The organism is Marinomonas sp. ef1 (assembly GCF_002806845.1).
GTDB classification, from domain to species: domain Bacteria; phylum Pseudomonadota; class Gammaproteobacteria; order Pseudomonadales; family Marinomonadaceae; genus Marinomonas; species Marinomonas polaris.
Window position 1 is genome coordinate 519,043 of record NZ_NHTT01000001.1, and the last position, 44,745, is coordinate 563,787.

Consider the following 44,745-nt stretch of genomic DNA (forward strand, 5'->3'; position numbering starts at 1 on the left):
CCAGTGTTAATTTTAACCGCTCGGGATCAGATAGAAGATCGTATACGATTGCTCGATGCCGGAGCCGATGATTATTTAACGAAACCATTCGATTTTGGTGAGCTAGAAGCTCGTTGTAGGGCTTTATTGCGCCGCAAACAGGGCTACGCTACCAATGTCACAGAACACGGTAATATAGTGGTAAACCGCGACAGTCGTCAGGTATTTATTGATGGCGAACTCACAGTTATCACCAATCGAGAGTTTCGCTTGCTGGAAATATTCCTTGGCCATTTAGGCCGCGTATTAAGCAAAGACGAAATTACCGACCATTTATTTAACTTCAATGAAACACCGGGTCCTAACGCGATTGAGCTGTATGTAGGGCGTTTAAGGAAGAAAATGGGTCAGGGTGATTTAGTCATTAGTACCCTAAGAGGAATTGGTTATGTGGCAGAAATCGCCAAACCATCGAGCTCTCAGTGAAGATGAGGAAAAGAAGGCCTTAGAAAACGCGCCATCGCTGCGTTTTCGCTTTATTCTCGCGGGTGTTTTGGTTATCGGGATTATCGCTGGTTTAGCGATTAATCTGATTTTTGATTATAGCCAAAAGCTCGCCGATTTATCCTATGACCGTTTATTGCGAAGTGCTTTACTGCAAATGGACGAAAACGTTGGCTTGATGCGTAATGAAGTCAGCATCGACATTCCATGGTCTGCGTTTGCCACTTTGGCGCAAGCGGAAGAAGATCGTGTTTTTTATAAAGTCGAGAGCTTGGAACAAGGTTTTATTACCGGTTATCAAGACCTAGATAGCCAGCCACCTCAACCTCCTGTTTTAGATCAAATACAATTTTATAACCAAGAGTATTCTGGTGAAATGGTGCGCTTTGCCTGGGTGCAGCGCCATATTACGGACCCAGAAACAGCGCAAACTGTTCGTATTATTTTAGGTCAGACTCGATTATCAAGAGAAGAAATGGCATCTGCGGTGACACAAAAAGCCGTCGAAGTGGTGGTGTTTATTGCCTTGGTCGCTATAACCTTAATTATCATTGGTAGTCATCTTGTCTTAAGGCCTTTGCATCGGATTGAGCGAGCGTTAGAAGAGCGCGCCATGGGTGACCTCACACCAATTGATATCAATACACCAAAGGAAACACATCATCTTAAAGTTGCCATCAACCATTTTATGGAGCGACTACAGAGCAACCTTGAACAGTTGGAAAATTATACGGCGGATGCTGCTCATCAGTTGCGTACACCATTGGCGAGTCTCAGGGCGCTGGCAGAAAATGCACGAGATAACACCTCACCAGAAAGACAGCATCAAGCCTTGGAAAACATCGTTAAACAATGCGATACCTTAAGCCAAACAGTAACCTTGTTGCTTAATCAGGCGGTTGTTTCTCATCGCTTACAGACGCACCGATTGGAGCCGATTGATTTGCTAGCACCTATTACCGCATCTTGTCGGGAGCAGGCTGTAGCAGCGCTTCATCAAGGGGTTCTGCTTTCTCTTGATTGTGACTTAAAAGAAACGATGATTTTAGGCGATGCCTTTTCTATTCAGCAAATGATGCAAAATCTCATTGAAAATGCGGTTCGTTATAGCCGAGCAGATGTGGAGCGTGGCACAGAAATTATTGTTCAGGTAAGCGAGTTTGAACGCTTCTATCGTATTAAGGTGATTGATTATGGCGTTGGTATTCCTGATATAGAAAAAGAGCGTGTGTTCGAACGTTTCTATCGTGGGCGTTATGACATTGCTGGTAGTGGTGTTGGTCTGGCGATGGTGAAAGACATTGTGGATCACCATTCGGCAAGGATTCAAATATTGGATACAGAGCCAAAAGGCACAACCTTTCAAGTGGATTTTGCCAAGCTTAGATTTAATGAGGATACGGTATGAAACAGGTTTTTTTCTGGCTTGCTGTAGTTGTTAGTTTGAATGCGACAAAGCTGTGGGCGACCGAGCCTGTCTGGTTTGGTAATGAAAATGCGCAACGTATTTTAATCATTAATTCTGCTATGGATTTAGCGTCGTTTGAACCTATTTTGAAAAAATTTGTTGAGCTACACCCTGATGTTCGTGTGGCTTATCGTGATGTGAATACACTTGAACTGTATTATCTCACCATCAAGGAGCAAAAAAAGCCAGAGGCCAGCTTGGTCATTAGCAGCGCCATGGACTTACATCTTAAATTAGTAAACGATGGTTATGCGCAAACCTATCAGTCGAGTTTCACTGATCGTTTGCCTAGTAACTTCAAGTGGCGAAATCAGCTGTTTGCGTTTTCCCTTGAACCGATTGTTATGCTGGTGAATAAAAAAGCCTTTCCCGGTGATTTACCTGAAGATCGCCAGTCATTGTTGCAAACCATTCGTCAAAATGAAAAAGCGATGACCAAACGGATTGGCACTTATGATATTCGTCAAAGTGGCGTTGGTTATTTATTGGCAAGCCAAGATGCACGCCAAGCCGATGTGACATGGGGGCGTTTGTTAGAAGCTTTTGGCAGCCATGATGTGCAAACCTATTGTTGTACTCATGACATTATTGACGATGTTGCTTCAGGTAAGTTGGTGCTAGGTTATAACTTGCTGGGTTCTTATGCATCACAAAGAGCCCAGGAAGATGATAGATTGAAAATGATCCTACCGAAAGATTATACGCTCATGTTAATGCGTGCGGCTTTAATTCCTAAAGGTGCGCCAAACATAGAAGATGCGGGTATCTTTCTAGATTTTTTGTTGTCAGATCAGGCGCAAAAAATGATGCAAACCCAAGGTTTGTTGTTCCCAATTCAGCCTGATATGAATAATCCAAATGATCCTTACGTAGTAAATGCGCCTGGACCAACTGGCATCATCGAATTAGATCAGCAATTATTGGTAGGACGTGATTATGCCAAGCAAAAGCGTTTTATTCGTAACTGGGAAATGGCGTTAGAAATTAGCGAAGAAGACTAATAAAAAACGCCAGTAAGCAGGGAGGGGATTAACACCTTCACACTAGTTCTAAATCTACTTCTAATGTTTTCCAACTTTTTTTGAGTTTTCTACGGGCGAAAGATTTTATATTACTCATTAAGAACAGCTTTATTCCGTAACGTCTTGTGCCTAAGCCATCAATTATCTTAGGTGTATAGCCATGGTCTGTTTTCTTTAAAAGGATCTGATCTTTTGTTACATCACCAAGTAAAATGGCGTTCTGGTATAGGTCTTCAAAAACTGTTTTTAAGATTTTTTTCGCCTCACTTAATGAAATGGCATTATTTTTCATTAATGTGTAAAGAGACTCACTAGAGCATCCATCACTGTCTAAAATTTTTTCGAACACTAACCCTTTCCCTAGATTCGTGTTTATTTCCCCATAGTATTCAGAAATGAAAGGTGACAAATTGTTTCGCTTTTTTAGCTTTGTGTAATAGTACTTCTCAATCTTGTTTTGACTGCGATGCTTTGTTCTTATTACTTTTACACAAGTATTTTCATTCAAAGGGTTGGTGAAGCAAGATCTTTCATTTCCTTGGCCGATAAGATCCTGTTCTTTTAGAAACACTTTAGTATCTTTTGTTGAAAGTTCGCTGGTATTTGAAGACATTAAATAGCCCCTTAATAGGATGGGAAACCTTAAGGGGGATATTAGAGTTTTTTATATTTTTTTCACTTTTTTGACGTCGCAAAACAGTCACTTCACTTTTCTTTTGCCTTTTTTTACTTTTTTTTCATATTTTTTTCTAGATATCAAATTTAGTAATATAAGGTGTTCTATATGTGGCAACGAAGGCTGAAAATGGCTCTTGTATGGTATTTTTTATGTAGATTTAGTTATGTTTTTCTAGAAGTGTGATTGTTTTTATAGAGTGTCTGGATATAGGCTGTTTAGCCATTATTCAGAGTAATTGGTTCTATAGTTGCCTGGTGTTATTAGATAGTGCTTAGAAAATAAGCGAACAAGGGAGCTGGCATCACTCACTCCCACTTTCTGCGCGATATACTCTAAGCTTTTATTGGTCGATCTTAACCACATTTTCGCCTCAGTTAAGCGGCGTTGCTGTAGGTATTGCTTCGGTGTCATTTTTAGGTGTCGTTTGAACAAGACAGTTAGCTGGCTTGGACTTAAATGTACATCGCAAGCTAGCTCAGCCAAGCTCCAATGCTCCTGAAAATTATGGTCCAGTCGATGTTTGGCTTTGGCTAGACGAGTGTCGCTTTGCAGTATTTTTGTTTGTGGGATAGGGAGTAAATGTTCTAGTAAATTTAAAGCTTGTTGAGTTTTAAGTGGATTATGAGATTCACCAATTAGGCTAGATAGAAATGGTAAATACGCCTTAGTTTGTGCGTTAAGCTCAACAAAGTTGTTTTTGCTTTCGATCTGGCTGTCCCAAACGGGAAGCGAATTGAGGATCAGGCAGTGGTTATTTTCTCTTGCCAAATGGGTATGGGTTTGATTTGAGGAAATCATGCAAGCCTGTCCAAATTGAACTGCTTGCTGGCGATTTTCTACGTCTAATATCAGATGACCAGAAAGCGGAAGTACAATTTGAGTGTGCGAATGCGAATGGGCGTTAGCGGTATCTTTATAGGAAATGACTTCTATGAGATCTCGCATTGGTTTGATTCCTTATTTCCTACTCTAATCTTTATGTGAGTTACAGAAAGTATAATGATCTGTCTTCAATTAGCTGTAATTATATTCTTTGTCAATATATTTAAAAGTAAGCGGCCTGATCAAAAGCCAATTAATTAAAAGGAAATTATATGCGTCATTTGTTTGCTCTACTGTTTTGTTTAACCCTACCAAGTGCGTGGGCTGAAATGACATTGACCGTTTTTGACCAAGATAACCTTCCTGTCTCTGATGCGGTTGTTATGGTGTCAAACAATGCAGTAAGAACACCGAATACTGTGGCTGTAATGGATCAGATTGATGAGTCTTTTGTGCCCCGTGTATTAGTGGTGCAAAAAGCTCAGTACGTTAGCTTTCCTAATAGTGATGATATTCGGCATCACGTTTACAGTTTTTCTCAGCCAAAAACGTTCGAGATTAAACTTTATAAAGGTACAGAAGTTGCCCCCATCTTGTTCGATAAGGCTGGACTTGTTGTTCTTGGCTGTAACATACATGACGATATGATTGGTTATATTATCGTTGCTGATAATACCTTTGCGCTAAAAACAGACCAAGACGGCAAAGTGCGTATCCCTGCTAAAAGCGGTGACTCAGTATCTTTGTGGAGTGAGCGATTTATTGAGGGTATGAGCGCTGTAAAGAAAATCGCTATCACAAGCAATATAGAGCAAAGTATCTCGCTGGAGCTTTTGCCTCCTATTGGGATGATGGATCACAGTAATATGGATAAAGGATTTGGTAAAAAGAAATGGTCAAAGTGATCCAAATTAAATGCGCGGCAGGAATTTAATGAATAAAAACATGATCAAAATATTAGCTGTCAGCAGCTTTGTGTTATCAGCTTCGTTTGTTATGGCAGCCGATGGCAAAATTCTGGCGACAGCGGGGCTTTCACAAGTAGAAGGCAGTGGCGGTGGTGGGCTTGTGCCATGGGCGACTTTGGCAGGCTACGACAGTCGCGACGAAACGGCTGCGTCATTTTTTATCACAGACGTGAATGTCAGTGATTATCGCTTGTCCTCCATCGGTGTGGCGACCAGCTTCTACGACAGGGTTGAGCTAAGTTACGCTCAGCAGACGTTTGATTTGCCTGTTGATCTGGTGAAAGCGTTAAGTGTAGGAGACATAAAACAAGATATCTTTGGCGTTAAAGTGCGTTTATATGGCGATGCAGTATATTCCGCCTATCCTCAAGTTAGTGTCGGTTTACAGTATAAGCAATTAGACAGTGATACGGTTGCTGCGTATCTTGGGGCAAAAGACGACAGTGGAACTGATTTTTATGTTGCTGCGACTAAAGTGCATTTAGGTGCGGTTGCGGGTTACAACCTTGTATGGAACTTAACTGCTCGCGCTACCAAAGCCAATGAAATGGGTTTGTTAGGCTACGGTGGGCCAGACAACAACGATTACCAAGTGATGATGGAAGGCAGTGTTGGTTTGCTGCTATCGCCTAACTGGGTAGTGGGTATGGAATATCGTCAAAAACCAAGCAACCTGTCTAGTGTAGAAGAAGATGACTGGAAAGATGTTTTTGTCAGTTATATGCCGAACAAGAATGTTAACTTCACTGCGGCTTATGTCGACTTAGGCACAGTTGCCACCAAGAAAGATCAAACAGGCATTTATTTATCCATGACGGGGTACTTATGGTAAACCTAGTAAAAGCATCATTCATTGCATTTAGCGTATTTTTGGTTGCCTGCGCAGCACCTAATAAAACGCCGCAAAGCTTATATGATGAAATTGGTGGCAAGCCAACTGTCGAAGCGATTACCGATAACTTTATTGACGAAATTAGCTTTAATAAAGATATCTATCGCTATTTTGAAAAAACCAATATCACTCGCTTCCGAGAAAAATTCATCGAGCATCTTTGTGTGAATACAGGTGGCCCATGTACTTACACTGGCGACACCATGTTGAAAGTACACCAAGGTCAAAACATCAATGAAACCGACTTCAACACCACTGTCGATTTATTGGTTAACGCCATGAAAAAGGCCGGTTTAACCTACCCGCAGCAGAACCGTGTGTTAAAAGTGTTGGCGCCGATGCGTGGGGATATGCTTTATAAATGATTTTTGATTGGAATTAATGACTTTGTTCAATCGAAAGCGACCTGCGGGTCGCTTTTTTTGTTTGATCTCGGTCAGCTTATAGCAAAGCATTCATAGTCTTGTCCCAGGCATCGGAGTAGGGTGAAAAGTAACCTTTGTGAGTTCACAACAAGGCAACGTCACATAAGAGAAATACGATGCTGGCTATTTTCACTGATTTAGCAGATTGGCTCACCTTCATATTATTTGGCTTGTCACCGAATTCGAAACTCGGTGATGCGGTACATTTCTTTATCGAAGACACCACCAAGATTTTTTTCCTCTTGGTCATCATGATCTATTTTATTGCGTTGTTACGTGCGTCGCTCAATATTGAACGAGTCCGCGATTATCTCGCTAAGAAAAATCGTTTTATTGGCTATTTAACCGGATCTGTCTTCGGCGCCATCACGCCTTTTTGTTCTTGTTCAAGTATTCCGGTATTTCTCGGTTTTACCTCGGCGGGCATTCCTGTCGGTATTACCATGTCGTTTTTATTGACCTCACCGTTGATTAACGAAGTTGCTGTCTTGCTACTGCTGAGTTTGGTTGGCTGGCAAATTACCTTGATGTACGTTTTGGTTGGCATGGCGGTTGGTATCTTGGGTGGCGTATTTCTTGATCTCATCCGAGCTGAAAAAATGCTACAGCCTTTTGCCCTAAAAGCGTACCAATCGGCAACACCTGTCGCTGATTCAGATGGTGATACTGCCGCTAAACCAACGCTGTCTTTTCGTGAACGACATGACTTTGCTAAGAATGAGCTGTGGGATATTTTCTCGCGAGTGTGGAAATGGGTTTTTATTGGTGTTGGTCTTGGTGCAGCGTTGCACGGTTATGTGCCTGTATCTTGGCTAGAAGGTAACCTTGGCGACGGCCAATGGTGGTCTGTGCCTTTGGCGGTATTGTTTGGTATTCCGCTTTATTCAAATGCCACGGGCGTGATTCCCATCATGGAAAGCTTGATCACCAAAGGTCTGCCAATCGGTACCACTATGGCGTTTTGCATGAGCACCGTCGCGGCCAGCTTTCCAGAATTTATCCTACTTAAACAAGTGATGACGTGGAAATTGCTTGCCATCATTTTGGCGATGTTGCTTTTCTCCTTCACTTTAGTGGGTTGGATTTTGAATCTTGTTAACTGAAACGCTAATCAAAAAAGGAACAATCAAATGAAACAAGTCAAAGTACTGGGCAGTGGTTGCAGCAAATGTGTGAAAACGGCTGAACTTATCAAAGCTATTGCCGCGGAAAACGAAGTTCCAGTAAATGTAGAGAAAGAAACCAGCGCCGAAGTCATTATGAGTTATGGCGTAATGAGCACACCAGCTGTGGTGATAGACGATGTTGTTGTGCATTACGGCTCGATTCCTGATAAGAAAAAAATACAAAGCTGGTTCTAATCGCGAATTGATTCACATACTGAATATAGCGTGACGATTATGGATTTTCATAAAAGTCTTGTAATAGGCTCATTGGCTAGTCAAGGAAGGCGTGTTGCGTGGTGAATCCGATTTCTCCTGAATTTCTTGGCGCTAAACTTTAAATCGACCAAGAATCTGGAGCATTATATGATCCCAAAGACAGCAAAATTGCGTGTCGCAAGACCAACTGACAACCTAGCTAAAATCACCGATATGTATGTTAATGGTCTAGGCTTTAAGCTGCTTGGTAGCTTCGAAGGCCACAATGGCTTCGATGGCTCTATCGTCGGTCATGAACAGCATAACTACCACTTAGAATTTACACATCATAAAGGCACAACCGTCGGTAAAGCGCCGACGCAAGACAACTTACTCATCTTCTATTTTATCGACACGCAAGTGTGGGAAGAATGCTGTGAAAAGATGCAAGCAGCAGACTTTGTTCATGTGCCATCCTACAACGATTATTGGGACGACGTCGGCAAAACTTTTGAAGACGTAGACGGTTATCGAGTGGTATTGCAAAACCGCGAGTGGACGGCTTAATTACGATAGAGTCGGTGCCTTTTATCTTGCCGTAGGTCAGTCTTTATTCAACAAATACTATCTTCTTTTTATCTCTGGCCTTAAATTAGGTTTATCTAATATTAAATCTAATTAAGGTGTACCATGAAAAGCTACAAAGAAATTAACAAAGACCAAAATGCCTTTGCACGCGAATATCGTAAATCTTCTCCTGAGATATTGGATGGATTTATGGCCATGCACAAAGCTGCTATGGAAGAGGGCGCGCTGGCAGTTAAAGTAAAAGAAATGATGGCATTAAGTATTGGTATTGCTTCACGTTGTGACGGTTGTATTGCTTCTCATGCAAAAGCCGCACTTCGCGCTGGCGCTACTCGGGAAGAATTGATCGAAACCATCAACGTTGCACTCATGATGGGCGGTGGTCCTGCAGTTATTTACGGTACACAAGCGCTGGCTGCAGTGGATGAGTTTTTGGCTGACTGATCAGAAAAGACAACCTTCCTCGTGATGCAGGAAGGTTGTGAATGCTTAGTTCGGTAGCCAAGTAACCAATGACGGGTAAAGAGCAACGATGGCAAGTGTCAGTAATTGCAGTAGTACGAAAGGGATTGCGCCCTTGTATATCTCTGCCATGCTGATGTCACTTGCTGCGCTTCTTATGTAGAACAACGCCATGCCAACGGGCGGTGTTAAAAAGGAAGTTTGCAGACATAACGCCATAAGAATCGCGACCCAAACAGGATCGAAGCCAAAACCTACTAAAATTGGCATCACCAGAGGTGTGACGATTAAGACGATTTCCATCCAGTCTAAGAAAAAGCCTAATAAAAAGATGATTAGAATCACACAGAACAACACGCCTTCTGGGCTGAGTGGCAAAGCATGAAGGGCGTTTTCAATCACTTCATCACCACCGTAACCGCGTAAGACCACAGAAAAACAGGATGCACCAAAGATCAAGGCGTATAAGAAAGCGACAGATCGGCCTGTTTGATAACAGACAAAACGCAAATCGTGCCATTTTAATCGGCCTGAGCTCCAGGCTAAAAACGTTGCGCCAGCAGCACCAATTCCAGAAGCTTCCGTAGGTGAAGCGATACCCGCGATGATGGAACCTAATACAGCCAAAACCAAGACCAGCGGTGCGAACAGAGCTTTAGATATATCTCGAATAATCTCGAATTTGCTTACGCCTATTTCTTCATCGAAGGCGACTTTTGGCATGGTAGAAGGTTTAATCAGGGCATAAATAAAGATAAAAAGTACGAAGCTGGTGGCCAGTAATAATCCCGGTATGATTGCGCCCATAAAAAGATCGCCAACAGGAATTCGTAATTGATCCCCCATCACAACCAGCATGATAGAAGGTGGGACAAGAATGCCAAGGCAACCTGTTGCTCCAACTGTACCTGCGCTGATCCATTTCGCGTAACCTGCTTTAAACATAGTTGGTAGGGCAATAGTGGAAAGCAGAACGACTGACGCACCAATAATGCCAGTAGATGCTGCAAGCACAACACCTATTAGAACCACTGCGATTGCCAATCCACCTGGTGTTTTACCTAAAACGCGACGCATTGCTTCAATTAAACGTTCGGCAATACCAGAGCGATCAAGCATGTATCCCATAAAGATAAACATCGACATAGGGATTAGTGAGTAGCTGGAAATGGTTGAAAACGTCCTATTGGCGACAAAACCTATGGTGCGCAGTTCTGCTACGTCATAGATATCAAATGACACAAGGATACTGCCCAACGTGGCAAATAATACGCCGACGCCGCCTAAAACAAAGGCAACAGGAAAACCTGAAAATAGAATAAGCATAAAGGTAGAAAATAGTAAAAAAACAAATAACTCATTCATGATGCGATCCCTTTTCCGCAGGAGTCGATGAGGCGGAGACAGCGTTGGGTTGAATTAAAAAAGCAATATTGCGGAAAAAAATCGCAACACCTTGCAGTGCTAAAAGGCTCAAGCCGAGAGCCATAACACCCTTGATGATATAGCGAGCGGGCAATCCAGAAGGCATTGGGGAGCCTTCACGTAATGACCAAGAATAAGTGGTGATTTCCCATGCGTGCCATGAAACGAGAATGGTATAAGGGAAAAACAAAAATAAGATACCAAGAATCTCGACCCATGCACGACGTTTAGGGCTGAATCTATTGTGAAAAATATCAACACGAATGTGTTCATCCGCTTGGTAGGTATAGGCTAAGCAGGACATAACAACGATGGCATTTAGGTGCCATTGAACTTCTTCTAGTTCCACCAAGCCGATATTGAAAACGTAGCGCAATATCACGTTTATCAAGATGGTGAGGATTAAAATGGGCAGAATAAGTGAGCCAGCTTTGCCGACAGCAACGGAAAAAGCTCCGATTTTGTCAGCAATGGAGTTTATGGTGTACATCAAAATAGCTCCTATTGTGTAAGGCGGATTAGTAGACGTTAAAGAATAAAACCGAGAAAGACGTCATGTATTTCTCGGTTTTATTTGAAGTTAATTGCCTTTATATTCAGTCCACAGAGACACTTTTTCACGGTAGCTATTGAGAGAATCTAGAGTGCGTTTGAAGTCAGCATCTTTATTCGCTTCTTCATTCATTACTTCGTCTGTGCCTTTTTTAAATGCAGCGAGAACGGCAGGAGGGAAGGCTTTAATTTGAGTGCCAGCTGCTTTAAATTTATTAATGGCATCGGCATTGGCTATCGTGGTGGAAGAGACTGTCCATAGTTGAGTTTCACGACAAGTGTCTTCGATCAAGCCTTGTTGTGCTGCGCTCATAGAGTCCCATTTGCGTTTGTTGATGATTAGCTCATTGATTGCAGCAGGTTGGTGCCAGCCAGGTAGGTAGTAATATTTAGCTACTTTTTCGAAGCCCATAGCAGCGTCAATCGCAGGCATAGAGAACTCGGTTCCATCTATGACGCCACGTTCTAGGTTAGGGTAAATATCGCCACCACCAAGAAGAACCACCGATGCGCCGGCTTTTTTCATGACTTCGCCAGCAAGTCCTGCGAAGCGGATTTTTTTACCTTTCAAATCATCAGTACTATTGATTTCAAAGTTGTACCAGCCTCCAGCTTCCGCATCCATTAGACCGCATGGAACTGTTACAACGCCTTGCTTGGCATAGATGTCACGCCAAATTGCTAAACCGCCGCCGTTATAGATCCAATCTAAATACTCTAGTGCTGATGGGCCAAATGGAACGCCACCAAACAGCTGTAAAGCTGGGAATCGTCCAGCAACGTACAGAGGCGATGTATAGCCTGCGTCTAGGGTTCCTTGCTGAACGGCGTCAAATATTTCTAGTGGTGGGACCAATTTTCCAGCAGAGTAGAGTTTTACTTTAATGTCTTCTGAAGTTGTTTTGATCCTGTCAGCTAAGTGCTGTGCGCTCTGTCCACTGGCGGGTAGGGTAAGTGGCCAAGCGCTTTGGATGTCTAGACGAACCGAGGAAGCGGTTGCTCCCATGGATCCAATAATGGCTATTGATGAGAAAAACGCAGTAACTAATGGCTTGTAAGGCATTGGGGGTATCCTCGTAGGTGCTCACTATCTAGAAATAGTTTGAGCTGCATTTAGCGGTTTGATCCGCGATAATTTTTATTTGAACTTTAATTTGATTCTCTTGTGAGAGTCATAATGCATTTTTATAGAAACACATTTTTAATTGAATGTTCAAGTAAATATTCATGCATTCAAGTATTGTGCCAAACCATATTTTGTTAATTATGTGGGCTTTTTTGAGTTTGAATTAGTATTTGTTGATGGTTTAAAAACATAAATATATGAATAAAATCTTTATATTTCAGTTGGTTGTATTTTTTTTGGGTGTTCTATAATTAATCTAAGATCGTAAGTAAGGATATATTTCTTGAGAGTGGGTTTTTCGAAAAGATAACAAATTAAAAGATACAAAAATGCACCGAGTTTGAGCGATAATCTCGTTCAAACTAACTTTGGTGCGTTAAAAAGGGGGGGTGGTTTGACTGAAGTGTTTCTGCTTTTAGCTGTAGTGTTCGGGTAAATTGTGGAATAGCTCTTCCAGTAATTTGTTGAGCCTTTTGATTTTCGCTTCGGTCATGCCTTTAAAGCTTTGTTTGAATAAATCTTTGGTGATAAAGCGAATATCTTCAACTGCGTTGATGCCTTTTTCAGTGAGCATGACTTCAGTAACGCGGCCGTCGTCGCTTCTTACTCTTGTATCTACAAGACCATCTTGTTTCATGCGTTGGATGATTTTTGTAACGGTAGGAAGTTTGGCGATGGCGTGTACTGCGATTTGTGAAACGCTACAGGTGCCTTCTTCTTTTAAAGTAAACAGAATTCGCCATCTTGGGATGTCAAGATTGACTTTTTTTAGCGCTTTTTCAACAGCAACACTATAGCGACCATGAACTTGATTTAGCCAGTAAAAGGGAAAGTCTTCTTTGTGGAAATCTTCACTTGCAGGGTTATATCGTTGACTTCGTGGAGCTCTAGGTTTGCTGGTCATTAAAAATCCTTGCTTCTTATAAGTGATGGAATGTACAAAAAACGACGTTTTTAGTCAATTGAAACATCAAGTATTTATATCAATAATGATTCTCAATTACAATAAAAAGCAAGGATGTGTTTATTGAATAGCCACCCTCAAAGTCAACCAAGGTTTGCTTTAAGGGTGGCTATTTTTGCAGGCGTAGCTACCAGCAAGGGCCTTTTTTGGCTTCCATTTTGCGAACCATGGCGTTATAGAATTTGTCTGCAAAGCCGCTATCTTTAATTAGCATTTGCGTTAAATCTGCGCATTTTTCGCGAATACTTTGTTCTAGTAACACATCTTCACCGCCAAGTGCACCAGAGGTGACTTGAATTTCTGCGGCGCGCTGCACTGTCCACAAAAGGAAAAAAGTACGCTCTATGTCAAATTCGCCAACTGCGATACCGTGATTTCGTAAGACTAGAATGTGTTTCTGTCCGAGACTTTCAAGCATGCGGCCTTTTTCATCTTCAAAGAGAGTAATGCCTTCAAATGCGTGGTAGCCAACGCGGCCATAAAGTTGTGCGCTGTAAAAGCTATCGTGGGTGAAACCCTGTTTTTTCATCGCAATTGCTGAGACTTCATTGGTGTGGGTGTGGATGACGCAGTGTATGTCTTCTCGTGCTGCATGAATGGCTCCGTGAAGAGCAAAGCCAGCAGGGTTGCCATCATATGGCGAGTCATCCAGTTTGTGGCCGTTGACATCCACCTTGATCAAATTTTCTGGAGTGATTTCTGTATAATTTAGACCAAATGGATTAACTAGATACTCGCCTTCAATGTGGGGGATGCGAGCGGAAATGTGGTTGAAAATGGTCTCTGTCCAGCCAAAAAAGTCTATTAGGTGGTAGCAGTGAGCTAATTTAACACGAAGAGCCCATTCTTCTTCGCTAATGTGGGTTGGGCGGTTCACTGGGTTGCTCATTTGTGTTCCCTTTATGTTGTTTTATGTGTTGTTAATTTTAAAGTTGCTTTTGAGTTTGTGGTTGTGCCGCAATAAATTGAGTTAAATCCAACAGGTTTTGTGTGGCGATCATGGGAATGTCTACCTTGTTTGCCAGCTCCAATACCGAATAGCCGATAGCGTCGAGCTCTAAAGGTTGGCCAGCTTCGTAGTCTTGTAGCATGGAGGTTTTGACAGCGCCCATGCCTGCACCAAGCTCCATAAAAGTATGAGGATCAAAACGAATTCGTGCACCATAGGCGGCGGCAATGAGTAGAACTTCGTCGAGCATTCTGCGAACGAGAGGCTTTAGGCGATCATCAGCGTAAAGTTGTTCTAACGTGCCTTTGGTGACAACTGAAAGTGGGTTAGAGGTGATGTTGGCCGCCACTTTAGTCCATATCTGATCACGAATATTATCAGTAGCGCGGGCTTCGATGCCTGCGTCTTCAATTACTGTGCGAACTTGCTCAAGTCGTTCGCTCATTTGGTAATTTATTTCACCAAGTACGATTAGGTGCGGGTTGGTTGAAGTAACGACGCCCGGCGAGTTTCTAAATGCGGTAATAAATACCACGCAGCCAATTAGGTGAGTATGAGGAAGCAATTTACTGACTGAGCCTTCAGGATCAATGGCTTGAATGCTATCGCCAGAAAAACGTCCTTCAATGCCTTGGAAATACCACCATGGAATGCCGTTCACAACAGGAATGACAATTGTCTTTTCATGCAGCATGGGAGCAATGAGTTTAAGCATGGTAGGCAAGGCGGGTGCCTTGGTGCAGATGAAAATAATATCTTGCGGGCCAAGTGCTTTTGCTGAATCGGAAGCGTTAACTGTGACCTTATGCTCACCGTCTATGTCGGTGAGATGAATGCCTTTTTTTTGAATGGTTTCGAGGGTGGTTCCTCTAGCAAGAACATTCACGGTTTGGCCAGATTTTGCTAGGCGGGCGGCTAGTGTGCACCCAATAGCGCCGGCTCCTGCGATACAAATATTCATAATCAATTTTTCCGTTTGAAAATGAGAAAGGCTCTAAAAAGAGTGCTTTCTCGTGTTTAGTAATAAGCTTCTTGCCTGTTTACTTAATGTTGTTGACGATCTTAACTAGAAAGTAATTCTTGGTGCTTGCTGGCTAATCCTAGATAGGCTTCGATGACTCTAGGGTCATTGGCGAGCTCTGCTGCTGGGCCTTGCATTGCTACCTGGCCACCTTCAAGAACATAAGCGTAATCTGCAACTTTTAGTGCCGCGCGCGCGTTTTGTTCCACCAGAAGGATGGAGACACCTTGGCGGCGTAAATCTGCAAAAATACGAAAAATCTCTCGCGTAATTAATGGTGCTAGGCCAAGACTAGGTTCGTCTAGCATCAAGAGCTTTGGTTTGCTCATCATGGCCCGACCAATGGCAAGCATTTGACGTTCTCCACCTGATAATGTGCCAGCTTGCTGCTGGCGTCGTTCCCATAAACGAGGGAAGAGGCTGTAAATTTCGCTCAAGGTTTGGTCGTAGCTCTTATCACCACGGCGATAGCGTTGAAACGCACCTAGCAATAGATTGTCCTGAACTGTCATGGTGGAAAATAATTCGCGCTTTTCGGGAACTAAGCCAAGCCCATGACCAACCAAAGTTTCAACATCTGGGCTGATGAAGTCTTTACCGTTAAAGTGAATGGTGCCTTTGGAAGGTAAGATTCCCATGATGGCGGACAGTAATGTGGTTTTGCCTGCGCCATTTGGACCGATAACAGTCACCAGTTTCCCCTCTTTCAAGGTCAGATCGATACCGGTTAATGCTTCCACTTTGCCATAAGCAACACGAAGGCCGCTGACGTCGAGTAGATTTTTTCCTGTAGCTTGAGTCATTATTCGGCACCTCCCAAGTAGGCTTCTAAAACAGCAGGGTTGGTTTGAATTTCTTCTGGTAAGCCTTCGGCAATTTTTTCACCAAACTCCATCACCACAATTCGATCAGCAAGGTTCATAACAAAGTCCATGTCGTGTTCAACCAAGAGAATAGCCAAGCCTTCTTCGCGGAGTTTCTTGAGTAGTTCTGCTAGTGCTTGTTTTTCCTGATGGCGAAGCCCTGCTGCTGGTTCATCTAGCAGTAATACACATGGATCGGCGCAAAGTGCGCGAGCGATTTCAAGTATGCGTTGCTGTCCAAGAGACAGACTACCTGCTTCGGTATAAAGGTGTTCGCCTAATCCGACGCGTTCAAGCTGGTATTGGGATTCTTTAAGAAGGCGTTGCTCTTCGTCACGTTCAAGATGTAGTGCAGAGCTGATGATGCCCTTGTTGCCGCGCATGTGTGCACCTAGTGCGACGTTTTCTAATACTGTCATGGAGGTCAGTAATTTTACATGCTGAAAGGTGCGGCTCATGCCCATTTGAGCGACTTGGCGAGAGCTTTTGCCTTTTAGGCTTTGATTCAAAAAGAGCACTTCGCCATCACTGGGTGTATCGACGGCAGACAGTTGGTTGAACATGGTGCTTTTGCCTGCGCCATTTGGGCCGATGAGGGCAAGCACTTCGCCTGCGTGCAGCTGAAGATTCATCTCGTTATTGGCAATTAGACCACCGAAGCGGCGAGTAACATTGCAAGCTTCTAAAACTAATTTGCCTTTTTGTGGTAATTCACGGCGTGATAGTTCTGTAGCAGATGGGTTTATTTTTATGTGGTCTTGATTGCGCCACGACGCTGGTGCAAATTTCACCAATAAAGGCCAAATGCCGCCGGGTGAGCGTTGCATCATGAAAATGATTAATAGGCCCAAAACAATGGATTCGTATTGGCCGTTTCCACCCATAATAAGAGGTAACCAGTCTTGTAGCCATTGTTTGAGCATGGTTAAAATGCCTGCGCCAAGTAGTGCCCCCCAGACGCTGCCAACGCCACCAACCAATGCCATAAATAGGTAATCAATACCCATGCTAAGACCAAAAGGTGTTGGGTTAACAAAGCGTTGCGTGTGCGCGTAAAGCCAGCCAGAAATGGCAGCAAACAGAGCGGAGATCAAGAAAATAACCATCTTTGAGCGAAAGGTATTTACGCCCATGGATTCTGCCATTAATTGACCGCCTTTTAGGGCGCGAATGGCGCGACCTTCACGGGAATTTAGTAGGTTGCTGGTAATCCAGACCGCTAACATCAAAATCGCCCAAATTAAGTAATAAATCTTTTCCCCTTTATCGAGAAGAATGCCAAACAGACTTAAAGAAGGTAAACCGCTAATCCCTGTATGTCCGCCCATAGAGCTCATGGTGCCAAACAAGTAATACAGCGAAATGCCCCAAGCAATGGTGCCTAGTGGTAAATAGTGACCTGATAATTTAAGGGTGAGTGCGCCAAGGAATAAAGCAACGGCTGCCGTTAATAGCAAACCAATAAGCAGCCCGATCCAAGGTGATCCTGCCGACCAAGCTAGCCAGCTAGGTAGTTGTTCTGTGGTGGTTAGGTAAGCAGTGGAGTAAGCGCCAAGCCCAACAAAAGCTGCCTGACCAAAGCTGGTCATGCCACCTACACCTGTGAGTAATACTAGGCCAAGTACGACTAATGCGTATAGACCAATATAGTTAAGTAGAGTGACCTGAAATGTTGGTAGCACTTGAGGTGCAATGGCAAGTACGACTAAGCCAAAAATAATTAAATTACGCGATTTCATTTATTCGTCATCCTCTACATGATGGCTGTTCATCGAGCGCCAGATTAGGAATGGAATAATCAGGGTGAAAACGATGATTTCTTTGTAATTGCTCGCCCAAAACATGGAAAAAGCTTCGATCATACCAACCGCAACCGCACCAATAGCCGCAATTGGGTAGCTGACAAGGCCGCCAATAATGGCGCCGACGAAGCCTTTTAAGCTGATGATGAAGCCGGAGTCATAATAAAGTGTGGTGATTGGGGCAATTAAAATACCCGACGCACTGCCGATAAAAGCGGCTAGAGCGAAAGTGGCCTTACCAGCAAATACGGGTGAAATACCCTGCAAGCGAGCGCCCATTCGGTTTACTGCTGTGGCGCGAAGCGCCTTGCCGTAAAGTGTGCGTTCAAAAGCGATGAATAAGGTCACAATGAGGAAGATAGAGACCAGAATAACCCATAGGGTTTGGCTCTTCAGCATCACGGTACCTAGGCGGAAGCCCGTATCTGAGAAGGGTTGTGTGCGGGCGCCTTCAGGCCCAAATAATAATAGACCGACGCCTACCATGGCGACATGGAGCGCAATGGAGACAATCAATAAAACCAGTGCTGGTGCGTCTGCAAGAGGTTGGAAAAAAAGACGATACATAATTGGGCCAAGTGGCACGATTAGGCAAAGCGTTAATAAAACTTGGCAAGCCATTGGAATTTCTGCCAAAGACAAATTATTTAATAAGCCTATCATTACTAAGGCATAGCCGAGTTTGAGGGCTATTTTTTTCATCTTGTTTCGATCGATGTGATGTTTGATTTGTTGATACAAATCTAAGGTGCAATCGATCAAAACAAGACCGAGTAGAAGCCATTCTAATTTTGGGGCTTTACCCATCTGCATGGCGGCCATTGTTAGTGCGCCAAACGTTACGAACTCGCCTAGTGGAATAAGCAGTATTCGTGTGACTGTAAAAACCAGCAAAATAGACAGGGCCAATAAGGCATAAATAGCCCCATTGGTTAGGCCATCCTGTCCAAGCAGTGTGGCGATCTGAAAGTTCATTTAGTGTGATTCCTTTTGTTCTCATCGATTTTGTGGCTTCGTGGCCGCAAAATTTATAATTATATTCTCGCTGGGGTGGGTTGGAGCTGTGTGCCCACCCCAAGTCGAGGGGGCATTATTTTAGTAGTACCCATTTGCCATTTTTGACAGTGATCAAAACGCGACCGCGTTCGTCAAAGCCGCTGTGGTCTTCTGCTGTCATGTTGTAAACGCCTTGTGTTGCTGGCATTTCTTTGGTTTTTTCCAGTGCGTCACGAAGAGCGTTACGAAATTCGGCTGAGCCTGGTTTGCCAGATTTTAGTGCGCTTGGGATAGCGTTTTGAAGGAGTAGTCCGGCATCTAGAACGTTACCGCCAAAGGTAGCCGGTGTTTCGCCGTAGAGTTTTTTGTAGTCGGTAATGTATTTTGTAGCTATTTCTTTGGAAGGGCTGTTTGGTACTTCTTCTAAAACCAGCATGGAACTTGCTGCTAGGATGGTGCCTTCAACTGCTTTGCCGCCAAGTCGAAGAAAAGCATCTAGTGCTGCGCCGTGAGTTTGGTAGATTTTGCCGCTGTAGCCTTGGTCTTTAAGGGTGGTTTGCGGCATCACTGAAGAGCTTCCAGGTGCGGCAATCAAAACGGCATCTGGGCTGGCCATCAGTATTTTTAAGCTCTGGCCTGTCATGGATGTATCTTGGCGCTGAAATTGTTCGCTCGCTACAATTTGAATGCCAGCTTTTTGGGTAAGGTCTTTCATTACCTTGGCCCAGTTCTCACCGTATGGATCTGCAGTCCCGATGAGGCCAATAGTTTTTATACCGGTTGATTTCATTTGTTCGACTAATGCTTCGGCAATTAGGTCGTCATTCTGTGTGGTTTTAAAAACCCATTTCTTTTGTTCTGTCATAGGCAGTACAACGGCTGCGGTCCCAACTGGAGCCAGCATTGGTGTGCCTGATTCTGCCGCAAATTGAATAACGCTCATTGCGTTGCCTGAACCACTTGGCCCTATGATTGCATCTACGTGTTCTTCGTCAATTAGCTTTTTAAATGCTTTAACTGTTGCGGTTGGGTCGCTTCCGTCATCCAGTGAAATGTAGGAGATTTTTTCGCCTCCGGCGGAGGTGGGGAGTAGTGCAACGGTGTTTTTTTGAGGGATTCCCACTAAGGCGATAGGTCCAGTGCTGGAAGTGACTACGCCAATTTTAATGTCAGCGTTTGCTAACGGTGCGAGTAGTGAAGAACTTAGAAATAAAGCAGAGATTACTCTTTTAGGTGTCATAAGATTTTCCTGTATGTAGTTAACACTATGTAATTTTTTACAGCGCTTTCTATCGCTTGGAGATCATTTGGCATCTCTTCGGCAGGTTTTATTCTTCTATTTATTTTTATTGAATTTATACATTTCTATACCTTAATCCGGAGTTAGCCTGCCATTGTTTTTTGCAAAAAACAATATAAAAAAACAAATAAAAAAGATTTTAAAAAATGCTTTTTGTTCATATTTATTTTTTTGTGTGAATTTTATTTGGCATTTTTAATGTGTTTTATAGGTGGTTATTATGTTGTTGATTTTTATTATTAACCTATATTAAACAATGCGTTATGTGCTTATTTGTTTTTATTTAAAATATAAAAAATCCTTACTGTTTGTTTTTTGATCTATTTTTTTATTGATCCTTAACTTGAAAATTTAGTTGACAAGTAAAGTAATTAGTACGACCTTATTAGCATTCTTTATACATTTATTTAATGTTTTTGAGTGATGCAAACCAAGACGTTAGGCGATGTGTTTTTGATGTTGTTCGATGATGGGAGCGAAAATTTTTAGTCTTTTTATTAATGCAGTAAAAATACTGAAAAATCTTCATTTGAACAGTTCACTCATCCCTAGTGAGTCGGTAACTAAATCTGCATTAGAGGAGCTAATTATGAGTCTGAAGAACACGGTTACGTCTTACCAAGAAAAAGCCTCGGCATCTGTTTTTGATGCTTTAGGAAGTGAGGCGTTTGGAGCATTGATGAGTGACATTAGAACTCGTGCTCGCAATAGCGAATTCGATGATCAGCAATTTATTAGTCAGGACATCATCGAGCAATTTCGCAGTTTAGGTATTTACCGCGCGCTGGTTCCAAAGCGTCTTGGTGGCGATGAAATAACCGCGGCTCAGTTTTGTGAAGTGATTGAAGAGATCTCTAAAGCAGATGGTTCTGCCGGTTGGGTAGCCAGCTTTGGTATGGGTGTTGTGTACTTATCAGCCTTGCCAATAGATACGCTAAAAATGGTATATGCCAAGTCACCAGATGTGGTGTTTGCTGGTGGCATTTTTCCGCCTCAACCTGCTGAAAAAATAGCCGATGGTTTTTGCGTGAAAGGTCGTTGGAGTTTTTCTAGTGGTTGCATGGGGGCTGATGTAGTCGGCGTTGGTATCGCACCAAAAGAAGGAGAAAAATTAGAGCTTCCTCGTATGGCAGTGATGCCAGCAAGTAAAGCAGAAGTGAAGAAAAACTGGGACGTAGTTGGCCTTGCTGGAACTGGCAGCCATGACTTAGTTGTTAATAATGTGGATGTGGCCGAAGAGTGGACCTTTGTTCGCGGAGGTGCTTCTAATCTAGACGAGACAATGTTCCGTTATCCTTCTCTTTCTTTTGCGACTCAAGTTCTTTCTGTGGTTGGTTTAGGTGTAGCACGAGCAGCGCTGGACGAACTTCAGGCCATGGCTGCTGGTCGTGCTTCAGTCACAGGTGCTCCAAATATTGGCGAGCGTCCTCTTACTCAAGCGGAAGTTGCCAAAGCCGATGCCGATTTACGCGCTGCGCGCTGCTTCTTCTATGAATCCATTAATGATGCTTGGCAGACGTTAGAAAAGAACGAATCTCTGTCTGTTCAGCAAATCAACTTATTACGCCTTTCATCGACACACGCTTCTCGTGTATCCGCTGAAGTCGCGCGTAAGGTTCAAATGTTATCTGGCATGACGGGAGTTTACAAAGCCAGCCCGTTGTCGCGTTTTGTTAATGACGCGCAAGTTGTTACTCAACACGCTTTTATGGGTGACATTACTTGGCAAAATGCTGGTGCCATATTTTTTGGACAAAAACCATTACCGGGCTATTTATAAGAAGTTGGCTTGATTTGGCCTGTTTTTAGACGAATTTTTGATTATTGGAGAAATGAATTATGAGCGATAAAAAACCATTACGCGTACTGTTTTGTATGGGCATTAACCAAAACTTTATGGACGCTGCGCGCGAAGAGCAATTGGATGTTTGGGCGGCATTTGGCGCAATGTGGAATGGCATTCATGACATGGATGGTGTTGACGTGATCGGCAATATGGATGACGACCAAAGCATGGTTGGTCCTTCTGCTGGCTACCCTTGGACAACCTATCTTTTGGCTGATGTGAAGGATTACGACACAGTGGTTGCGTGCTGTAATTTGTTACGTACGACAGCGGTTGGCGATACGCCATACAAACTTTGGCGCTACGTGAAAATCGAATCTCGTATTGGTCGCGAACTGATTGTTCAGCGCGCCTAAGACCTGTCGATGAATATGAAGGACACAAGTATGAAGGACACGAGCGAGCTAGAAACTATATTGGCGCGAATTGATGCTTTAGAAAGTGACCGAGCGATTCGTGCTTGTATCAATCGCTACATGGATCTGTGTGATCACCTAAATCCAGCGACACCATTAGATGAATTAGGTGATCTATTTACCGAAGATGCTAAGTGGGAAGGTAAAGGTGCTCGTTATGCGAAAAGCTTTGGTGGTTATCAAGGCCGTGATGCCATTGTTTCAATGTTAGCGAAATATACCGTTGAGCCTGCTCATTTTTCGTTAAACGTGCATTACCTGTCATCCGAAGTGATTCGTGTGGATGGCGACAAGGCATCCGGCAGTTGGAACATGATTCAAGTTTCGAGCTTTAGCGCTGGTGGTTCTCATCTGAACAGTGCGCGTTTGAGCGTGTCGTTTCGACGTGATGATGGTGTGTGGCGAATGGCCCATTTTGAAACTGAGAATCTATTTAGTCGCCCAGTATCGGATTGGAATGATGATGCGACATTGCCCGTTCCTAAATAAACAAGCTGACACGAAAGCGATAGGGTCGATGTCTAAAAGATTAAAGAGAGAAAAAAGATGAGTGAATTAATTGAGTTGCAAAATATCAGTCTAAAAGCGGCGGATATGGTCGAAGAGGGTCGCGTTCACAAAGCGTTATATTCAGACCCAGAAATCTTTGAAGAAGAATTAGACAAAGTATTCCAAAATACCTGGATTTTTATTGGTCATGAAAGCGAAGTGCCAGAAGCGGGCAGCTTTAAAACCGCCTTCGTTGGTCGTCATCCGGTTATTTTAAGCCGTGACCGTAAAATGAATCTGCATGTTTTGCTTAATCGCTGTCGTCACCGTGGTGCAACCGTGTGTGAAGGTCGTAAAGGCAAAACGAAAGCCTTTACTTGTCCATATCACGGCTGGGGTTATGGTTTAGATGGTGGTTTGCGCGCAATACCAAAACCTGAAGAATACGAAGGTGTTATCGATAAAAATGATTTGCCATTAGAAAGCCTACGCCATGAATCGTATCAAGGCTTGGTTTTTGCGACCTTTAAAAGCGACATTGAGCCACTAGAAGATTTTTTGGGCGGCGCGAAAAAATGGATCGACTTGTTTATTAAGCAAGGTGGTGGTTATCCATTGAAAGTCTTGGGCGAGCATCGTTTTAACTTTCCAGGTAACTGGAAAATTCAGCTCGAAAACACCACAGATGCCTACCATTTTCCAATCATTCATAAGTCATTCATCAGCTCGTTGGATGATGCCACTGCTGATATTTTTGACTTCCTCGACGGTGACGGCTTTGTAGAAGATTTAGGTCATGGCCATAGTGTGATGGTGATGATTCCTGACTTAGTTGATTTAGAAGCGGATTTGGATCAACCGATTCCAGCGCGTTTTGAAGAGCTTGCTCAAGCATTACGTGACGAAGGCCAAGACGAAGAGCAGGTTAAACGTCTTGTTCGTGCAGCGCATGGTACTGGTTTTAACTTGAATTTATTCCCGAATGTATCTTGTTCGATGGCGTTTTTCCGTGTCTTGCGTCCGGTGAGTGTGAGCTTAACGGAGATTCAACACGTCGCCATTGGTGGTGAAGGTGCACCAGTATCATTCAACCGCAAACGCATGCGTCTACACGAACACTTCCAAGGGCCAATGGGCTTCGGAACGCCAGATGATGGTGAAGCATGGGAGCGTGTTCAAAAAGGATCAATGGCTGGTAAAGATGGCTGGATTCTTGTCAACCGCGGCATGGGTAATTTGCATACATCAAAAGATGGCAACGTGGCTGGAGCTGTGTGTTCAGAAACAGGAATGCGTGGTGCTTATCAGAAATACAAGCAAATGATGGCCGCCAAAGGGGAGAAATAAGATGACGATAAACATGGATTTGCTTAACAAGGCAACGGCATTTATTTGGTATGAAGCTGACTTGCTAGATCACCAAGAATATCAAACATGGTTGTCTCTTTGGGATACAAAAGGCTTATACATTGTGCCGACTGACAACAATGAAACAGATTACGAAAACACGCTGAACCTAGCATTAGATGATGCGGGTATGCGTCGAATGCGAGTAGCACGTTTGGAAAGCGGTGAATCAGTTTCGGCTGGTGCAGCAAGTAGCACCGTTCGTATGGTGTCGCGTTTGCGCATTTTGGAAGAAACCGCTGACTACATTGTTGTGCGCTGTGCGATGACATTGAACGAATTACGTCATGGCAACTTAGTGACTTATCCTGCCGATTTGGAATATCGCTTAAAGCCAACAAATGACGGTTTTGTGATTGACCGTAAAGTTGTCAAATTGATGCATTCAGACGGTTTCTTACGCACAGTAAGTTTCATCTTTTAAACGGTTTTTCATGAACGATAAGCAGTTTTTCATGAGACAGAGGGCGAAATAATGACTCAATCTACACAGGCACAAGTAGCGTTAGTGACTGGTGCAGCGCAAGGGCTTGGTTTTCATATTGCATCACGTTTGTTTGCCGCGGGTTTTCGCGTAGTACTGACAGATGTTAATGGTGAGGCGGCTAAAAAAGCCGCGTTGTCACTTGATCCAGAAGGAATAAATGCCATTGCTTGCGAGTTGAATATTGCGAGGAAAGCTGATTTTGAAGCGGCACTGCAATTTGCTGTCACTAAGTTTGGCGCGTTGCAGGTATTGGTTAACAACGCTGCGGTGACGAAAGCGACGCCTGTCATGGATATTTCCCCAGAAGAGTTTAACGAAGTGGTGAATATCAACTTGGGTGGTGTGTTTGTTGGCTGCCAGGTGTTTGGTAAATACATGGCTGAGCAAGGTTATGGCCGAATCATCAACATGGCGTCTTTGGCTGGGCAAAATGGTGGCACTTCAACAGGTGCTCATTATGCCGCTTCCAAGGGCGGAATTTTGACACTAACAAAAGTCTTTGCCAAAGAGCTTGCTAGCAAAGGTGTGACCGTTAATGCCGTGGCACCTGGTCCGATTGATTCACCAATGGTGACCGCTTTGGTGCCAGAAGATCGTTTACCAACTTTGTTGGGCGCTATTCCGGTTGGTCGATTAGGTAATGCCGATTTTATTGGTGATGTGGTGGTGCAATTTGCTCGCCCAGAAGCCTACTTCACCACGGGAACAACGTGGGATGTGAATGGTGGTTTGTTTATGCGCTAAGCAGCTTTTGCCTGCTTATCGCGTTTTATTTGAGTTATGTCTGTGAGCCATTGTATTTGTGAACCATTGTATCTGTGAACTAAGGCCCCGACTTAGGCTTGGGTTGGGAGGAGAGTTGGATGTCTGAAACGTTATTGAAAGTAGTTGTTCGTAAACGAGAAAACCACACTGATGGTGTAATTGCTTTAGAGCTTGCGAGTCTCAATGGTGAGGCATTGCCTGCGTTTGAAGCAGGTGCGCATATTGATGTGCATTTAGGCGATGATTTAATTCGTCAGTATTCACTGTGTGGTGATCCCGCCGACACGAGTGTTTATCGCTTAGGTATTTTAAAAGATCCGAACTCACGTGGTGGATCGATTGCTGCTCATCTTAATTTGCAAGAAGGTACCGAGATAAGCATTGGTGTTCCGCGTAACCATTTTCCATTAGAGATGAGCGCTAAGCGTTCTATCTTGATTGGTGGTGGAATCGGGATTACGCCAATGATCGCCATGGCGTATTCCTTGATCGCTGAAAACAAAACGTTTGAATTGCATTATTGCAGTCGTTCTCGTGAGACAAGTGGTTTCCTTAGTGAATTAACGTCTTGCTCTTTTACCAAGCATGTTGACATGCACTTTGATTCTGAAGACCAACGTTTGGACTTAGAAGCCGTTTTGAAAGACTTTGATGCGGACACTCATCTTTATGTTTGTGGTCCAAATGGGTTTATGGATTGGGTGATCGGCACTGCAAAAAATCTAGGTATGCCTGATAGCAACGTACATAAAGAATTTTTTAATGTGGAAGTTGAAACTGGCGGTGCGAGTTTTGAAGTGTTTGCCGAGAAAAGTGGCGTCACAGTGCAAGTTGGCGAAAACGAAAGCATTGCAGACGCACTAAAATCCGCCGGCGTAAAAGTGAAAGTTTCCTGCGAACAGGGCACATGTGGAACCTGTCTTTGTGATGTCCTTGAAGGCACGCCAGAGCATCGCGATGTTTACCTGACGGAAGAAGAAAAAGAAGACAACGACCAGATTACCTTGTGTTGTTCTCGTTCACTGTCGCCACGCCTTGTCCTCGATATTTAATGCTCCCTTATAAGGGAAGGAGAACACCATGATAGAGACAAAATTATTCCGCGATGGCATGTCTATGTTGGGCGGTGCCGTGTCTGTGATCACCACAGATGGTGAAGCAGGACGTTTTGGTTTTACGGCAACGGCCGTTACTAGCGTGACAGATGAGCCACCGACTTTGTTGGTGTGTATGAACCGTAACTCGTTTGCTAATCCCCACTTTAAAAAGAACGCTGTGTTGTGCGTGAATGTACTACAAAGCCATCACCAAGGTGTTTCTTGGGATTTTGCCAACCGTGATTTGAGCAGCGAAGAGCGCTTTGCTAAACACCAATGGGCAACATTAAAAACTGGCGCGCCAGCATTGGACGAAGCCTTGGTTAGCTTTGATTGCGAAATCCATGAGAGTCATGAAATTGGTTCTCACACTGTTTTTTACTGCCGTGTAAAAGACGCAAAAGTCGGTACAGATGGTCAAGGCTTGGTTTACTTCAACCGTGCTTATCATTGTCTGAACGAACAATCTGTGGCACAAACCAAGTAATGAATAAAAGGTAATCAAGAGCTAAGCAATGTTGTATAACTGAGAGGACTCAGTTGTTTTCTTAGGAGAGATGATGCGTAGGTTTTATAAAGGTTCTGATTTTTCAAGAGTGCAAAGTGTGGCCGAAATGGCTGCTCTTGCTCGCCACCGATTACCTGATTTTGCATGGGAATACTTGGCAGGTGGCGCGGAAAATGAACAGACCTTACATAGTAACGAGAGCGACTTCGCCAAGATTCGGCTGACTTCTCACACTTTAGTTGCCAATCATCCTCCGGTGTTAACAACATCACTGGTTGGGTCGTCAAGCGCCTTACCAATGATGATAGGTCCAAGCGGTTTTAATGGCATGTTATGGCCTCAGGCCGACATTGCTTTGGCAAAGGCCGCTAGCGCGAAAAAAATACCTTTCTGTTTAAGTACCGTGTCGAATGCTTCCATGGAGCAAGTGCGCGAAGCTGCTCAGGATCTCGATTTCTGGTTTCAGCTTTATGGCTTGAAAAATGCGCAGCTCAATGATGATTTATTGGCGCGAGCTAAAGCTGTTGACGTGAATACCTTGGTCATTACTTCCGATGCTTCAGTGGTTGGAAATCGTGAATGGGACCGACGAAATTTTGCCAAGCCGCGTCAACTTACGTGGCGTAATAAAGCCAATGTGCTGATGCACCCAAACTGGATTCGTCGAGTCATGATGCCTAATGGTTTGCCAACCATGGGCAATTTGAATCCTTACTTACCTGCGAATGAACAAAGTGCCTTGGGTGCGATTAAATTTATCCAAGAGCAGTTCGATACCTTATTGGATTGGGAAAAAATGGCCAAGACTAGAGATCAATGGCACGGCAAGTTGATCCTAAAAGGTGTACTGCATCCTGATGATGCAAGGCAAGCGCTGAAGCTGGGATTTGATGGCATCGTGGTCAGCAATCATGGCGGCCGTCAGCTCGATGGCGCTTTGTCTTCTATCGACGCTTTACCCGCGATTGCCGATGCCGTGGGTGGTGAAATAGACATATTGCTAGACAGCGGCATTCGTCGCGGCAGTGACATAGTAAAAGCCACCGCCCTAGGCGCGCAGGGCGTCATGCTGGGGCGCGCTACCTTATTCGGTGTTGCGGCTGGTGGTCAAATTGGTGCTACGCGAGTATTGGATATCTTGCAAGAAGAGCTGGCTCGCAGCCTAAATTTAATGGGCGTTCAGCGACTCGATGAACTAACTTCAGAACACCTTTATTTACCTTAACAAGATTTTTAAACTCTTTTAATAACGTAATGAGGCCTTGGTCTCACAAGGAACCAGTTTGTTTATGAATACAAAAATTGATTTAAATGAAATGGGCTTGTGCCAAATGCTACGCGCCATAGAAGAGGGTGCTTGTACCACTGAATCGGTTATTAATGCCTGTTTTGATCGCATAGAAGCCCGTGAACCAGACGTGGGTGCTTGGCAAATAAAGCGCTCTCGTGACGAATATCTTGCTTATTATCAAGCCGATAAAGCCTTCTTTGATGCCAGTTTGCTAAAAGGCCTGCCATTGGGTGTGAAAGACATCATCGACACGCAGGAAATGCCCACAGAAATGGGCTCGTCGATTCATACCGGACGACAACCTGTTGAAGACGCCACTTGCGTCGCCTTGATTCGCGCTGCGGGTGGCATAGTGTTGGGTAAAACCGTCACCACAGAATTCGCTTACTTCAAACCGGGGAAAACCAAAAACCCTGCAGATTTAGAACGTACACCGGGCGGTTCGTCTAGTGGTTCGGCGGCGGCTATTTTTGACAACATGGTACCAATGGCGCTGGGTTCTCAAACTGCTGCTTCCGTCATTCGTCCTGCTGCTTATTGTGGCGCTATTGGTTACGTAGGAAGTCGAGGTGAATTTTCCCTGCGAGGCGGTCAACCATTAGCGCAATCTTTGGATTCGCTAGGCTTGTTTGCTCGTAATGTCGAAGATATTCAGCTGCTGCGCGCCATCTTGTTACGCCAACCCACGTCTATTAAACCAAGCGCATCAACAGCACCTAAATGCGTATTGGTTTGTCACGGGAAATTGGTCGGCGATACCTCGTCAGCCATGGAAAACGCCACGCAAAACGCTATAGAAATACTTAAAGCGCAAGGCGTCAAAGTGATCGAACTGGACGCCGGCAATCGCATAAAAGACATGGTAAACCACCACATTAATATCATGGCATGGGAAGTGTGTCGCAACTTAGCAATTGAATCTTTTCATCAAGATCAACTAAGTGATCCATTAGCCGCCTTGATGGAACAAGGCCTCGGCATGGACCGCGCAACTTACATTGACTCTTTGGATGCAACACAAGCTTGCCGAGATTGGCTATGGAATTATGCGCCAGAAGCCGACGCTATCTTGGCTCCAGCTGCACCTGATATCGCCCCGCTAGGCCACGCTGCCACTGGTGCACCTCACATGAGTCGTCCTTGGCAAGCCATGGGATTGCCCGTCATCAACGTACCAGGCATGACAGATGAAAACGGCGTACCGCTGGGTTTACAACTCATCGGCAAAGTGCGCGAAGACGACGCCTTATTGAACCACGCCAACTGGCTAATGCCACTGTTTGCTAAATAGACTATTAGGACAAAATTGCAGAATTGAGTCGTGCCCAGGCGATTTATTTAGAGTAAGACGTGAACTTCACGTCTTACTCTTTTTTTGGCTTAGTACTTCTGACATAAGGTTCCACTAACACTTGGTTCCCCCTCTTTCTTCTCGTTTTACTTAGGGTTATCACTTACTAGCTCTGGCTGGCAGCGTTCTTTCATTCTCATTTTTGTAACCACAATGTTTGTTGGATTAGAGATCATTCTCCTAATTTCCCCGTAGGGCTGCATGAGGGAGGCACGACCGTAATCTGCCGAAAATGGCGAAGCCATTTCAATTACAAAGCTGCTTACTAAAAACACACAAACTTGTTTTTCATGTTTGCAATCTCGAGAAATCAGTTCGACGCAATCCCGATTGCGCGACTTTATGGAGTTTCAGAGTCAGTTAAAAATATCCTATCTTGTAACCGATAAAATAATCTATGCCTTACGATATAACGAGCGTAGGAAGTAATCGTGCGCCTATGAAGAAAATCAGGCATTAAAGATCTTAAAGAGACCTTTTGGTTACTTTTGTGTCGCTAGACAAAAGTTACACGCCCAGCAGGGCGGAATAAAGGTCAGGAATACAAAGCGATTGAGAGGATGCAAATTTGACCCCTTGGAGTCGAGAAACAAAAAAGGCGACTAATCAGTCGCCTTTCGCACATCTAGAGTGCTTGCTTATCAAGCGTGAATATCACCACGTTTCACCTGCATGCGACGTAAGAACTCCGACATGATGTGCATGTAAAGTTCATCGCCTAGGTATTTGTCTTCTACGCCGCGGTCGATACTTGGGTTGTCGTTTACTTCGATAACGTAACCACGGCCGTTGATTTCTTTTACGTCGACGCCGTATAAGCCTTCACCAATCGGTTTGGTGGCAGCGATGGCGGCTTGTAGCACGCGTCGTGGCACTTCGAAGGTTGGTAAAGTATCAAATCCGCCGCTTTGGCTTTTGCTGCCTGTATGTTGATAAATCTGCCAGTGGTTTTTAACCATGTAGTAGCGACAAGCAAAGATCGGTTTGTTGTTCAGTACGCCGATACGCCAGTCGAATTCGGTGTAAAGGTATTCTTGAACCAATAGCAAAGACGATTTTTTAAACAAGGTGTTCAAACTTTCGGTCAAAGCTTCGCGGTTTTCAGCTTTTATAACGCCTTTAGAAAATGCGCCGTCTGGAATTTTTACCACCATTGGGTAGCTGATAACGGCTTCTAATGCATCTTCTACGTTGTCTTCACCCTTGTGTACGATGCGTGTTTTTGGGCATGGTACTTTGTGGGTGTTGAACAAATCTGCTAAGTAGACTTTGTTGGTACAGCGCATGATGGATTGTGGGTCGTCCATTACAACTAATCCCAGACCTTCGGCTTTTTTGGCAAAGCGGTAGGTGTGGTGGTCGATGTTGGTGGTTTCACGAATAAACAAACCATCGTATTCTGGCAAACGCATGATGTCTTTTGGGCCAATCGTATCAACGTGTATACCAAGTTGTTTACCAGCTTGGATAAACTTTTTAATTGCTTGGTCATCACTTGGTGGCATGGCTTCTTCTAGGTTAACCAAAATTGCCATGTCGAATTTTGCGGCACGTTGAATGCGGCCTTTGCTCCACACTTTGTTGCTAAAAGCTTCCAAGGATTCTGCGAATAGGGTTTCTTCCTCTTCGCTCAGTTTACTTTGTGACGTAGAGAAAAGGGCGGTGACTTGCCATTCTTTGCGGAATTTCAAAGTCACTTCCAGTACAGGACTAGGAAAGCTTTCGAATAATTTGCGTGCAAATTCCTTCATTTCTGGATGAATCGTTTTACCGAATACACAGTGGAATTTCATTTCCATCGGTGCTTCTGGTTTAGCGAGTTTTTTTGCAAGCAATGGTAACCATTGAGATATCTCTAACTCATATAGATCTTTCTTGCTTAGGTCATTAAGTACGCGCACAGAAGGCATAACGTGATGGCCACGGCTCTCTGCCAACAGAGAGCAGTAATATCCATCAGATAGATATTTGCTGCTTTTACATAGGTTGATGATTCGTGTGCGTCCTTGGCTTTTTGTCGCTGCCAAGTTTAGGTATTGAGTAAAAGTGATCACTCGATCACTAGGTAAGAACGCTGACCAATCTTTGGCCTGATCAACAACTATGTAAGTCTGTGACATTGGGTATGCTTTTCCTTTTGCTTAAAAAATCATTATGGGTGTTTAAAAGTGTATCAAATAGGGCGCTAAAAACACCCTTAATTTGTGCGGATGGTGCGCTTTATTTATTGTTTTAACAATAGTCTAAAATGAAAAAATAAAATGTTTTTTTGATGAAAAAATAGACTATCTTTTAGATAGGTTTCGCCCTAGAATGCGCGAAAATTTTTATCGTTAAATCGTGGTTTTTTTACTCCCTTTTATAGTGATTGAAAAGATGACGGTTCGACGATCCTAGCGACCTTTTGCCCTTTTGAGGCGATGTAATGATCACAAGCCCGGTCACCAGTTCTTCCCCAAATATTGATATACGTTTAGCCAGTATAGACGATTTAAAAGCATTGCTCGTTTTGGAGGGCAAAGCCTTTACTGGCGACCGTTTGAGTCGTCGTAGTTTTCGTCATGCCATTACGAGTTCTGGCTCGGCTTTGTTTGTTGCAATGAAGGAAGACGGTGAGCTGCTGGGTTATGCCTTGTTGCATCTTCGCCAAGGCACTCACTTGGCACGTTTGTATTCGCTTGCGGTATCACCTGAGGCGCGTGGCCTTGGTATTGGGAAATTATTGATCCGAGCCTGTGAGAAAAAAGCGCTTAAAAAAGGCAAAATGTTGCTGCGTTTGGAAGTCAGTGATGTGAATCATAATGCCATCGCCTTGTATCAAAAAATGGGTTACAAGGAATTTGGTCATTACGATGCTTATTACGAAGACCAAACCGATGCGATTCGTATGCAGAAACGTTTGCGTCATGCTGGTGACGAACAAACCACGCGAGCCATTCCTTGGTTAGCGCAAGGCACGCCATTTACCTGTGGACCTGCGTCGTTGCAAATGGTGTTGTCTTCGATGCATCCAGATTATCAAGCGACGCCTAACGATGAGTTGGAAATTTGGCGTGAAGCGACGACGATTTTCATGACGTCTGGCCATGGTGGTTGTCATCCTATGGGATTGGCTTTGGCAGCGAAGAAGCGTGGCTTGTCAGCGGATGTTTGGTTGAGCGAAGAAGGCCCGTTGTTTGTCGACAGCGTGCGTAACGAGCTGAAGAAAAACGTCATCACGCGTGTACATGAAAGCTTTGCCCAACAATGCGAAGACGTTGGTGTTCCCTTGCATTACACTGCGATGCCGTTGGCACAATTGATTGAAGCGTTTGACGATGGCGCCTTGGCGATTATCTTGATCAGCACCTTCCGTATGGACGGTAAAAAATCTCCCCATTGGGTGGTGATGTCTGGCTACGACGAACATTGTATTCTTGTGCATGATCCAGACTTAGACGACGATAAAAAATTACCTGACGATCCACCAAGTCCGTTGGATTGCCAATACGTACCGATTGCCCGTGATGAGTTTGAAAAAATGTCACGCTTTGGACAGAGTCGCCTTCAGGCTACTGTTGTACTAAAAAGGCTGTAGTACAGCAAAGATTGTAGCGCTGAAAACGGCTTAGTTTCTGTTGTTTATTTGATTGCTTATATTGGAAAGCCGCAGAGTTTTGCGGCGTTTTCCCAGAAAAACTTTGCTCGTATACTTGCATCAGGGAACTGCTTCTCTGCAAGGCTGAGCAAAGTGCCATAATCCATTCTGTGTTGTGCTTTTAAGAACGGCCAATCCGATCCCCAAATGATGCGATCCTCTCCGAAACTTTCAACAATGGCATCGACATAAGGTTTTGTGTCAGCATAAGGAAATACGCTTTGCGTGAATTTGGCAAAGCCAGAAACCTTGATGTAAGCACGTTGCGTTTTTGCTAGCGCAAGTACGGCTTGAAAGCCTTTGTTTGTTACGCCTTTTTCAATATTAGGTCGGCCACAATGGTCGATTAATATTTTTGCCTTGCTGTTCATTAATAAGGGCGCGAGATCGAGCATTTGCCCGTCTTCGATTTGCACCTGAACAATCATATCGAGATCCGCTAGGCGATCCATTAATGGTGCGGATTGAGCAAAGTGCTCAAATCCATAATAAGCGACATTGAAGGTAACACCGATCACTCCTTGGGCTTTTAGCTGTGTAAGTTCTTCTGATGATGCGTCTTGTTTGACTACAGCCATACCTTTGAAGCGACCGTTGGAGCGAGCAATTGCATCTAATAAAGCGCGATTGTCGTTTTCGCCATAAGCGGAGTTTGGGCCAACTAATAGAGCGTGGGACACTCCGTAGGTTTCTAGAACTTGTAGAAAGTAATCTGCTGTCGCGACTTCATGGCCTTCTGGTGTATAAGGTGTATTTGCTTGATAGGGAAAGCTCTGTGGGTCAAAAATGTGATTGTGACAATCTATTTTACGTTCAGTGAATACCGACATGGGAACTCCTTTCATATTGTATCTGTACAGTACTAACAGAAGGTCGGGTAGGCTATTTGATTTTGGTTGTTAGGTATTGGAAATATTGGATGGCATTTTGCTTTGAAGAAAGTTATTTGTGATGCTGCACAAAAATCCAAGCACTCGCTTTTAAAGGCTGTCATGATAATACTCATAAATATGAATGAATTGATTTAAGGAGTACTAAATGAAGGTTGCGTTTACTAGTGACAATATTGCCGGCGCGTCAGATTCTGTTTTTAAAGCCATGATGGAAGCCGCGCAAGGCGACGCTATGCCATACGGGAATGATGATGGCACGGCGCAAGTCACGCGTATGTTGTCGGAACTGTTTGAGTGTGAAGTCGATGCGTTTTTGGTTTCTACTGGAACGGCGGCGAATGTATTGAGTATCAGTGCGTTAACGCCGCCTTGGGGTAGTGTGTTGTGTCATTCTGAAAGCCATTTGTTGAATGATGAATGTACTGCGCCTGAGTTTTATACCAATGGCGCACGTTTTGTCGGTATTAGTGGCGCGGATGCCAAGATGGATCCTGATCAGCTGAAGAAATTGGTGAGTCAAAAAATCGGTGATGTGCATTCTTGTCAGCCATCTGTTGTTAGCCTTTCTCAAGTGACGGAAGTGGGCAGTGTTTATTCGTTAGATGAGATTCGTGCCATTAGCGATGTGGCAAAAACGGCTGGATTGCCTGTTCATATGGACGGCGCACGTTTTGCCAATGCCTTGCTTGCCTTGGGTTGCACTCCAGCGGAAATGACGTGGAAAGCGGGCGTGGATATAGTGTCATTTGGCGCGACGAAAAATGGCGTGATGGCGGCAGAAGCCATTGTAGTGTTTAAGCAATCCCTCGAAAATAAAGGAGTCTCCAGCGAGCAAGTAGCGAAAGAGTTGGGTTATCGTCGTAAACGCGGTGGGCATTTGCATTCGAAAATGCGTTTGTTGTCTTCACAGATGATTGCTTACTTAACCGATGATTTGTGGCGTACCAATGCGACTCATGCCAATGCCATGATGGCTTTGTTGCAAGAAGGTTTGAAAACCGTTCCTGGTGTAAAAATTAATACGCCAGCTCAGGCAAATATGCTGTTTTGTACCTTGCCATTGCCAATGATTGACCATCTGCAAGCTGAAGGCTTTGGTTTTTATGGCGGTCGTTGGGAAGAAGGTGTAATTCGATTGGTGACTTCTTTTAGAACACCAAAAGAAGGTGTTGAGGCTTTTATAAAAAGTGCGAGACAGTTTGCAACTAAATAGCCTATTTGTAGGTCTATAATTAAGTACAGTTTTTTGGGGATAGTTGTACTAAGCGATTGTTGGTGACTTTTGACGCCCAACAGTGCCTACTGTAATGGCGATAAATTTGTCGTTCCGTTTGTATTTTTTGCATGGTGATTCATAACAGCGTGGAAAGAATATAAGTCGGGTGTGTTTTGAAAATTAAGGATTCATTGTTATGGAAGAAATACTTAGCTATATATTAAGCGTTCAGACTCTGGTACTTGTACTAGTGGTTGTACTGCTAAAAACCTCGATCAAGTTTGTGCCGCAGAATCAGGCATACGTTATTGAGCGTTTTGGTAAATACCAGTCTACAAAAGAGGCAGGATTGAATTTCATCTTTCCTTTTATTGATCGTATTTCTGCTGATCGCACTTTAAAAGAGCAGGCGGTAGATGTGCCTGAGCAAAGCGCTATTACCAAGGATAATATTTCTTTGCGTGTTGATGGCGTATTGTATTTCCGTGTATTAGACCCTTATAAAGCAACTTATGGTGTAGAGAATTATGTCTTCGCTGTGACTCAGTTAGCGCAAACTACGATGCGTTCTGAGTTAGGTAAAATGGAATTAGATAAAACATTTGAAGAGCGCGATGTGCTTAACACCAATATTGTGGCGTCGATTAATGATGCTGCAGGTCCTTGGGGTATTCAGGTGTTGCGTTACGAAATAAAAGACATTGTTCCACCACAATCAGTGATGGAAGCGATGGAAGCCCAAATGAAAGCTGAACGTGTTAAACGTGCGCAAATTTTGGAATCGGAAGGGGATCGTCAAGCGGCGATTAACCGTGCCGAAGGTAAAAAAGCCTCTGTTGTATTAGCCGCAGAAGCGGATAAGGAAGAGCAAGTATTACGCGCAGAGGGTGAGGCGAAAGCTATTGTTGCTGTGGCATCCGCTCAAGCCGAAGCACTTCGCCAAGTAGGTGAAGCCGCGGCAACTGAAGAAGGTCAGAAAGCGATTCAACTTGATCTTGCAACGAAAGCGATCGAAGCGAAACGTGCTATTGCGAAAGAATCGTCAGTGGTTTTGTTGCCAGATGGCGCAACTGAAACAGCGGCAGTGGTTGCTCAAGCTATGACAATTATCCAGAAAATGACGAAAGGGAGCTAGGTATGGATATCATTGCCAATAATCTGGCCCAAAGCTTGTTTATTGTTGGTTTGATTCTATTGGTCATCGAAGTCGCGGTATTGGGGTTTTCTACCTTTGTGCTGTTCTTCGTTGGCTTGGCTGCGATGGCAACCGGTGCTTTGGTCTATGTTGGAGTCTTGCCAAATAGTTTGTTGAGTGCTTCTTTCAGTACTGGCGTGATGACCATATTGGCCGCGTTAGTATTGTGGAAACCTTTGAAGCGCATGCAATCTAAGGTGAGCACCAAAAAAACCAAAAGCGAATTTACCGATCATCAGTTCTTTTTGAAAGAAGCTGTATCGCCAAGCCAGTCTCCTAAGTACCACTATTCTGGTATTGAATGGTCTTTGGTAAGTGAAGAGCCCATTGAAGCTGGAACGAAAGTAGAAGTGACTGAGGCCGAAGTAGGCAAATTGCATATCAAAGCGATTAGCTCTAAGTAAACGCCTTTAGTTCTTAATTAAAGAAACACCAAGTATGCCGGTTGTGAACCGAACATGCTTGGTGTTTTTTTTATGGCTTTGGATGGGAGGCAAAAGCTAGCATTCAGTGATAGAATTGCTTGTAACGTGGATAGGAGTGATGCATATGTCTGACGCATTAAAAACCGTACTGGATAATATGGAGCAATTAACGCCTAGTGAAAAAGCTTTGGCAGCTCATTGTCTTTTGTCTTCTCTTGAAGGTGAGCCGAGTAATGATGTTGAGTCGGTTTGGTTAGCATTAGCAGAAGATCGCAGCAATGCTTTGTTGTCTGGCGATGTAAAGGCAGTAAGTTGGGAGGAAATTAAGGCTCAAGTTGTAAAATAATATGTTGAATTTAACCTTTCATCCTGATCTCAGTCAGGAAATTAAATCCTCCTATGATTGGTATCAACTTCAAGCCAAAGGGCTTGGTGATGATTTTATTAAAGAGCTTGAATCTGCATTCAAAACAATTCTGGCGCTTCCTCGAACTTGGCCCAAGTTCGGTGCAAATCATCATAGATTTTTATTATCTCGTTTTCCTTTCTCTGTCATTTATCAAGTGCATTCAGATAACCTTTATGTGATTGCCATCATGCATAACAGTAAAAATCCGGGCTATTGGTTGAAAAGAGATTAATTGGTGCTTTCTGCACTGGTGATTTTTTGTGGCAACCAGAATGAAATAACACTGGTAAGTATAAGAAACCCACAAGACACCCAAAGGCAGGCGATTAAGCCAAAGTCTTGGTAAATCCATCCTGATAAAATTGTGCCGATGAGTCGCCCCATGGCGTTGGCCATGTAGTAAAAGCCCACATCTAATGACACGCCATCTTCACTGGCATAGTGAACGATTAAATAGCTATGTAAGGATGAATTGATAGCAAACACCACGCCGAATATTATGAGTCCGCTCAATAGAACCCATAAAGTTTGATCAAAGTTCTGTAAACCAATCGCGATGGCTGCTGGAATAGCGCTAAGCAGCATGGCCCAAAATCTGGCTTGCTTGCCGCTGGGTGTTTGCTGTTTTTTCCTGCCCGTTATATGTGGAGCGAGGCTCTGAACTATGCCATAGCCAATGACCCATAAGGCAAGGAAGCTGCCGACACGCCAATGATCCCAGTCAAATTGGCTCGACAAATACACTGGCACTGCAATGACAAACCATACATCCCGAGCGCCGAACAGAAAGAGGCGAGCTGCAGACAGGATATTGATTTCAGCACTTTTAGAAAACATCTGCGAGAATTTCGGTTTATTTTTTGCCTTGCCTAAATCTTCTCTAAGTAGATACAAGCTGGCGAGCCAAACGATAGCAAGGGCAATCGCCATGGCTAGAATGGCCTTATGGAAACCGATGGTACTGAGTAGAAAACCACCTAAGAAAAAACCCACGCCTTTAAGGGCATTTTTCGAGCCGGTTAGTAAGGCAACCCATTTGTATAAGGTGCCGCTGGCGTTTTTGGGAACAAGAGTTTTGATGGCGCTTTTGGCGCTCATTTTGTTGAGGTCTTTGGCGATACCCGACAAGGCTTGTGCTGCCATAACCCAAGGAATGGTTAAGAAACTGCTGGGCAACAAGAGCATAGACAAAGCAACCACTTGCATAGCAAGGCCAATGTTCATGGTGCGATTGAGTCCCCATTTCGCCCCAAGCCAGCCACCAAAGAGGTTGGTAATGACCCCGAAAAATTCGTAAAACAAGAAGAGCAAAGCGATGTCTAATGCGCCATATCCAAGCTGGTAGAAATACAACACGACCAGCATGCGTAACGCGCCGTCGGTCAAAGTGAAACTCCAGTAATTGCCGGTGACGATAAGGTACTGACGAACGCTTTTTGGTAATTTTGACAGCATTGGTTGTTTTCGCTTTGCTCTTTATATTTTTTCAGGTGTGTTGGTTATTTTTGAAATTTAAGGTCTAATCTTCCAACTTTCCGCATAAGTTCTGCGGTGCGGTTAGCGTAGCCCCATTCGTTGTCGTACCAAACGTAGAGTTTTACTTGGGTGCCGTTAATCACCATGGTGCTAAGTGCATCGATGATGCAAGAGCGTGGATCGGTGCGGTAATCAATAGATACTAATGGGCGAACTTCGTAGCCAAGGATGTTTTTCAATTCGCCTTCGCTGGCGGTTTTGAGTAGTTGATTGATTTCTTCTTCTGACGTCGGGCGTTTCATCTCAAACACGCAATCGGTTAAAGACGCGTTGGTCAAAGGCACTCGAACAGCATGGCCGTTTAGCTTGCCTTTTAGTGCTGGAAAAATATGCGTAATGGCGGTTGCTGAGCCTGTGGTGGTTGGAATCAAACTGCTGCCACAAGAACGAGCGCGGCGTAAATCTTTGTGCGGCGCATCAATGATGGTTTGTGTGTTGGTGATGCTATGAATCGTCGTCATAGAGCCATGTTTAATGCCGATGGCATCTTGCAAGACTTTAACTACTGGTGCGAGTGAGTTTGTGGTACAAGACGCTGCGGTGACGATAGGGTGCAAGCTTGGATCGTAGTCGTCATCGTTAACGCCCATGACGATGTTCAGCACGCCATCTTCTTTGACTGGCGCGGTTACCACAACGCGTTTTACGCCTTGGTCTAAATAGGCTTGTAACGCTGCTTTGGTCTTCATCACGCCTGTCGCTTCAATGACTACATCGCATTGTGACCAGTCCGTTTCTGCAAGTGTACGGTTTTGTGTGCAAGTAATGGTTTTGCCATTCACAATGATATTGTTGCCTTCGCTGCTTGCCTCGTTGTGCCAGCGACCATGAACCGAGTCGAAGTTAACCAAGTGAGCGAGTGTGGCGGCATCGCCTTTTAGATCGTTGATTTGCACAAACTCTACATCGTCCCAGTCAAAAGCTGCACGAAAAGAAAGTCGTCCCATACGGCCAAAGCCGTTTATTCCTACTTTAATAGTCATTGTGTTGTCTCAAATGCATGATGAAAATTGGATGGTTAGCAGCAAGTTCCAGTACGTTTTGGCCTGCCGCCCATGGTTTCGAGCTGATCTATATTGTCTTTTAGCCACAAAATTTGGTTGTCTAGTGTGGTTTGTAAGACACTCTTCGCCCAATTGGGCAGTTCTGGATGCAATTGATAAAACACCCATTGTCCTTGTCTTCGATCACTTAGAACGCCATTTTTTCGTAGCTGGGCAAGATGGCGAGATATTTTAGGTTGCGTTTCATTTAGCGCTTCGGTGAGCTCGCAAACGCACAATTCTTGATATTGAGTAATTAATAATAGGCTTCGCAAGCGGGTGTCATCGGCGAGCGCTTTGTAGAAATGATCGGGCTTCATTGTAAAAAAAACACATCAGTTAATGTTGATAGAAGTGTATGTGGAAAAGCATATATATGCAAAACCATATATTTAAATTGTTAAACATTTAACAAAAAATTCATCTATGGTTTGGGCTGAAAATAGAAAAGTCGAAGGCAATAAAAAGGGCGAGTTCCGAAGAAGTCGCCCTTGATGGATATTGCTTGATGAGTATCGTTTGATAGAAATTGAATGCTCTAACGCAGAATCAAAAGTGGAATATCGCTCTCAATTATCATCTTGCTGGTGTTGCTGCCAACAAAGAATTGACGAACTTTAGAGTGGGCATACGCGCCCATCGCCATGAGTTCTATTTGGTTCTCTTCACGGTATTGAGTCAGCACAGGGTAAATCTTCCCCGGAATGATGGATGCCGTGACGTCAAAGCCTTCTTCTTCAAGCTTGCGATGTGCTTCTTCTAGTTTAAGGCGTCTTTCTGGTGTTGCTTCACCAGCCATGACGAGATGGCAAGGTAAACCGAGCAATAGTGGGCTTTGCGCGATACGTGCGATCGCATTATCTGCAGCCTCTCGACCATCGTAAGCAATCATAAAGTTTGTTGGCGCTTTAAATTTGCCGACGCTGATTAAGATTGGACGATGCAATGTTCGAGCGACTCTCTCGATGTGAGAGCCAATGGTGTGAGCACTTTGCGTATGACCGCTGCCACAACGACCCAAGACGATAAGCCGAGATTCTTCCTCAAGGTCGAGGAGGTTGTCGACTAAATCGCCATGACGCTGCAGTAATTCGATTTGCTTGGCGCCAGCCTTATGAGCAAATTCTTTGGCGTTTTCGAGCACCAGCTTGCCATGCTCTAAGGCTAATTTAGCGCGTTTCGCATCCAGGGCAACAAGCTCTTCTAGCAGGTGCTCTCGGCTGCCTAAGCCGATTGAACCAGAAAGATCTTCGTCGGTTCTCACAGCTTCTTTTTCCAAAGAGTGCATCAAGATTAATGGCGAGCCCATTTGCTTGGCCGCCCACACGGATGCGGTGGTGACACACTCAGATAGAGAAGAACCATCGATACAAGCTATTATGTTAGTCATGTTGCACTCCTTGTTATTATTCGAGGGTGTTTTAGTGACCACCCATTACTTTTTCGACTTCTTCAGGATTGTTGTGAACCCCAAATTTATCGACGACTGTTGCACTAGCTTCGTTCATTCCTACCAGTTCAACCTCGGCACCTTCGCGACGGAATTTAATTACTACTTTATCCAAAGCGGATACGGCTGTGATGTCCCAAAAGTGTGCATCGGTTAAATCAATCGTAACTCTTTCAACCGCTTCTTTAAAATCAAAAGACGCATTAAATTGATCTGACGACGCAAAAAACACTTGTCCGATGACTTTATAAGTACGATGACCTGTTTGTTCGCCTTGCTCGTTTTTCACCACCATAAAGCGGCCGATTTTGTGAGCAAAGAACAAAGATGCCAGCAGCACACCGACAAATACACCGATTGCCAAGTTGTGTGTGGCAACCACAATAGAAACGGTAGCTAACATTACAATATTAGTCGATAACGGGTGTTTTTTCAGGTTGATGATGGATTCCCAAGAAAAAGTACCAATCGACACCATGATCATCACGGCAACCAAAGCGGCCATTGGGATTTGACTAATCAGATCGTCTAAGAAAACCACCATGATCAACAATAAGAAACCAGCAATAAAGGTAGAAAGACGACCACGACCACCAGATTTTACGTTGATAACGGATTGTCCAATCATGGCACAACCAGCCATGCCACCCAACAGGCCTGAAGCAATGTTGGCAACACCTTGGCCTTTACACTCGCGGTTTTTGTCACTACCTGTATCCGTGAATTCATCAACAATGGTTGCTGTCATCATTGATTCCAACAAACCGACCACAGCAAGGCCAAGTGAGTAAGGTAAAATGATCATTAGGGTTTCTAGGCTTAACGGAACGTCTGGCCATAAGAAGATCGGCAGAGTATCTGGTAGTTCGCCCATATCACCAACGGTACGAATGTCTAAACCGTAAACCATCGCAAAAGCAGTCAGTACGACGATACATACTAATGGTGAAGGGAATGCTTTACCGATGATAGGAAGGAGTGGGAATAGATAAATAATACCCAAGCCCGCAGCTGTCATGGCGTACACGTGCCAAGTAACATTGGTTAGCTCAGGTAACTGTGCCATGAAAATCAAAATGGCTAAGGCGTTTACAAAGCCAGTTACGACGGACCGCGAGACAAAGCGCATCAATGCGCCGAGCTTTAAATACCCCGCAATGATTTGGAATACGCCGGTAAGCAAGGTTGCGGCAAGTAAATATTCTAAGCCATGCTCTTTTACCAAGGTCACCATTAACAGCGCCATTGCACCCGTGGCAGCGGAAATCATTCCAGGGCGACCGCCAACAAATGAGATGACCACGGCAATACAGAAAGAGGCATACAAACCTACTTTAGGATCAACACCGGCGATTATGGAAAATGCAATCGCTTCTGGGATCAAAGCAAGCGCAACCACAGTGCCCGCGAGAGAGTCGCCTTTAATGTTTGAGAACCAGTCTCGTTTTATCGTATCGATCATGTATTACCTTCTGAATAAATTAGAGCATATAAGCTGTAGTCGCTAGTTTGTTAGCGGTTTGCTTTATAGGTTTTTTTTATCTTGTTAGCCGTTTTTTATAAAAATGTGTTCGGAATATTGCACCATGATTAGGGCTATGCGAAACACTCCCATAAAGGCTCATTGAGTGAGTCCTAGAGACTCTGAAATAGGCATCGCGCAGCGTTTGACCCTTAAGTGCTTAAGATCTGTGCCCGAAAGAGCGGAAATTATAAAGAGTTGATTTATGCATAGCAATGACAATGGAGCAGAAGGGCTGTGGTATTTAGGTGGGAAAGCAAAAAAGAACCAAAAAAGGATAGAAAATGTTAAAAAAGTGGACTGACTGTACCAAGGTACAATAGCTACCTTGTCTTTTCTGCCCTATCTTGAGAGTAATTATAGAACTATTACGACTTATTTTTAGTCTTCTTTTTAGGGAACATATCATGAGCGACAGTCAAGCACCATTTGCAACACTAGGCAACGCGATCGGCTTTATCACTAAGTTAACTGGCTCAGTGACGATTCAATCCATTGATGGCCATGAGCGTGTGGTGAAAATCGGTGACGCGGTTTTCTTTGGCGAGACTGTTGTGACGGGCAGCAATAGTAGTGTGACTATAGCCTTCGTTGATGGTACCGAAGTGGTTATTGGCGGAGACTCTGTTGTCGAGATAACTGATGAAATCTACAACACAGGAGATAACGAAGATCTGGTTGCAGACTCTTCCACAGACGTAGACGCGCTACAAGATGCCATCTTAGCGGGTGATGACCCTACCTTAGTTCAAGAAGCTCCAGCAGCGGGTGAGACTCTAGGTGAGCAGCAGCGTGTCGATGTCGATATTGATCGAAATGATAACACTGCACTTCCTACTTTTGGTAATGACTCATCAAGTGCTTTGCCAAAATATGGCTATGATACAAGCGGAAATGGTGGTGGGTCAGCTACACAAACTCAAGATACCACACCTACAACGTCAAATAGAACGATTCCAGTAACAGGTAATGTTCCAGCAATTGCAGGTATTGTCACGGTTAGTTCTATCACTGAAGATGGTGTTGTAAATAAAGCTGAAGCGAATGGAACTATAACTGTAACAGGTACAGCTACTGGTGGAGATATTTCTCAAGGTGATCAAGTTGTCTTGGTCATTAATGGAGTAACTTATACAACCACCGTTAGCTCAACTGGTACTTGGTCTGTTGGGGTTGCTGGTTCGGATTTGGCGGCGGATACAGAATTTGATGCAGTTGTAACATCCAGTAATAGTTCTGGAAATACAGTTGAGAGCACAGGCTCATCGACTCATGCGGTTGATGTTGTTATTCAAGGACGGATGTCTATATCAGATGTTACATCGGACGATATTATTTCTGCAGCTGAAGCTGAAGAAACTGTAACGATTACTGGGATTGTTTCTGGTGATGTAAAAAATGGCGATGTAGTTACGCTTACCGTAAATGGTAAAGAATATACGGGTACGGTTACGAATCGCACCTTTAGCATAGGTGTTGCTGGTAGTGATCTTGCTCAAGATCCAGATAGACGTATAGATGCAACAATCACTTTGACTGACAATGCCGGCAACACTCTTGTAGTAACGGCTAACTCAAATTACCAAGTTGATAC

Annotated in this window: 46 protein-coding genes (1 of these 46 only partly in view); 27 read left to right on the forward strand and 19 right to left on the reverse strand. The window is 43.9% G+C overall.

Translation table 11 applies throughout. The features are described from left to right. The 3 genes in view from CCS02_RS02265 to CCS02_RS02275 are tightly spaced (each overlapping or abutting the next) and all read left to right on the forward strand, a layout consistent with a single transcriptional unit that may run on beyond the window. Positions 1-465, forward strand: partial view of a response regulator transcription factor gene (locus tag CCS02_RS02265; RefSeq protein ID WP_072841423.1) — the 3' portion only. Its footprint begins 219 nt before the window's first position; 465 of the gene's 684 nt are visible here — the last part of the coding sequence; its start codon lies beyond the left edge, outside the window; its stop codon occupies positions 463-465. Then, positions 428-1,891 (forward strand): sensor histidine kinase, encoded by a 1,464-nt coding sequence (locus tag CCS02_RS02270; protein ID WP_072841421.1) that lies wholly within the window; start codon positions 428-430, stop codon positions 1,889-1,891. The genes CCS02_RS02265 and CCS02_RS02270 overlap by 38 nt, the downstream gene beginning before the upstream one ends. After that, the gene (locus CCS02_RS02275) at positions 1,888-2,952 is read left to right on the forward strand and encodes an ABC transporter substrate-binding protein (RefSeq protein WP_100635533.1); all 1,065 of its coding nucleotides are present in this window, start codon (positions 1,888-1,890) and stop codon (positions 2,950-2,952) included. The genes CCS02_RS02270 and CCS02_RS02275 overlap by 4 nt, the downstream gene beginning before the upstream one ends. A 37-nt stretch (positions 2,953-2,989) precedes the next feature. Here CCS02_RS02275 and CCS02_RS02280 read toward each other — a convergent pair whose 3' ends face one another. Both CCS02_RS02280 and CCS02_RS02285 read right to left on the reverse strand, forming a co-directional pair. After that, positions 2,990-3,586 carry a YrbL family protein gene (locus tag CCS02_RS02280; protein ID WP_100635535.1) on the reverse strand — a complete coding sequence of 199 codons (597 nt, stop codon included), beginning with the start codon at positions 3,584-3,586 and terminating at the stop codon, positions 2,990-2,992. Positions 3,587-3,874: 288 nt separating this feature from the next. Next, on the reverse strand, positions 3,875-4,597 hold the full coding sequence (locus tag CCS02_RS02285) for a helix-turn-helix domain-containing protein (protein ID WP_100635537.1): 723 nt from the start codon (positions 4,595-4,597) through the stop codon (positions 3,875-3,877). A gap of 149 nt (positions 4,598-4,746) precedes the next feature. Here CCS02_RS02285 and CCS02_RS02290 point away from each other — a divergent pair, with 149 nt between their 5' ends. From CCS02_RS02290 to CCS02_RS02320, 7 genes are all read left to right on the forward strand, one after another. Next, complete coding sequence (locus tag CCS02_RS02290; RefSeq protein WP_100635538.1) at positions 4,747-5,379, forward strand: methylamine utilization protein; 633 nt, start codon at positions 4,747-4,749, stop codon at positions 5,377-5,379. 40 nt (positions 5,380-5,419) lie between these two features. Beyond that, complete coding sequence (locus CCS02_RS02295; protein ID WP_232728797.1) at positions 5,420-6,274, forward strand: DUF3034 family protein; 855 nt, start codon at positions 5,420-5,422, stop codon at positions 6,272-6,274. After that, positions 6,268-6,699 (forward strand): group I truncated hemoglobin, encoded by a 432-nt coding sequence (locus CCS02_RS02300; protein WP_100635542.1) that lies wholly within the window; start codon positions 6,268-6,270, stop codon positions 6,697-6,699. The genes CCS02_RS02295 and CCS02_RS02300 overlap by 7 nt, the downstream gene beginning before the upstream one ends. A gap of 176 nt (positions 6,700-6,875) precedes the next feature. After that, positions 6,876-7,862 (forward strand): permease, encoded by a 987-nt coding sequence (locus CCS02_RS02305; RefSeq protein WP_100635544.1) that lies wholly within the window; start codon positions 6,876-6,878, stop codon positions 7,860-7,862. A gap of 27 nt (positions 7,863-7,889) precedes the next feature. After that, complete coding sequence (locus CCS02_RS02310) at positions 7,890-8,120, forward strand: thioredoxin family protein (RefSeq protein WP_100635546.1); 231 nt, start codon at positions 7,890-7,892, stop codon at positions 8,118-8,120. A gap of 168 nt (positions 8,121-8,288) precedes the next feature. Next, positions 8,289-8,687, forward strand: coding sequence for a VOC family protein (locus tag CCS02_RS02315; RefSeq protein WP_100635548.1), 399 nt, complete (start codon positions 8,289-8,291; stop codon positions 8,685-8,687). A 123-nt stretch (positions 8,688-8,810) separates the two neighbouring features. Further along, positions 8,811-9,152, forward strand: a complete 342-nt coding sequence (locus CCS02_RS02320; RefSeq protein ID WP_012069515.1) for a carboxymuconolactone decarboxylase family protein — start codon at positions 8,811-8,813, stop codon at positions 9,150-9,152. 45 nt (positions 9,153-9,197) lie between these two features. On the opposite strand, the gene CCS02_RS02325 is transcribed toward CCS02_RS02320, so the two are convergent. The 10 genes from CCS02_RS02325 to CCS02_RS02370 form a co-directional block, all read right to left on the reverse strand. Continuing rightward, on the reverse strand, positions 9,198-10,535 hold the full coding sequence (locus CCS02_RS02325) for a TRAP transporter large permease (protein ID WP_100635550.1): 1,338 nt from the start codon (positions 10,533-10,535) through the stop codon (positions 9,198-9,200). Next, the gene (locus CCS02_RS02330; RefSeq protein WP_072841401.1) at positions 10,528-11,085 is read right to left on the reverse strand and encodes a TRAP transporter small permease subunit; all 558 of its coding nucleotides are present in this window, start codon (positions 11,083-11,085) and stop codon (positions 10,528-10,530) included. Before CCS02_RS02330 ends, CCS02_RS02325 begins: the two co-directional genes overlap by 8 nt. Before the next feature lie 90 nt (positions 11,086-11,175). Further along, positions 11,176-12,210, reverse strand: coding sequence for a TRAP transporter substrate-binding protein (locus CCS02_RS02335; protein WP_100635552.1), 1,035 nt, complete (start codon positions 12,208-12,210; stop codon positions 11,176-11,178). A 478-nt stretch (positions 12,211-12,688) separates the two neighbouring features. Next, on the reverse strand, positions 12,689-13,177 hold the full coding sequence (locus CCS02_RS02340) for a MarR family winged helix-turn-helix transcriptional regulator (protein WP_072841397.1): 489 nt from the start codon (positions 13,175-13,177) through the stop codon (positions 12,689-12,691). A gap of 187 nt (positions 13,178-13,364) precedes the next feature. Further along, positions 13,365-14,126 carry a class II aldolase/adducin family protein gene (locus CCS02_RS02345; protein WP_100635553.1) on the reverse strand — a complete coding sequence of 254 codons (762 nt, stop codon included), beginning with the start codon at positions 14,124-14,126 and terminating at the stop codon, positions 13,365-13,367. 37 nt (positions 14,127-14,163) lie between these two features. Further along, complete coding sequence (locus CCS02_RS02350) at positions 14,164-15,147, reverse strand: ketopantoate reductase family protein (protein ID WP_100635554.1); 984 nt, start codon at positions 15,145-15,147, stop codon at positions 14,164-14,166. A gap of 101 nt (positions 15,148-15,248) precedes the next feature. Beyond that, positions 15,249-16,010: an ABC transporter ATP-binding protein gene (locus CCS02_RS02355; RefSeq protein WP_100188075.1), complete on the reverse strand. Its 762-nt coding sequence runs from the start codon at positions 16,008-16,010 to the stop codon at positions 15,249-15,251. Next, complete coding sequence (locus CCS02_RS02360; RefSeq protein ID WP_100635556.1) at positions 16,010-17,809, reverse strand: branched-chain amino acid ABC transporter ATP-binding protein/permease; 1,800 nt, start codon at positions 17,807-17,809, stop codon at positions 16,010-16,012. The genes CCS02_RS02355 and CCS02_RS02360 overlap by 1 nt, the downstream gene beginning before the upstream one ends. Next, positions 17,810-18,847: a branched-chain amino acid ABC transporter permease gene (locus CCS02_RS02365; protein ID WP_100635557.1), complete on the reverse strand. Its 1,038-nt coding sequence runs from the start codon at positions 18,845-18,847 to the stop codon at positions 17,810-17,812. Positions 18,848-18,962: 115 nt separating this feature from the next. After that, a complete protein-coding gene (locus tag CCS02_RS02370; RefSeq protein WP_100635559.1) occupies positions 18,963-20,108 on the reverse strand; it encodes an ABC transporter substrate-binding protein in 1,146 nt (381 codons plus the stop codon). A gap of 649 nt (positions 20,109-20,757) precedes the next feature. Here CCS02_RS02370 and CCS02_RS02375 point away from each other — a divergent pair. The 10 genes from CCS02_RS02375 to CCS02_RS02420 all read left to right on the forward strand — a co-directional run bounded on the left by CCS02_RS02375 (position 20,758) and on the right by CCS02_RS02420 (position 29,765). Then, positions 20,758-21,948, forward strand: coding sequence for an acyl-CoA dehydrogenase family protein (locus CCS02_RS02375; protein ID WP_100635561.1), 1,191 nt, complete (start codon positions 20,758-20,760; stop codon positions 21,946-21,948). A 59-nt stretch (positions 21,949-22,007) separates the two neighbouring features. Beyond that, positions 22,008-22,370, forward strand: coding sequence for an IacB protein (locus CCS02_RS02380; RefSeq protein WP_100188071.1), 363 nt, complete (start codon positions 22,008-22,010; stop codon positions 22,368-22,370). Between the two features lie 30 nt (positions 22,371-22,400). Continuing rightward, positions 22,401-22,919, forward strand: coding sequence for a nuclear transport factor 2 family protein (locus tag CCS02_RS02385; RefSeq protein WP_100635562.1), 519 nt, complete (start codon positions 22,401-22,403; stop codon positions 22,917-22,919). A gap of 57 nt (positions 22,920-22,976) precedes the next feature. Next, entirely contained in the window at positions 22,977-24,266 is a 1,290-nt protein-coding gene (locus CCS02_RS02390; protein ID WP_072841382.1) for an aromatic ring-hydroxylating oxygenase subunit alpha, read from the forward strand. A 1-nt stretch (position 24,267) separates the two neighbouring features. Continuing rightward, positions 24,268-24,750: an aromatic-ring-hydroxylating dioxygenase subunit beta gene (locus CCS02_RS02395; RefSeq protein WP_100635564.1), complete on the forward strand. Its 483-nt coding sequence runs from the start codon at positions 24,268-24,270 to the stop codon at positions 24,748-24,750. A gap of 51 nt (positions 24,751-24,801) precedes the next feature. Continuing rightward, a complete protein-coding gene (locus tag CCS02_RS02400; RefSeq protein WP_072841379.1) occupies positions 24,802-25,557 on the forward strand; it encodes an SDR family NAD(P)-dependent oxidoreductase in 756 nt (251 codons plus the stop codon). Between the two features lie 119 nt (positions 25,558-25,676). Beyond that, a complete protein-coding gene (locus tag CCS02_RS02405) occupies positions 25,677-26,630 on the forward strand; it encodes a PDR/VanB family oxidoreductase (protein ID WP_100635566.1) in 954 nt (317 codons plus the stop codon). 28 nt (positions 26,631-26,658) lie between these two features. Further along, entirely contained in the window at positions 26,659-27,162 is a 504-nt protein-coding gene (locus CCS02_RS02410) for a flavin reductase (protein WP_072841375.1), read from the forward strand. 73 nt (positions 27,163-27,235) lie between these two features. Next, entirely contained in the window at positions 27,236-28,408 is a 1,173-nt protein-coding gene (locus CCS02_RS02415) for an alpha-hydroxy acid oxidase (protein WP_100635567.1), read from the forward strand. Positions 28,409-28,472: 64 nt separating this feature from the next. Further along, entirely contained in the window at positions 28,473-29,765 is a 1,293-nt protein-coding gene (locus tag CCS02_RS02420) for an amidase (RefSeq protein ID WP_100635569.1), read from the forward strand. 701 nt (positions 29,766-30,466) lie between these two features. Here the strand turns inward: CCS02_RS02420 and CCS02_RS02425 are convergent. Then, positions 30,467-31,945, reverse strand: a complete 1,479-nt coding sequence (locus CCS02_RS02425; RefSeq protein ID WP_100635571.1) for a RimK family protein — start codon at positions 31,943-31,945, stop codon at positions 30,467-30,469. A gap of 305 nt (positions 31,946-32,250) precedes the next feature. Here CCS02_RS02425 and CCS02_RS02430 point away from each other — a divergent pair, with 305 nt between their 5' ends. Continuing rightward, positions 32,251-33,402: a GNAT family N-acetyltransferase/peptidase C39 family protein gene (locus tag CCS02_RS02430; protein ID WP_100635572.1), complete on the forward strand. Its 1,152-nt coding sequence runs from the start codon at positions 32,251-32,253 to the stop codon at positions 33,400-33,402. A gap of 56 nt (positions 33,403-33,458) precedes the next feature. Here the strand turns inward: CCS02_RS02430 and CCS02_RS02435 are convergent, their stop codons facing one another. After that, a complete protein-coding gene (locus CCS02_RS02435; RefSeq protein ID WP_100635574.1) occupies positions 33,459-34,292 on the reverse strand; it encodes an amidohydrolase family protein in 834 nt (277 codons plus the stop codon). A 208-nt stretch (positions 34,293-34,500) separates the two neighbouring features. Here CCS02_RS02435 and CCS02_RS02440 point away from each other — a divergent pair, with 208 nt between their 5' ends. The 5 genes from CCS02_RS02440 to CCS02_RS02460 all read left to right on the forward strand — a co-directional run bounded on the left by CCS02_RS02440 (position 34,501) and on the right by CCS02_RS02460 (position 37,832). Beyond that, positions 34,501-35,568 carry a threonine aldolase family protein gene (locus tag CCS02_RS02440; RefSeq protein WP_100635575.1) on the forward strand — a complete coding sequence of 356 codons (1,068 nt, stop codon included), beginning with the start codon at positions 34,501-34,503 and terminating at the stop codon, positions 35,566-35,568. A gap of 199 nt (positions 35,569-35,767) precedes the next feature. After that, positions 35,768-36,706, forward strand: a complete 939-nt coding sequence (locus tag CCS02_RS02445) for an SPFH domain-containing protein (RefSeq protein WP_072841363.1) — start codon at positions 35,768-35,770, stop codon at positions 36,704-36,706. 2 nt (positions 36,707-36,708) lie between these two features. Continuing rightward, on the forward strand, positions 36,709-37,170 hold the full coding sequence (locus CCS02_RS02450) for an NfeD family protein (RefSeq protein WP_100635577.1): 462 nt from the start codon (positions 36,709-36,711) through the stop codon (positions 37,168-37,170). A gap of 145 nt (positions 37,171-37,315) precedes the next feature. After that, positions 37,316-37,537, forward strand: a complete 222-nt coding sequence (locus CCS02_RS02455) for an addiction module protein (protein WP_012069550.1) — start codon at positions 37,316-37,318, stop codon at positions 37,535-37,537. Between the two features lies 1 nt (position 37,538). Next, the gene (locus CCS02_RS02460; RefSeq protein ID WP_072841361.1) at positions 37,539-37,832 is read left to right on the forward strand and encodes a type II toxin-antitoxin system RelE/ParE family toxin; all 294 of its coding nucleotides are present in this window, start codon (positions 37,539-37,541) and stop codon (positions 37,830-37,832) included. On the opposite strand, the gene arsJ is transcribed toward CCS02_RS02460, so the two are convergent. From arsJ to CCS02_RS02485, 5 genes are all read right to left on the reverse strand, one after another. After that, the gene (arsJ, locus tag CCS02_RS02465) at positions 37,829-39,055 is read right to left on the reverse strand and encodes an organoarsenical effux MFS transporter ArsJ (protein WP_100635579.1); all 1,227 of its coding nucleotides are present in this window, start codon (positions 39,053-39,055) and stop codon (positions 37,829-37,831) included. The genes CCS02_RS02460 and arsJ overlap by 4 nt on opposite strands. 44 nt (positions 39,056-39,099) lie before the next feature. Beyond that, entirely contained in the window at positions 39,100-40,119 is a 1,020-nt protein-coding gene (locus tag CCS02_RS02470; protein ID WP_100635581.1) for an ArsJ-associated glyceraldehyde-3-phosphate dehydrogenase, read from the reverse strand. Between the two features lie 35 nt (positions 40,120-40,154). Then, entirely contained in the window at positions 40,155-40,499 is a 345-nt protein-coding gene (locus CCS02_RS02475; protein WP_012069554.1) for a metalloregulator ArsR/SmtB family transcription factor, read from the reverse strand. 218 nt (positions 40,500-40,717) lie between these two features. Further along, positions 40,718-41,569, reverse strand: coding sequence for a universal stress protein (locus CCS02_RS02480; RefSeq protein WP_100188059.1), 852 nt, complete (start codon positions 41,567-41,569; stop codon positions 40,718-40,720). Between the two features lie 31 nt (positions 41,570-41,600). Beyond that, positions 41,601-43,091 (reverse strand): SulP family inorganic anion transporter, encoded by a 1,491-nt coding sequence (locus CCS02_RS02485; protein ID WP_100635583.1) that lies wholly within the window; start codon positions 43,089-43,091, stop codon positions 41,601-41,603. Between the two features lie 467 nt (positions 43,092-43,558). On the opposite strand from CCS02_RS02485, the gene CCS02_RS02490 reads away from it, so the two are divergent. Beyond that, positions 43,559-44,745 (forward strand): retention module-containing protein (locus tag CCS02_RS02490; RefSeq protein ID WP_157807964.1); only part of this gene is annotated, 1,187 nt, incomplete at its 3' end.

Bases quoted from the DNA above. Each gene is read 5' to 3' on its own strand.
- CCS02_RS02270 (WP_072841421.1), top strand. From the start codon at position 428: ATGTGGCAGAAATCGCCAAACCATCGAGCTCTCAGTGAAGATGAGGAA.
- CCS02_RS02275 (WP_100635533.1), top strand. From the start codon at position 1,888: ATGAAACAGGTTTTTTTCTGGCTTGCTGTAGTTGTTAGTTTGAATGCG.
- CCS02_RS02280 (WP_100635535.1), bottom strand. From the start codon at position 3,586: ATGTCTTCAAATACCAGCGAACTTTCAACAAAAGATACTAAAGTGTTT.
- CCS02_RS02285 (WP_100635537.1), bottom strand. From the start codon at position 4,597: ATGCGAGATCTCATAGAAGTCATTTCCTATAAAGATACCGCTAACGCC.
- CCS02_RS02290 (WP_100635538.1), top strand. From the start codon at position 4,747: ATGCGTCATTTGTTTGCTCTACTGTTTTGTTTAACCCTACCAAGTGCG.
- CCS02_RS02295 (WP_232728797.1), top strand. From the start codon at position 5,420: ATGATCAAAATATTAGCTGTCAGCAGCTTTGTGTTATCAGCTTCGTTT.
- CCS02_RS02300 (WP_100635542.1), top strand. From the start codon at position 6,268: ATGGTAAACCTAGTAAAAGCATCATTCATTGCATTTAGCGTATTTTTG.
- CCS02_RS02305 (WP_100635544.1), top strand. From the start codon at position 6,876: ATGCTGGCTATTTTCACTGATTTAGCAGATTGGCTCACCTTCATATTA.
- CCS02_RS02310 (WP_100635546.1), top strand. From the start codon at position 7,890: ATGAAACAAGTCAAAGTACTGGGCAGTGGTTGCAGCAAATGTGTGAAA.
- CCS02_RS02315 (WP_100635548.1), top strand. From the start codon at position 8,289: ATGATCCCAAAGACAGCAAAATTGCGTGTCGCAAGACCAACTGACAAC.
- CCS02_RS02320 (WP_012069515.1), top strand. From the start codon at position 8,811: ATGAAAAGCTACAAAGAAATTAACAAAGACCAAAATGCCTTTGCACGC.
- CCS02_RS02325 (WP_100635550.1), bottom strand. From the start codon at position 10,535: ATGAATGAGTTATTTGTTTTTTTACTATTTTCTACCTTTATGCTTATT.
- CCS02_RS02330 (WP_072841401.1), bottom strand. From the start codon at position 11,085: ATGTACACCATAAACTCCATTGCTGACAAAATCGGAGCTTTTTCCGTT.
- CCS02_RS02335 (WP_100635552.1), bottom strand. From the start codon at position 12,210: ATGCCTTACAAGCCATTAGTTACTGCGTTTTTCTCATCAATAGCCATT.
- CCS02_RS02340 (WP_072841397.1), bottom strand. From the start codon at position 13,177: ATGACCAGCAAACCTAGAGCTCCACGAAGTCAACGATATAACCCTGCA.
- CCS02_RS02345 (WP_100635553.1), bottom strand. From the start codon at position 14,126: ATGAGCAACCCAGTGAACCGCCCAACCCACATTAGCGAAGAAGAATGG.
- CCS02_RS02350 (WP_100635554.1), bottom strand. From the start codon at position 15,147: ATGAATATTTGTATCGCAGGAGCCGGCGCTATTGGGTGCACACTAGCC.
- CCS02_RS02355 (WP_100188075.1), bottom strand. From the start codon at position 16,010: ATGACTCAAGCTACAGGAAAAAATCTACTCGACGTCAGCGGCCTTCGT.
- CCS02_RS02360 (WP_100635556.1), bottom strand. From the start codon at position 17,809: ATGAAATCGCGTAATTTAATTATTTTTGGCTTAGTCGTACTTGCCATT.
- CCS02_RS02365 (WP_100635557.1), bottom strand. From the start codon at position 18,847: ATGAACTTTCAGATCGCCACACTGCTTGGACAGGATGGCCTAACCAAT.
- CCS02_RS02370 (WP_100635559.1), bottom strand. From the start codon at position 20,108: ATGACACCTAAAAGAGTAATCTCTGCTTTATTTCTAAGTTCTTCACTA.
- CCS02_RS02375 (WP_100635561.1), top strand. From the start codon at position 20,758: ATGAGTCTGAAGAACACGGTTACGTCTTACCAAGAAAAAGCCTCGGCA.
- CCS02_RS02380 (WP_100188071.1), top strand. From the start codon at position 22,008: ATGAGCGATAAAAAACCATTACGCGTACTGTTTTGTATGGGCATTAAC.
- CCS02_RS02385 (WP_100635562.1), top strand. From the start codon at position 22,401: ATGAAGGACACGAGCGAGCTAGAAACTATATTGGCGCGAATTGATGCT.
- CCS02_RS02390 (WP_072841382.1), top strand. From the start codon at position 22,977: ATGAGTGAATTAATTGAGTTGCAAAATATCAGTCTAAAAGCGGCGGAT.
- CCS02_RS02395 (WP_100635564.1), top strand. From the start codon at position 24,268: ATGACGATAAACATGGATTTGCTTAACAAGGCAACGGCATTTATTTGG.
- CCS02_RS02400 (WP_072841379.1), top strand. From the start codon at position 24,802: ATGACTCAATCTACACAGGCACAAGTAGCGTTAGTGACTGGTGCAGCG.
- CCS02_RS02405 (WP_100635566.1), top strand. From the start codon at position 25,677: ATGTCTGAAACGTTATTGAAAGTAGTTGTTCGTAAACGAGAAAACCAC.
- CCS02_RS02410 (WP_072841375.1), top strand. From the start codon at position 26,659: ATGATAGAGACAAAATTATTCCGCGATGGCATGTCTATGTTGGGCGGT.
- CCS02_RS02415 (WP_100635567.1), top strand. From the start codon at position 27,236: ATGCGTAGGTTTTATAAAGGTTCTGATTTTTCAAGAGTGCAAAGTGTG.
- CCS02_RS02420 (WP_100635569.1), top strand. From the start codon at position 28,473: ATGAATACAAAAATTGATTTAAATGAAATGGGCTTGTGCCAAATGCTA.
- CCS02_RS02425 (WP_100635571.1), bottom strand. From the start codon at position 31,945: ATGTCACAGACTTACATAGTTGTTGATCAGGCCAAAGATTGGTCAGCG.
- CCS02_RS02430 (WP_100635572.1), top strand. From the start codon at position 32,251: ATGATCACAAGCCCGGTCACCAGTTCTTCCCCAAATATTGATATACGT.
- CCS02_RS02435 (WP_100635574.1), bottom strand. From the start codon at position 34,292: ATGTCGGTATTCACTGAACGTAAAATAGATTGTCACAATCACATTTTT.
- CCS02_RS02440 (WP_100635575.1), top strand. From the start codon at position 34,501: ATGAAGGTTGCGTTTACTAGTGACAATATTGCCGGCGCGTCAGATTCT.
- CCS02_RS02445 (WP_072841363.1), top strand. From the start codon at position 35,768: ATGGAAGAAATACTTAGCTATATATTAAGCGTTCAGACTCTGGTACTT.
- CCS02_RS02450 (WP_100635577.1), top strand. From the start codon at position 36,709: ATGGATATCATTGCCAATAATCTGGCCCAAAGCTTGTTTATTGTTGGT.
- CCS02_RS02455 (WP_012069550.1), top strand. From the start codon at position 37,316: ATGTCTGACGCATTAAAAACCGTACTGGATAATATGGAGCAATTAACG.
- CCS02_RS02460 (WP_072841361.1), top strand. From the start codon at position 37,539: ATGTTGAATTTAACCTTTCATCCTGATCTCAGTCAGGAAATTAAATCC.
- arsJ (WP_100635579.1), bottom strand. From the start codon at position 39,055: ATGCTGTCAAAATTACCAAAAAGCGTTCGTCAGTACCTTATCGTCACC.
- CCS02_RS02470 (WP_100635581.1), bottom strand. From the start codon at position 40,119: ATGACTATTAAAGTAGGAATAAACGGCTTTGGCCGTATGGGACGACTT.
- CCS02_RS02475 (WP_012069554.1), bottom strand. From the start codon at position 40,499: ATGAAGCCCGATCATTTCTACAAAGCGCTCGCCGATGACACCCGCTTG.
- CCS02_RS02480 (WP_100188059.1), bottom strand. From the start codon at position 41,569: ATGACTAACATAATAGCTTGTATCGATGGTTCTTCTCTATCTGAGTGT.
- CCS02_RS02485 (WP_100635583.1), bottom strand. From the start codon at position 43,091: ATGATCGATACGATAAAACGAGACTGGTTCTCAAACATTAAAGGCGAC.